48 protein-coding genes and 2 tRNA genes are annotated in these 52965 nt (G+C 65.7%); 36 read left to right on the top strand and 14 right to left on the bottom strand.

Annotated elements, in window-relative coordinates:
• From gltA to AC3FOF_RS39615, 23 genes are all read left to right on the top strand, one after another.
• Positions 1–1235 (top strand): citrate synthase (gene gltA / locus AC3FOF_RS39725; protein WP_488729397.1); only part of this gene is annotated, 1235 nt, incomplete at its 5' end.
• A 572-nt stretch (positions 1236–1807) separates the two neighbouring features.
• A complete protein-coding gene (locus AC3FOF_RS39720) occupies positions 1808–2923 on the top strand; it encodes a branched-chain amino acid ABC transporter substrate-binding protein (RefSeq protein ID WP_017226346.1) in 1116 nt (371 codons plus the stop codon).
• Positions 2924–3117: 194 nt separating this feature from the next.
• On the top strand, positions 3118–4044 hold the full coding sequence (gene livH / locus AC3FOF_RS39715; RefSeq protein WP_017226345.1) for a high-affinity branched-chain amino acid ABC transporter permease LivH: 927 nt from the start codon (positions 3118–3120) through the stop codon (positions 4042–4044).
• 7 nt (positions 4045–4051) lie between these two features.
• On the top strand, positions 4052–5326 hold the full coding sequence (locus tag AC3FOF_RS39710; protein WP_017226344.1) for a high-affinity branched-chain amino acid ABC transporter permease LivM: 1275 nt from the start codon (positions 4052–4054) through the stop codon (positions 5324–5326).
• Positions 5323–6102, top strand: coding sequence for a high-affinity branched-chain amino acid ABC transporter ATP-binding protein LivG (gene livG / locus AC3FOF_RS39705; RefSeq protein ID WP_017226343.1), 780 nt, complete (start codon positions 5323–5325; stop codon positions 6100–6102). The genes AC3FOF_RS39710 and livG overlap by 4 nt, the downstream gene beginning before the upstream one ends.
• A complete protein-coding gene (locus AC3FOF_RS39700; protein WP_017226342.1) occupies positions 6102–6803 on the top strand; it encodes an ABC transporter ATP-binding protein in 702 nt (233 codons plus the stop codon). The genes livG and AC3FOF_RS39700 overlap by 1 nt, the downstream gene beginning before the upstream one ends.
• A 382-nt stretch (positions 6804–7185) precedes the next feature.
• The gene (gene leuC / locus AC3FOF_RS39695; RefSeq protein ID WP_276265104.1) at positions 7186–8595 is read left to right on the top strand and encodes a 3-isopropylmalate dehydratase large subunit; all 1410 of its coding nucleotides are present in this window, start codon (positions 7186–7188) and stop codon (positions 8593–8595) included.
• Positions 8596–8611: 16 nt separating this feature from the next.
• Positions 8612–8743, top strand: a complete 132-nt coding sequence (locus AC3FOF_RS39690; protein WP_488729719.1) for an entericidin A/B family lipoprotein — start codon at positions 8612–8614, stop codon at positions 8741–8743.
• A gap of 10 nt (positions 8744–8753) precedes the next feature.
• Positions 8754–9404: a 3-isopropylmalate dehydratase small subunit gene (gene leuD / locus AC3FOF_RS39685; RefSeq protein WP_017226339.1), complete on the top strand. Its 651-nt coding sequence runs from the start codon at positions 8754–8756 to the stop codon at positions 9402–9404.
• A gap of 49 nt (positions 9405–9453) precedes the next feature.
• Positions 9454–10521 (top strand): 3-isopropylmalate dehydrogenase, encoded by a 1068-nt coding sequence (gene leuB, locus AC3FOF_RS39680; protein WP_017226338.1) that lies wholly within the window; start codon positions 9454–9456, stop codon positions 10519–10521.
• A 327-nt stretch (positions 10522–10848) separates the two neighbouring features.
• Positions 10849–11985 (top strand): aspartate-semialdehyde dehydrogenase, encoded by a 1137-nt coding sequence (gene asd / locus AC3FOF_RS39675; protein ID WP_276265107.1) that lies wholly within the window; start codon positions 10849–10851, stop codon positions 11983–11985.
• A gap of 385 nt (positions 11986–12370) precedes the next feature.
• Positions 12371–15205, top strand: a complete 2835-nt coding sequence (locus tag AC3FOF_RS39670; protein WP_488729718.1) for a motility hub landmark protein FimV — start codon at positions 12371–12373, stop codon at positions 15203–15205.
• 179 nt (positions 15206–15384) lie between these two features.
• Positions 15385–16209: a tRNA pseudouridine(38-40) synthase TruA gene (truA, locus tag AC3FOF_RS39665; protein WP_276268493.1), complete on the top strand. Its 825-nt coding sequence runs from the start codon at positions 15385–15387 to the stop codon at positions 16207–16209.
• The gene (locus AC3FOF_RS39660) at positions 16193–16897 is read left to right on the top strand and encodes a phosphoribosylanthranilate isomerase (protein WP_035814082.1); all 705 of its coding nucleotides are present in this window, start codon (positions 16193–16195) and stop codon (positions 16895–16897) included. The genes truA and AC3FOF_RS39660 overlap by 17 nt, the downstream gene beginning before the upstream one ends.
• Before the next feature lie 118 nt (positions 16898–17015).
• Complete coding sequence (trpB, locus tag AC3FOF_RS39655; RefSeq protein WP_017228649.1) at positions 17016–18209, top strand: tryptophan synthase subunit beta; 1194 nt, start codon at positions 17016–17018, stop codon at positions 18207–18209.
• Positions 18209–19117, top strand: a complete 909-nt coding sequence (locus AC3FOF_RS39650; protein ID WP_017228650.1) for a DNA-methyltransferase — start codon at positions 18209–18211, stop codon at positions 19115–19117. The genes trpB and AC3FOF_RS39650 overlap by 1 nt, the downstream gene beginning before the upstream one ends.
• Positions 19118–19119: 2 nt before the next feature.
• Entirely contained in the window at positions 19120–19917 is a 798-nt protein-coding gene (trpA, locus tag AC3FOF_RS39645) for a tryptophan synthase subunit alpha (RefSeq protein WP_488729717.1), read from the top strand.
• A 180-nt stretch (positions 19918–20097) separates the two neighbouring features.
• Entirely contained in the window at positions 20098–20970 is an 873-nt protein-coding gene (accD, locus tag AC3FOF_RS39640) for an acetyl-CoA carboxylase, carboxyltransferase subunit beta (protein ID WP_017228652.1), read from the top strand.
• Positions 20971–21212: 242 nt separating this feature from the next.
• The gene (gene folC / locus AC3FOF_RS39635; RefSeq protein ID WP_276268558.1) at positions 21213–22523 is read left to right on the top strand and encodes a bifunctional tetrahydrofolate synthase/dihydrofolate synthase; all 1311 of its coding nucleotides are present in this window, start codon (positions 21213–21215) and stop codon (positions 22521–22523) included.
• Positions 22524–22645: 122 nt separating this feature from the next.
• A complete protein-coding gene (locus tag AC3FOF_RS39630) occupies positions 22646–23374 on the top strand; it encodes an SPOR domain-containing protein (protein ID WP_017228654.1) in 729 nt (242 codons plus the stop codon).
• 56 nt (positions 23375–23430) lie between these two features.
• The gene (locus AC3FOF_RS39625; protein WP_276268557.1) at positions 23431–23928 is read left to right on the top strand and encodes a CvpA family protein; all 498 of its coding nucleotides are present in this window, start codon (positions 23431–23433) and stop codon (positions 23926–23928) included.
• A 97-nt stretch (positions 23929–24025) separates the two neighbouring features.
• Positions 24026–25561, top strand: a complete 1536-nt coding sequence (gene purF, locus AC3FOF_RS39620; RefSeq protein ID WP_017228656.1) for an amidophosphoribosyltransferase — start codon at positions 24026–24028, stop codon at positions 25559–25561.
• A gap of 400 nt (positions 25562–25961) precedes the next feature.
• The gene (locus AC3FOF_RS39615) at positions 25962–27167 is read left to right on the top strand and encodes an O-succinylhomoserine sulfhydrylase (protein WP_488729716.1); all 1206 of its coding nucleotides are present in this window, start codon (positions 25962–25964) and stop codon (positions 27165–27167) included.
• A gap of 41 nt (positions 27168–27208) precedes the next feature.
• Here AC3FOF_RS39615 and AC3FOF_RS39610 read toward each other — a convergent pair whose 3' ends face one another.
• Positions 27209–27472, bottom strand: coding sequence for a hypothetical protein (locus AC3FOF_RS39610; protein ID WP_017228658.1), 264 nt, complete (start codon positions 27470–27472; stop codon positions 27209–27211).
• 44 nt (positions 27473–27516) lie between these two features.
• Here AC3FOF_RS39610 and sugE point away from each other — a divergent pair, with 44 nt between their 5' ends.
• Positions 27517–27837 carry a quaternary ammonium compound efflux SMR transporter SugE gene (gene sugE, locus AC3FOF_RS39605; protein ID WP_017228659.1) on the top strand — a complete coding sequence of 107 codons (321 nt, stop codon included), beginning with the start codon at positions 27517–27519 and terminating at the stop codon, positions 27835–27837.
• Between the two features lie 27 nt (positions 27838–27864).
• On the opposite strand, the gene AC3FOF_RS39600 is transcribed toward sugE, so the two are convergent.
• On the bottom strand, positions 27865–28722 hold the full coding sequence (locus AC3FOF_RS39600) for an ABC transporter permease (RefSeq protein ID WP_017228660.1): 858 nt from the start codon (positions 28720–28722) through the stop codon (positions 27865–27867).
• A gap of 24 nt (positions 28723–28746) precedes the next feature.
• Entirely contained in the window at positions 28747–29658 is a 912-nt protein-coding gene (gene nodI / locus AC3FOF_RS39595; protein ID WP_017228661.1) for a nodulation factor ABC transporter ATP-binding protein NodI, read from the bottom strand.
• Between the two features lie 197 nt (positions 29659–29855).
• Between nodI and AC3FOF_RS39590 the strand changes: the two genes are divergently transcribed.
• Positions 29856–30389 (top strand): PaaI family thioesterase, encoded by a 534-nt coding sequence (locus tag AC3FOF_RS39590; protein ID WP_276265776.1) that lies wholly within the window; start codon positions 29856–29858, stop codon positions 30387–30389.
• A gap of 363 nt (positions 30390–30752) precedes the next feature.
• Here the strand turns inward: AC3FOF_RS39590 and rpsU are convergent, their stop codons facing one another.
• Both rpsU and AC3FOF_RS39580 read right to left on the bottom strand, forming a co-directional pair.
• A complete protein-coding gene (gene rpsU, locus AC3FOF_RS39585) occupies positions 30753–30965 on the bottom strand; it encodes a 30S ribosomal protein S21 (protein WP_006158571.1) in 213 nt (70 codons plus the stop codon).
• 34 nt (positions 30966–30999) lie between these two features.
• Positions 31000–31197 carry a cold-shock protein gene (locus tag AC3FOF_RS39580; protein ID WP_006158572.1) on the bottom strand — a complete coding sequence of 66 codons (198 nt, stop codon included), beginning with the start codon at positions 31195–31197 and terminating at the stop codon, positions 31000–31002.
• Between the two features lie 129 nt (positions 31198–31326).
• Between AC3FOF_RS39580 and AC3FOF_RS39575 the strand changes: the two genes are divergently transcribed.
• Positions 31327–31402 (top strand) — tRNA-Met (locus AC3FOF_RS39575).
• Positions 31403–31630: 228 nt separating this feature from the next.
• Here the strand turns inward: AC3FOF_RS39575 and AC3FOF_RS39570 are convergent.
• The gene (locus AC3FOF_RS39570; protein WP_488729715.1) at positions 31631–32956 is read right to left on the bottom strand and encodes an ATP-binding protein; all 1326 of its coding nucleotides are present in this window, start codon (positions 32954–32956) and stop codon (positions 31631–31633) included.
• A complete protein-coding gene (locus tag AC3FOF_RS39565) occupies positions 32957–33691 on the bottom strand; it encodes a response regulator (RefSeq protein WP_017228665.1) in 735 nt (244 codons plus the stop codon).
• A gap of 236 nt (positions 33692–33927) precedes the next feature.
• Here AC3FOF_RS39565 and AC3FOF_RS39560 point away from each other — a divergent pair, with 236 nt between their 5' ends.
• The 4 genes from AC3FOF_RS39560 (at position 33928) to AC3FOF_RS39545 (ending at position 40153) form a co-directional block, all read left to right on the top strand.
• Positions 33928–35130 (top strand): SDR family oxidoreductase, encoded by a 1203-nt coding sequence (locus AC3FOF_RS39560; RefSeq protein WP_017228666.1) that lies wholly within the window; start codon positions 33928–33930, stop codon positions 35128–35130.
• Complete coding sequence (locus tag AC3FOF_RS39555; RefSeq protein ID WP_488729714.1) at positions 35127–37523, top strand: penicillin acylase family protein; 2397 nt, start codon at positions 35127–35129, stop codon at positions 37521–37523. The genes AC3FOF_RS39560 and AC3FOF_RS39555 overlap by 4 nt, the downstream gene beginning before the upstream one ends.
• Positions 37524–37691: 168 nt before the next feature.
• The gene (gene fusA, locus AC3FOF_RS39550) at positions 37692–39800 is read left to right on the top strand and encodes an elongation factor G (protein WP_488729713.1); all 2109 of its coding nucleotides are present in this window, start codon (positions 37692–37694) and stop codon (positions 39798–39800) included.
• A 71-nt stretch (positions 39801–39871) separates the two neighbouring features.
• The gene (locus AC3FOF_RS39545) at positions 39872–40153 is read left to right on the top strand and encodes a hypothetical protein (protein ID WP_017228670.1); all 282 of its coding nucleotides are present in this window, start codon (positions 39872–39874) and stop codon (positions 40151–40153) included.
• Positions 40154–40324: 171 nt separating this feature from the next.
• Here AC3FOF_RS39545 and AC3FOF_RS39540 read toward each other — a convergent pair.
• The 3 genes from AC3FOF_RS39540 to fdxA all read right to left on the bottom strand — a co-directional run bounded on the left by AC3FOF_RS39540 (position 40325) and on the right by fdxA (position 42208).
• Positions 40325–40400: transfer RNA gene (locus AC3FOF_RS39540), tRNA-Asn, on the bottom strand.
• 274 nt (positions 40401–40674) lie between these two features.
• Entirely contained in the window at positions 40675–41784 is a 1110-nt protein-coding gene (locus AC3FOF_RS39535; RefSeq protein ID WP_017228672.1) for an NAD(P)/FAD-dependent oxidoreductase, read from the bottom strand.
• 100 nt (positions 41785–41884) lie between these two features.
• Positions 41885–42208, bottom strand: coding sequence for a ferredoxin FdxA (gene fdxA / locus AC3FOF_RS39530; protein WP_017228673.1), 324 nt, complete (start codon positions 42206–42208; stop codon positions 41885–41887).
• Between the two features lie 330 nt (positions 42209–42538).
• Here fdxA and AC3FOF_RS39525 point away from each other — a divergent pair, with 330 nt between their 5' ends.
• From AC3FOF_RS39525 to AC3FOF_RS39500, 6 genes are all read left to right on the top strand, one after another.
• Positions 42539–43084 carry a hypothetical protein gene (locus AC3FOF_RS39525; protein ID WP_276265779.1) on the top strand — a complete coding sequence of 182 codons (546 nt, stop codon included), beginning with the start codon at positions 42539–42541 and terminating at the stop codon, positions 43082–43084.
• Positions 43085–43182: 98 nt separating this feature from the next.
• Entirely contained in the window at positions 43183–44361 is a 1179-nt protein-coding gene (gene pncB / locus AC3FOF_RS39520; RefSeq protein ID WP_017225968.1) for a nicotinate phosphoribosyltransferase, read from the top strand.
• A gap of 89 nt (positions 44362–44450) precedes the next feature.
• Positions 44451–45137: a LutC/YkgG family protein gene (locus AC3FOF_RS39515; RefSeq protein WP_488729712.1), complete on the top strand. Its 687-nt coding sequence runs from the start codon at positions 44451–44453 to the stop codon at positions 45135–45137.
• A gap of 177 nt (positions 45138–45314) precedes the next feature.
• Entirely contained in the window at positions 45315–46742 is a 1428-nt protein-coding gene (locus AC3FOF_RS39510; protein WP_017225970.1) for a sodium:proton antiporter, read from the top strand.
• 2 nt (positions 46743–46744) lie between these two features.
• Entirely contained in the window at positions 46745–47743 is a 999-nt protein-coding gene (locus AC3FOF_RS39505) for a 2-hydroxyacid dehydrogenase (protein ID WP_488729711.1), read from the top strand.
• 88 nt (positions 47744–47831) lie between these two features.
• Positions 47832–49301, top strand: coding sequence for a DNA recombination protein RmuC (locus AC3FOF_RS39500; protein WP_017225972.1), 1470 nt, complete (start codon positions 47832–47834; stop codon positions 49299–49301).
• 100 nt (positions 49302–49401) lie between these two features.
• On the opposite strand, the gene AC3FOF_RS39495 is transcribed toward AC3FOF_RS39500, so the two are convergent.
• From AC3FOF_RS39495 to moaA, 4 genes are all read right to left on the bottom strand, one after another.
• Positions 49402–49668: a hypothetical protein gene (locus tag AC3FOF_RS39495; RefSeq protein ID WP_006158586.1), complete on the bottom strand. Its 267-nt coding sequence runs from the start codon at positions 49666–49668 to the stop codon at positions 49402–49404.
• 206 nt (positions 49669–49874) lie between these two features.
• Positions 49875–51152: a molybdopterin molybdotransferase MoeA gene (moeA, locus tag AC3FOF_RS39490; RefSeq protein ID WP_488729710.1), complete on the bottom strand. Its 1278-nt coding sequence runs from the start codon at positions 51150–51152 to the stop codon at positions 49875–49877.
• A gap of 36 nt (positions 51153–51188) precedes the next feature.
• Entirely contained in the window at positions 51189–51788 is a 600-nt protein-coding gene (gene mobA / locus AC3FOF_RS39485; RefSeq protein ID WP_035809782.1) for a molybdenum cofactor guanylyltransferase MobA, read from the bottom strand.
• A 50-nt stretch (positions 51789–51838) separates the two neighbouring features.
• On the bottom strand, positions 51839–52963 hold the full coding sequence (gene moaA / locus AC3FOF_RS39480; RefSeq protein WP_488727067.1) for a GTP 3',8-cyclase MoaA: 1125 nt from the start codon (positions 52961–52963) through the stop codon (positions 51839–51841).
• Between the last annotated feature and the right edge of the window lie 2 nt (positions 52964–52965).

The following is a 52965-nucleotide window of genomic DNA, read 5'->3' as shown; positions in this document are numbered from 1 at the left end:
TTTACAAGGGCACGGTCGGCCCCGATGTGATCGATATTCGCAAGCTGTACGGTCAAACCGGCAAGTTCACCTATGATCCCGGTTTCATGTCGACGGCTTCGTGCAATTCGAAGATCACCTATATCGACGGGGACAAGGGCGAGCTGCTGTACCGCGGCTACCCGATCGAGCAGCTGGCGACCAAGTGCGACCACCTGGAAACCTGCTACCTGCTGCTCAAGGGCGAACTGCCCAACGCCAAGCAGAAGGAAGAGTTCGTTGGCGCCGTGATGAACCACACCATGGTGCACGAGCAGTTGCAGTTCTTCCTGCGGGGCTTCCGCCGCGACGCGCACCCGATGGCGGTGCTGACGGGCCTGGTGGGCGCCATGAGCGCGTTCTACCACGACGCCATGGACATCGACGATCCGCACCAGCGCGAAATCTCCGCGATCCGCCTGATCGCCAAGATGCCGACCCTGGTCGCGATGGCATACAAGTACAACATCGGCCAGCCGTACATCTATCCGCAGAACGACCTGTCCTACTCGGGCAACTTCATGCGCATGATGTTCGCCACGCCGTGCGCCCCGTACCAGGTGAACCCGGTGCTCGAGCGCGCGCTCGACCGCATCTTCATCCTGCACGCCGATCACGAGCAGAACGCCTCGACCTCCACGGTGCGCCTGGCGGGCTCCTCGGGCACCAACCCGTTCGCCGCCATCGCCGCCGGCGTGGCCTGCCTGTGGGGCCCGGCCCACGGTGGCGCCAACGAGGCCGCCCTCAAGATGCTGGAAGAGATCGGCAGCGTCGACAACATCACCGAGTTCATCAAGCAGGTCAAGGACAAGAACTCGGGCGTGCGCCTGATGGGCTTTGGCCACCGCGTGTACAAGAACTACGACCCGCGCGCCAAGCTGATGCGCGAGACCTGCTATGAAGTGCTGAACGAACTGGGCCTGCACAACGACCCGCTGTTCAAGCTCGCCATGGAACTGGAAAAGATCGCGCTGGAAGACGAGTACTTCGTCAGCCGCAAGCTGTACCCGAACGTGGACTTCTACTCGGGCATCGTGCAGCGCGCGCTGGGCATCCCGACCTCGCTGTTCACCTGCATCTTCGCGCTGGCCCGCACCCCGGGCTGGATCTCGCAGTGGGAAGAGATGATCACCGATCCGGAATACAAGATCGGCCGTCCGCGCCAGCTGTTCAACGGCGCGGCAAGCCGCGACGTGCCGGAAATCGGCAAGCGCTGAGCTTTTCGCGCGGGGCGGGGAGACCATACTGAAGGAGGGTGTGGCTGACCAGGCAGGGGAGCGCAACCCCTGCCGATGCCCTGTAAGCAGCGCAGCAATACCAAACGCCCCGGCTACGCCGGGGCGTTTGTCATTCAAGGGAAACGGCGCTTGTGCGTTGCAAAAGAGAAATTGCGAAATAGGTGGCGAATACATCAATTTTCGACGATTTGTGCCGTATTTACCCTAACCCGTCCTCATTTGTTGTGCAAATTTGCCATCCAACGAGGGAATTGACCCTATAATGCGGGCTGCTTTGCCGACAGCAGCCGGGCCACCCTTCCGGACTGCGTTGAGGCGAGCGGGGCAGGCGAATCACCTGCGCAATAGAGAACGCATCAACGTTGTCTTTCCGAACCAAGGTCCTCTCCAGTATCGGGAGGGCTGGCACATGCCGGGCCCCGCACACGCTTTTTTCTGCAGGCCCGTCTTCCGCGTCTCGGGCGTCTTTCGGTTGTAGCTCGCGGGTGTTGTTCGATTGCGCAGGTCATGCCGCCTCAGCCCATGACCCATACATAATCGAGGAGCTCCTGATGACGCTGTCCCGTCTTACGTCCATCTCCCTGGCCACGGCCCTGGTCGCTTTCGGCGCCGCTGCCAACGCAGAAACCATCAAGATTGCCATTGCCGGCCCCATGAGCGGCTCGGTCGCCCAATACGGCGACATGGTCAAGGCCGGTGCGCTGACTGCCATCGAGCAGATCAATGCAGCCGGCGGTGCGGGCGGCAACAAGTTCGAAGCGGTGCTGATGGACGACGCCTGCGAGCCCAAGCAGGCCGTGGGGGTGGCCAACAAGATCGTCAGCCAGAAGATCCACTACGTGATCGGCCACGTGTGCTCGGGCTCGACCATTCCCGCCTCCGACATCTACGAGAACGAAGGCATCGTCATGGTGACGCCGTCGGCCACCGCGCCGCAGCTGACCGAGAACAAGAAGCGCAAGTTCATCTTCCGCACCATCGGCCGCGATGACCAGCAAGGCCCGGCTGCCGCCCACTTCATCATTTCCAAGGTCAAGCCGAAGAAGGTCGCGATCCTGCACGACAAGCAGTCGTACGGCCAGGGCATCGCCTCCTCGGTGAAGAAGGACCTGGAAGCGGCCAAGATTCCCGTGGCCGTGTTCGAGGGCATCAACGCCGGCGATTCGGACTACTCCGCGGTCATCACCAAGCTCAAGTCGCAAGGCGTGGACTTCGTCTACTTTGGCGGCTATCACCCCGAAATGGGCCTGCTGCTGCGCCAGGCGCGCGAGCAGGGCGTCAAGGCGACCTTCATGGGTCCCGAAGGCGTGGGCAACAAGGACGTGACGGCCATCGCCGGTGCGTCTTCCGAAGGCATGCTGGTGACGCTGCCGGCCGACTTCTCGGCCGATCCGGCCAACGCCGGCCTGGTCAAGGCTTTCTCCGACAAGAAGCGTGACGCCAACGGCCCGTTCCAGATGCCGGCCTACGCCGCTGTGCAGATCATCGGCGACGCCATCGCCGGCGCCAAGAGCACCGATCCGGCCAAGGTTGCAGCGTACATGCACAAGAACGCCTTCCAGACCCCGATCGGCAAGGTCGAGTACGACGCGCAGGGCGACCTGAAGTCGTTCCGCTTCGTTGTGTTCACCTGGCACAAGGACGCCACCAAGACCGCTGCCAACTAAGCCGCACACCGGCTTTGCACGCCCCGCTCACGGTTTGAGCGGGGCGTTTTGGTATCGGGGTCCGGGCTGCCCGGCGGCAACGGCTTGATCGCCGTGTGCCGGCCGAGGCAATGCCGGCGTGCGGAGCGCGCGCTGCCTGCCGGCACGAGCGGCATGTCGCGCGCCTCCCGCTTCTCAGTTATGGGGCTTCCCGCATGAACGAGTTCCTTCCACAGTTCACCCAGCAACTGGTCAATGGCCTGACGCTGGGTGCGATCTATGCACTGATCGCCATTGGCTACACCATGGTCTACGGCATCATCGGCATGATCAATTTTGCCCACGGCGAGATCTATATGATCGGTGCCTACGTGGGCCTGGTGACGCTCACCGCGATCGGCGCGCAGGCGGGCTATCCGCTGCCGCTGGTGCTGGGCGGCGCCTTGCTGGTGTCCGTGATGGTCACCGGCCTGTACGGCTTCGCCGTCGAGCGGGTGGCCTACCGCCCCTTGCGCGGCGGTCCGCGGCTGGTGCCGTTGATCTCCGCCATCGGTATGTCGATCTTCCTGCAGAACTACGTGCAGATCGGGCAGGGCGCGCGCGACGTGTCCGTGCCGGTGCTGATCTCCGGCGCCATCGAGTTCCAGATGGGCGGCGATTTCACCGTGACCGTGCCGTATTCGCGCCTGCTGATCGTGGGCGTGACGCTGGCGCTGATGATCGCGCTGACGCTGTTCATCGGCCACTCGCGCATGGGCCGCGCCTGCCGCGCCTGCGCCGAAGACATGCGCATGGCCAACCTGCTCGGCATCGACACCAACCGCGTGATCTCCTTCACCTTCGTGCAGGGTGCGATGTTGGCGGCGGTAGGCGGCGTGCTGATCGGCCTGACCATCGGCAAGCTCAACCCGTATATCGGTTTCGTGGCCGGCATCAAGGCCTTTACCGCGGCTGTGCTGGGCGGCATCGGCAGCATTCCCGGCGCCATGCTGGGCGGCGTGCTGCTGGGCCTGGCCGAGACCTTCGCCTCGGGCTATATGCCGGCCGAGTACAAGGATGTGGTGGCATTCGGCCTGCTGGTGCTGATCCTGCTGTTCCGCCCGACCGGCCTGCTGGGCAAGCCCGACGTTGAAAAGGTATGAGGACGCCATGACGCAAGCTATTTCCACGCAAGTCAATGTGGCGCAAGCCACCCCGGTCTCCGACACGCTCAAGAACGCCGTGACCGCGGCCGTGATGACGGCCATCCTCACGATTCCCGTGCTTGGCCTGCAACTCAAGCTGGACGGCTACAAGGTGGTGCTCGAGCCGCACTGGCAGCCGGTCTGGCTGGCGGTGGGTGCGGTCTTCCTGTTTCAGTTGTTCAAGCCGCTGTTCCTGCGCGCCAGCGCCGGCGTCAGGCTGCCGAGCGTGCCCGCGCTGGGCAACGTCCAGCAGCGCAAGGTGATCTGGCTGCTGCTGGCGGTCGGCCTGGTGTTCCCGTTCTTCGGCTCGCGCGGCGCGGTGGACGTGGCCACGCTGGCGCTGATCTACGTGATCCTCGGGCTCGGCCTGAACATCGTGGTGGGCTACGCCGGTCTGCTCGACCTGGGCTATGTCGGCTTCTACGCGGTGGGCGGCTATACCTACGCGCTGCTCAACCAGTACTTCGGCCTGAGCTTCTGGGAGTGCCTGCCGATCGCGGCCTGCATGTCGGCGACCTTCGGCTTCCTGCTGGGCTTCCCGGTGCTGCGGCTGCGCGGCGACTATCTCGCCATCGTCACGCTGGGCTTCGGCGAGATCATCCGCCTGCTGCTCAACAACCTGACCAGCCTGACCGGCGGCCCGGACGGCGTGTCGGGCATCCCGAAGCCGACCGTGTTCGGCATCGAGATGGCGCGCAGCGCCAGCGTGGAGGGCGCCAAGACCTTCCACGAACTGCTGGGCTGGGATTACAGCGGCGAGCACATGGTGATCTTCCTCTATCTGCTGGCGCTGCTGCTGGTGGCCTTCACGCTGTTCGTCACCAGCCGGCTGATCCGCATGCCGATGGGGCGGGCGTGGGAAGCCTTGCGCGAGGATGAAATCGCCTGCCGTTCGCTGGGCCTGAACCCGACCCGCATCAAGCTGTCGGCGTTCACGCTGGGCGCGGCCTTCGCCGGCCTGGGCGGCGCCTTCTTCGCCGCGCGCCAGGGCCTGGTCAATCCCGAATCGTTCACCTTTATCGAGTCCGCGCTGATCCTGGCCGTGGTGGTGCTGGGCGGCATGGGCTCGCAGCTGGGCGTGATCCTGGCGGCCATCCTGCTGACCGTGCTGCCCGAGGTGGCGCGCGGTTTCGCCGAATACCGCATGCTGATCTTCGGCCTGGTGATGGTGCTGATGATGATGTGGCGTCCGCAGGGCCTGCTGCCCGCGAGCCGCCCCCATGTGGAGTTGCCGCAATGAGCCAAGTTCAACAAGCGGAACTGCTGAAAGTCTCCGGCCTGCAGATGCGCTTCGGCGGCCTGCTGGCGGTCGACGGCATCGATTTCGATGTGCGCCGCGACGAAGTCTTCGCCATCATCGGGCCCAACGGCGCGGGCAAGACCACGGTGTTCAACTGCGTGGGCGGCTTCTACAAGCCGACCGCCGGCGAGGTCGCGCTGGACGGGCAATCGATCGCCCGCCTGCCCAGCCACCAGGTGGCGCGCCGCGGCCTGGTGCGCACCTTCCAGAACATCCGGCTGTTCAAGCAACTGACGGTGGTGGAAAACCTGCTGGTGGCGCAACACCTGCAGGTGCGCTCCGGCCTGTTGCGCGGGCTGTTTGCCACGCCGGCCTATCGCCGCGCCGAGCGCGAGGCGCTCGAACGCGCGGCCGTGTGGCTGGAGCGCATGGGTCTGCGCGGCGTCGCCAACCGCGAGGCGGGCACGCTGTCGTACGGCCACCAGCGCCGGCTCGAGATTGCGCGCTGCATGATCACCAACCCCCGCCTGCTGATGCTGGACGAGCCGGCTGCCGGCCTCAATCCGCAGGAGAAGGTCGAGCTGTCGCAACTGATCGACCAACTGCGGCGCGAGTTCAAGATCTCGGTGCTGCTGATCGAGCACGACATGAGCCTGGTGATGGGCGTGTCCGACCGCATCCTGGTGATGGAGCACGGCCGCCCGATCGTGATCGGCAAACCGGCGGAAGTGCGCAACGATCCGCGCGTGATCAAGGCTTACCTGGGAGAGGACTAATGCTGAAGCTGGAACAGGTCCATACTCACTACGGCGCCATCGAAGCGCTGTCTGGCGTATCGATCGAAGTCAAGAAGGGCGAGATCGTCACGCTGATCGGCAGCAACGGCGCCGGCAAGACCACGCTGATGATGACCGTGTGCGGCTCGCCGCGCGCCTCTAGCGGCCGCGTGATGTTCGAAGGGCAGGACATCACGCGGCGTCCCACCCACGAGATCATGCGTCTCGGCATGGCGATCTCGCCGGAAGGGCGGCGCGTGTTTCCCAGCCTGACCGTGCTGGAAAACCTCAAGATGGGCGGCTTCTTCGGCAAGCGCGACGAGATCGAGGCGGGCATCGAGCACGTCTACAAGCTCTTTCCGCGGCTGAAGCAGCGCTCCGCCCAGCGCGCCGGCACCATGTCCGGCGGCGAGCAGCAGATGCTGGCCATTGGCCGCGCGCTGATGAGCCGGCCCCGGCTGCTGCTGCTGGACGAGCCCACGCTCGGCCTGGCGCCGCTGGTGATCGCGCAGATCTTCGACATCATCCGGACCATTCGCGACGAAGGTGTCACGGTGTTCCTGGTCGAGCAGAACGCCAACAAGGCGCTCGGCGTGGCCGACCGTGGCTATGTGCTGGAAACGGGGCGCGTAGTGCTGGCGGACACCGGTGCCAATCTGCTGGCGAACGACCGCATCAAGAGCGCCTACCTGGGCGGTTGAGCGGAGGCCCCCAAGCGCCGACCTGAAGCGCTGGCCGACGCTGACAGGGTGCGCCAAAAACCATCAGCCATGACGACGGCTGTCACGCCCTCTCCCCTCATGGGGAGAGGGAGCAAACCGGGCGGTGCAAGTTGCGCCCGGGACACCTCCCTTTTCGCCATCGGCGAAATCCCCCTTTCGCCAATCACATTACATCTGCGCCGCCGGATGGCCAGGGCAGGGGGTAAGCGCGCGCTATCGCTGTGGCATAATCGATTGCGAAGTCAAGCATCGCAGCAAGCCGCAGTTCATTGCCCGCATTCCTGCGAAAAATCCCCGCAAACTACCGCGCGACGCCGCCAACCGTGCTGTTCCTGACGGTCCCGGCCCGCCCCCCTGCATCATGGCCAAGACGCTTTACGACAAACTTTGGGATGACCACACCGTGCACGTCGAGGATGACGGCACCACGATGCTGTACATCGATCGCCACCTGCTGCACGAAGTCACCAGCCCGCAGGCGTTCGAAGGGCTGAAGCTGGCGCAGCGCCCGGTATGGCGCATCAGCGCCAACCTGGCGGTGTCGGACCACAACGTGCCGACCACCGACCGCAGCCAGGGTATCGCCGATCCGGTGTCGAAGCTGCAGGTGGACACGCTGGATACCAACTGCGACGCCTATGGCATCACCCAGTTCAAGATGAATGACCTGCGCCAGGGCATCGTGCACGTGATCGGGCCGGAGCAGGGCGCCACGCTGCCGGGCATGACGGTGGTGTGCGGCGATTCGCATACCAGCACGCACGGCGCGTTCGGCGCGCTGGCGCACGGCATCGGCACCTCCGAGGTGGAGCACGTGCTGGCCACGCAGACGCTGCTGGGCAAGAAGGCCAAGAACATGCTGGTGCGCGTGGAAGGCAAGCTGCCGCGCGGCTGCACTGCCAAGGACATCGTGCTGGCCGTGATCGGCAAGATCGGCACCGCTGGCGGCACCGGCTACACCATCGAATTCGCCGGCTCGGCGATTCGCGACCTGACCATGGAAGGGCGCATGACGGTGTGCAATATGGCCATCGAAGCCGGCGCACGCGCGGGCCTGGTGGCGGTGGACGACGTCACGCTCGAATACGTCAAGGGCCGTCCGTTCTCGCCGCAGGGCGTGGAGTGGGAGCACGCGGTGGCCTACTGGCGCACGCTGCATTCGGACGCCGGTGCGCACTTCGACCAGGTGGTCGAGCTGCGCGCGGAAGAGGTCCGTCCGCAAGTGACCTGGGGCACCTCGCCCGAGATGGTGGTCAGCATCGAGGACCGCGTGCCGGATCCCGAGAAGGAAAAAGACCCGAACAAGCGCAACGCCATGGAGCGCGCGCTGGAGTACATGGGCCTGCAGCCCAATGTGCCGGTGGACAGCATCAAGATCGACAAGGTCTTCATCGGTTCGTGCACCAACTCCCGCATCGAAGACATGCGCGCTGCCGCGTGGGTCGTGCAGAAGCTGGGACGGCGCGTGGCTGGCAACGTGAAGCTGGCGATGGTGGTGCCGGGTTCGGGCCTGGTCAAGGAACAGGCCGAGCGCGAGGGGCTGGACAAGGTCTTCAAGGCCGCCGGCTTCGAATGGCGCGAACCGGGCTGCTCGATGTGCCTGGCCATGAACGCCGACCGCCTGGATCCGGGCGAGCGCTGCGCCTCGACCTCGAACCGCAATTTCGAGGGGCGCCAGGGCGCGGGTGGCCGGACGCACCTGGTGAGCCCGGCGATGGCTGCCGCGGCCGCCATCGAAGGCCACTTCGTCGATATCCGCCAGCTCGGCTAAAGCGCGCAGGCTCATCATGAAACAAGCCCTGATCGTCATGCTGGCATGCCTTGGCATGCCGCAGCTGGCCGGCTGCAATACGATGGCCGGTCTTGGCAAGGACACTCAGGCCGCAGGCCGCTCGCTCCAAAGCGCGGCACGGAAGTAAGGAACCGACCATGGACAAGTTCACTGTACACAGCGGGCTCACGGTGCCCCTGGACCGCGAGAACGTCGACACCGACGCCATCATCCCCAAGCAATTCCTCAAGTCGATCAAGCGCACGGGCTTCGGCCCGAACCTGTTCGACGAGTGGCGCTACAAGGACGTGGGCGAGCCCGGCCAGGACAACAGCAAGCGCCCGCTCAACCCGGATTTCGTGCTGAACCAGCCGCGCTACCAGGGCGGCTCGATCCTGCTGGCCCGCCGCAACTTCGGCTGCGGCAGTTCGCGTGAGCATGCGCCCTGGGCGCTGACGCAGTACGGCTTCCGTGCCGTGATCGCACCAAGCTTCGCCGATATCTTCTTCAACAACTGCTACAAGAACGGTCTGCTGCCGGTGGTGCTGACCGAGTTGCAGGTCGACCATATCTTCAACGAAACCAATGCGTTTAACGGCTACAAGCTGACGATCGACCTCGACCAGCAGTTGGTGATCACGCCGGGCGGCGAAAGCTACCCGTTCGATATCGCGCCGTTCCGCAAGTACTGCATGCTCAACGGCTTCGACGATATCGGTTTGAGCCTGCGCCATGCCGACAAGATCAAGGCTTACGAGGCGGAGCGCGTGGCGAGGATGCCGTGGCTGAACAATCGCGTGGTTGGCTGAGACTGGCTGAAGTCGGCTGGAAGGCCTAGACATAAAAGGAAGACAGAGCATGAAAATCGCAGTCCTGCCGGGTGACGGCATCGGTCCCGAGATCGTCGCGGAGGCCGTCAAGGTCCTGAACGCGCTCGACGAGAAGTTCGAGCTGGAAACCGCGCCGGTCGGCGGCGCCGGCTATGAGGCCAGCGGCCATCCGCTGCCCGACGCCACGCTCAAGCTGGCCAAGGAAGCCGACGCCATCCTGTTCGGCGCGGTCGGCGACTGGAAGTACGACAAGCTGGACCGCCCGCTGCGTCCCGAGCAGGCCATCCTCGGCCTGCGCAAGCACCTGCAGCTGTTCGCCAACTTCCGTCCGGCGATCTGCTATCCCGAGCTGACCGGCGCCTCCAGCCTGAAGCCCGAGCTGGTGGCCGGCCTGGACATCCTGATCGTGCGCGAACTGAACGGCGACATCTACTTCGGCCAGCCGCGCGGCATGCGCGAGGCGCCGGACGGCCCCTTCCAGGGCGCGCGCGAAGGCTTCGACACCATGCGCTACAGCGAGCCGGAAATCCGCCGCATCGCGCACGTGGCCTTCCAGGCCGCCGCCAAGCGCGGCAAGAAACTGTGCAGCGTGGACAAGGCCAACGTGCTCGAGACCTTCCAGTTCTGGAAAGACGTCGTGATCGACGTGCACAAGGAATATCCGGACGTCGAGCTGTCGCACATGTACGTGGACAACGCGGCCATGCAGCTCGTCAAGGCACCCAAGAGCTTCGACGTGATCGTTACCGGCAATATGTTCGGCGACATCCTGTCGGACGAGGCTGCCATGCTGACCGGTTCGATCGGCATGCTGCCGTCGGCCTCGCTGGATGCCAATAACAAGGGCCTGTACGAGCCGTCGCACGGTTCCGCGCCCGACATCGCCGGCAAGGGCGTGGCCAATCCGCTGGCCACCATCCTGTCGGCGGCGATGATGCTGCGTTTCTCGCTGAACCGTGCCGAACAGGCCGACCGCATCGAGAACGCCGTCAAGAAGGTACTGGCCCAGGGCTATCGCACCGGCGACATCCTGACGCCGGGTTGCAAGCAGGTCGGTACGCGCGAGATGGGCGAGGCCGTCCTGGCCGCGCTGTAAGCGGTATCAAGTTGAAAAGGCGCCGCATGCGGCGCCTTTTCTTTTATTTGTCCCCGATTTCCCCCGTGTGGCAGCGCCACAAAATCGTGTAGACTTTGCGAATGGTCCGAATCTTCCAGTCCCCCTCGACTGCCATCGCCGCCCCGGTTGCTACCCGCAGCCCGGTTGGCCTGGGTTCGCACGGCCACCCGCTTACCGCAACGACGATTAAAACCATTACTACCAAAGCGATCGGCTAGATCGTTCGTCGTGCCTGCTCGTCTTCCCCGCGCAGTCACGTCGGGCGAAGAAAGCGCGGGGAAGTTCAAATCACATCCGAGGTTAGTCATGATTGTAGGTCTCGTCGGCTGGCGAGGAATGGTCGGTAGCGTCCTGATGCAACGCATGCAGGAAGAGCGCGATTTCGACCATATCGAGCCCGTATTCTTCAGCACGTCCAACGCTGGTGGCCAGGCCCCGGCCATGGCCAAGAATGAAACCAGACTCCAGGACGCGAACGACATCGAAGCGCTGAAGAAGTGCGACGTGGTCCTCACGGCCCAGGGCGGCGATTACACCAACGAGATTTTCCCTAAGCTGCGCGCGGCTGGCTGGAAGGGCTACTGGATCGACGCGGCATCCTCGCTGCGCATGAAGGACGATGCCATCATCGTGCTGGATCCGGTCAACCTCGGCGTCATCAAGGACGCGCTGTCCAAGGGCGTGAAGAACTTCATCGGCGGCAACTGCACCGTCAGCTGCATGATGATGGGCCTGGGCGGCCTGTTCCAGCACGACCTGGTCGACTGGATGACCTCCATGACCTACCAGGCCGCTTCCGGCGGCGGCGCGCAGCACATGCGCGAGCTGCTGACCCAGTTCGGCACGCTCAACGCCTCGGTCAAGTCGCTGCTGGACAACCCGGCATCGGCCATCCTGGAAATCGACCGCACCATCCTGGCGACCCAGCACGGCCTGTCGGCCGACGAAACCAAGCAGTTTGGCGTGCCGCTCGCCGGCAACCTGATTCCCTGGATCGACAAGGACCTGGGCAACGGCGTGTCGCGCGAAGAATGGAAGGCCGGCGCCGAGACCAACAAGATCCTGGGCCGCGGCGAAGGCTTCCTGGGTGCCACCGGCGCCGCGCCGATCGCCGTGGACGGCTTGTGCGTGCGCATCGGCGCCATGCGCTGCCATTCCCAGGCGCTGACCATCAAGCTGCGCCGCGACGTGCCGCTCGACGAGATCGAAGGCATGCTGGCGGACAACAACCAGTGGGCCAAGGTGGTGCCGAACACGCGCGAGGCCAGCATGACCGACCTCACGCCGGCCGCCGTGACCGGCACCCTGACCATTCCGGTGGGGCGCCTGCGCAAGATGCAGATGGGCGGGGAATACCTGTCGGCCTTCACCGTCGGCGACCAGCTGCTGTGGGGTGCCGCCGAGCCGCTGCGCCGCATGCTGCGCATCCTGATCGAAGCCTGAGTCGGGAACTGGCCGTGGGGGGGCCTCAAGCACATGTCTTAGGGCATGTCTCGTGGTACTGCTCCGGCTGCCTCGGGGATTCGTTGCGGCAAGGCAACAGAAACCCCGGGCTTTGACGACAACGCCGCGCCTGTGCGCGGCGTTGTCGTTCCCGGCTGCCTATTTCCCCTGGCGTTGCGTCACAATACATCCGGCATATGCCGGGCTGCGGGGCGGTTTCCGCACGCCCGTACGAGTTGGCGCAGGGCTCAGTCAGGACGCTAACTTGCTGCGCTAAACCATTGATGTTAAGTTAATTTCACTATTCAGTGCCCTGCTTCGCAAGTTCACGGCTTCAACGAATTCCGGAACCGGGGCACTGGAACACAACACAACGGAGCACAAGGTGAGTGTGAGCCAACATCGCCGGAAAGATGCGCCTACCGCCCGTCAGCGCTGGTCAACGCTGGCCTTCACGGCACTCGGCTTGCTGCTCGCGCAGCCGGCCGCGTATGCCGCGGGGTTCGGGCAATTGCGGGTACAGTCGAATCTGGGTCAGCCGCTGCAGGCGGAAATCGATATCAGTGGCGTCAGCGCGGAGGAAGCGGACGGGCTTTCCGTCAAGCTGGCACCGCCCGATGCGTATGCCAAGGCCGGCCTGACCTATCTGCCGGCGGTCAGCAGCCTGCGCCTGCAGGTCGAGCGCCGCGCCAATGGCAGCTACGTGGCGCGGGTCCGCTCCAACCAGCCGATCAGCGAGCCTTTCGTCGATATCCTTGTCGACATGACGTGGGCCAGCGGCAAGGTGTCGCGTGCCTATACCTTCCTGCTGGATCCCGCCGGCGCCAAGCCGTCCAACCAGACGTTTTCGCCCACCACCGTGGTGCAGGCCGGAACGCCAGACGAATCCGGTGCCATCAGTCCGGCGCCCGCTGCGCCCGCGCCAAGCGCCGCGCCCGTAGCGGGCGTGGTCCCGGCCCCTGCGGAGCCGCGTCCGGCCGCCAGGCCGCAGGCAAAAGCCCCTGTTCCCGCTCCGCATGCGCGCCGCGCCGCCTCCCCGGCGGCCGATGGCGCCGCCGCGCCTGGCGGCACTTACACCGTGCAGCACGGCGACAACCTTTCCGCCATTGCCGGCGAGGCCTCGCAGGGACAGGAGTCGGTGTCGCTCGACCAGATGCTCCTGGCGCTCTACCGCAATAACCCCAACGCGTTTGTCGGCGGCAATATGAACCGCCTCAAGGCCGGTGCCGTCCTCAAGGTGCCCAGCCAGCAGGAAGCGCAGTCCGTCACACCGCGCGCCGCGCGCCGCGAGGTGGTGGCGCGCACGCAGGGCTTTGATGCGTACCGCAGCCGCCTGGCTACGGCAGCCGCCGCGCGTTCGGTCGAGGCCGGCAGCGGCCGGGAGCAATCGGGCAATGTCACCGCGCGCGTGCAGGAGCAGGCCGCGCCGGCCGCCGGCCCGCGCGACGAACTCAAGCTCAGCAAGCCCGAGCGTGGCAGCCAGGCGGCGGCCGCGGCCCAGGCGGAGAGCAACATTGCCAAGGATCGGCAACTCAAGGAGGCCGAGGCGCGCCTCGCCCAGCTTGAGAAGAACCTTAACGACATGCAGCGGCTGGTCGAGCTGAAGAACGCCGAGATCGCCAAGCTGACCCAGGCCCAGAAGGGCACGGGCAAGGACGCTGCAGCACCCGCCGCGGCGCCGGCGGTGGTGCCGGCCGAGCCGGTCAAGGCCGATGCGGCGGCACCGGCTGCCACGACCGGTGCGGCTGGCTCCGGTGCGAGTGCCGCCGCCACTGCTGCTGCCAATGTAGCTTCGGCCCCCCGGGCCGCAGCGCCGGCCTCGGCAGCCGAGGCCACGGCCGGCGCCAGTGGCGCGAGCGCGGATACCGCCGTTACCGCCGCCAGGCCCGCTGCTGCTTCAGCGCCCGCGGCCAAGCGCGCGCCGCTGGTGACGCAGCCCCAGCCGGTGGCGCAGCCGTCCTTCCTGGAGGATCTGCAGGCCAACCCGATGCTGCTGCCCGGTGGCGGCCTGCTGATTGCGCTATTGGGCGGCTACGCCATCTATCGCCGTCGCCGGCAGCAGAAGGCCAGCGAGAGCGCCGGTTTCCAGGACAGCATCCTGTCGCAGGAAAGCACCGTGATGGCCGGCGGCAATTCGCTGTTCGGCACGGCGGGCGGGCAAAGCGTCGACACCTCGCAGCACAGCGTGTTCGGGGCCGATTTCCGGATTGGCAACAATACCCCGGAAGCCAACGAGGTCGATCCGATCGCCGAGGCCGATGTCTATATCGCCTATGGGCGCGATGTGCAGGCCGAGGAAATCCTGCGCGAAGCCTTGCAGCAAAACCCTGGGCGCCAGGCGATCCGCCTGAAGCTCATGGAGATTTACAACAATCGTCAGGATGTGGAAGGTTTTCGCGTGATTGCAGAAGAAATGTTTGCCCAGACGGGTGGACAGGGGGCGGAGTGGGCACAGGCGGCAGACATGGGGCGGCGCCTTGATCCGGGCAATGCCATGTACCTCAGCGTGACGCCCGACGCGGCCTCCGGCGACACCACGACCCTGCCGGGGGATCAGTGGCGCACCCAGGATCCCTCGCACGATCCGGCGGCGGCGCCGCGCGATGCCGCGCTGGCCGACCTGGCGCTGCCGCTCGATGGTTTCCCGGCACCCGCGGCCGGTACGCCGATCACGGCCCCGGAGTCCGCGGCACGCATGTTCGGCAATATCGGGGCAGAGCCTTCCGTGCTGGCGACCCGCCTGGACGACGGCTTCGACCTGGATGTGCCGGCATCGGATGTACCTGCGCTCGATACGCCGACGCGTGGGCGGCCGCTCGACTTCGACATGTCAGGCATTTCGCTCGATCTCAATCCGCTTGACGTGAGCGGCTCCGGGGCAGTCAAGCTCGCCGATACGCATGACGGCGGCAGGCATGGGGATGGCGTGCCGCTGCCGGCGCCCACCATGCTGCGGGACGGCAAGCTGTCCGAGCCGATCGACCTGTCGCGCGTAAGCGCGGAGAGCGGACTTGACACGGCGCGCGGCATTTCGCCCAGCACGCTGTCCGCGGAGGCCGTCGATGGCGGCCGCGACATGCAGATCAAGTTCGACCTGGCCAGGGCCTATATCGAAATCGGCGACAAGGAAGGCGCGCGCGAACTGTTGCAGGAAGTGGTGGATCAGTCGCAGGATCCGCTGTTGACCGAAGCCCGCAGCCTGCTGCGCGACGTGGCCTGACGGTCAAGCTGTATCATGGCGGGCTGTGCGCAGGCGATGCGCCCGGCTCCGCCACGGACGCGCCGGGAGCATGGCTCCCGGCGCTTTTGTTTTTTATGGGCGGTTCTGGCAAAGCGGCGATCGCCTGCTTTTGCCGGCGTCCGGTCCGTTTCCTTTCGTTCGTTGTCCATTTCCGCCTCATGACCCGCATCGCCCTCGGCCTCCACTACGACGGTGCCGCCTTCTCCGGCTGGCAGTCGCAACCGCACCGCAATACGGTACAGGACCGGCTCGAAGACGCGATCGAACGCTTTGCCGGCATCCGCCTGCCAACCACCGTGGCCGGCCGCACCGATGCCGGTGTGCACGCCCTTGGCCAGGTGATCCACCTTGACACCAGCTTGTCGCGCGAACCGTTCTCGTGGGTGCGCGGCATCAATGCCTTCCTGCCACCCGCTATTGCGCTGCAATGGGCCCGGCCGGTCGACGACGGCTTTCACGCCCGTTTCCTGGCTTTCGAGCGCATGTATTACTACGCGCTCTACACCGGCCCGCACCGGGTGCCGCTGGTGCACGGCAGGGCCGGCTACCTGATGCTGCCGCCGGGGCAGGGCCTGGATATCGCGGCCATGCGGGCAGCCGCCGGCTGCCTGCTGGGCGAGCACGATTTCTCGGCCTTCCGGGCAGCCGAGTGCCAGGCGAAGTCACCGGTCAAGACCATGTACGACGTCACGCTCAAGGCCGACGGCGACTGGCTGTTCGTGCGCTTTCGCGCCAGCGCCTTCCTGCACCACATGGTGCGCAACCTGATGGGCTGCCTGGTGGCGGTAGGGCGGGGACGCTATCCGCCGGGCTGGCTGGCCGAAGTGCTGGCCGGCCGCAATCGCGCGAAGGCGGCGCCCACATTCATGCCGGATGGCCTCTATCTGGCCGGGGTGAAGTATCCTGAGCCATACCGGCTCCCGGCCGCCGATACGGCCGCCAGCCTGTTCCATGGAGTGTTTGCCAATGACCCTGATGCCTGAGCCGGACAGCGCCGTGCCATGCCGCACCCGCGTGAAGATCTGCGGGCTGACGCGCGAGGAGGACGTGCGCGCCGCGGTCGATGCCGGCGCCGATGCGATCGGCCTCGTGTTCTATCCGGGCAGCCCGCGCTTTGTCGAGGTGGCGCGCGCGGCCGCGCTGGCCGAAGCCGCCGGCCCCTTCGTATCGGTGGTGGGCCTGTTCGTCAACGCCGAGGCCGACGACGTCGCCCACGTGGCCGAGCGGGTGCCGCTTACGCTACTGCAGTTCCATGGCGACGAGACGCCGCAAGCCTGCGCCCAGGTAGCCCAGCGCTGCCGGCTGCCTTTTCTGCGCGCCGCACGCGTGCAGCCCAGCCTCGATTTGGTAGAATTCGCAGATCTGTATCGCGATGCCGCTGCTTTGCTGCTCGATGCCTTCGTTGAAGGCTACGGCGGTGGCGGCCACGTCTTCGACTGGACCCTGATCCCACCGGCATGGCTTCCACCTATCCACAACCCGACCGCAAGCGCCGCTCCTCGGATCGTTTTGAGTGGTGGGTTGAACGCGCAAAACGTCGCTGGCGCGATTGAGCGCGTGCGCCCCTACGCCGTCGATGTAAGCAGCGGCGTGGAGGCTGCCAAAGGCGTGAAAGACCACGCCAGGATTGCCGCCTTCGTGCGCGCGGTCCGCAGCGCGGATGCCGGCTAGGACTGGGTGCGTTTCGGGCATCCTCTTCCGCCTGCCCGTGCCTGTCCCGCGTACGACCCTAATGCCATCGAGCTCCTGCCGGACGACCGGCAAGGACTCTGTTCAGAAGAGCTGACTCATGTACGACCTGCCCGACGCCCGTGGCCATTTCGGCCCCTATGGTGGTTCCTTTGTTTCCGAGACGCTGGTGCACGCGCTGGATGAATTGCGCGAAGCCTATGCTCACTTCCAGAAAGATCCCGAGTTCGATGCGGAATACCGCCGCGAGCTGAAGCACTTCGTTGGCCGCCCGTCGCCGATCTACCACGCGCAGCGCTGGAGCGAGATGCTCGGCGGCGCGCAGATCTATCTCAAGCGCGAAGACCTCAACCACACCGGTGCCCACAAGATCAACAATGTGATCGGGCAGGCGCTGCTGGCCAAGCGCATGGGCAAGCCGCGCGTGATCGCGGAGACCGGCGCCGGCCAGCACGGCGTAGCCACCGCCACCATCGCGGCGCGCTTCGGCATGGAATGCGTGGTCTACATGGGCTCGGAAGACGTCAAGCGCCAGGCGGCCAACGTCTACCGCATGAAGCTGCTGGGCGCGACCGTGGTGCCGGTGGAAAGCGGCTCCAAGACCCTGAAAGACGCGCTGAACGAAGCCATGCGCGACTGGGTCACCAATGTCGAGAACACCTTCTACATCATCGGTACCGTCGCCGGCCCGCATCCCTACCCGATGATGGTGCGCGACTTCCAGTGCGTGATCGGCGAGGAAGCCAAGGTGCAGATGCCGGAAATGGCCGGGCGCCAGCCCGACGCCGTGATCGCCTGCGTGGGCGGCGGCTCCAATGCCATGGGCATCTTCTATCCGTATATTGAACACAAGGACGTGCGCCTGATCGGCGTGGAAGCCGCCGGGGACGGCCTCGAGACCGGCCGCCACGCGGCGGCGCTGATCGGCGGCTCGCCCGGCGTGCTGCATGGCAACCGCACCTACCTGCTGCAGGATGCCAACGGCCAGATCATCGAGACCCATTCGATTTCCGCTGGCCTGGACTATCCGGGCGTCGGTCCCGAGCATGCATGGCTCAAGGACATCGGGCGGGCGGAATACGTTCCGATCACCGATGAGGAGGCGCTCAAGGCCTTCCACGACTGTTGCCGCATCGAAGGCATCATCCCGGCGCTGGAATCCAGCCACGCCATCGCCTACGCCTGCAAGCTGGCGCCGACGCTGCCCAAGGACAAGTTGCTGCTGGTCAACCTGTCCGGCCGCGGCGACAAGGACATGCATACCGTGGCCGAGCGTTCGGGGCTGAAGCTCTGATGCGCGAGATGCTCCCGCCGGGCGCCACCGAGGGCGGCGCCCCCTCCGTTCCCCTCGCCGCACCGCAACTGACGTTGTATCAGGAAGACGTGCTGGAAGGCATCAAGCGCATTGCCGACGAGTCGATCGACCTGATCGTGGCCGATCCGCCCTATGGCCTGGGCAAGGACTACGGCAACGACTCCGACCGCCTGTCCGGGCAGGCCTACCTGGAATGGTCCGCGAGCTGGATCGATGCCGTGGTGCCCAAGCTGGCGCCGCGCGCCTCGCTCTATCTGTTCTGCACCTGGCAGTACTCGCCCGAGCTGTTCGTCATGCTCAAGCAGCGCCTCAGCATGATCAACGAGATCATCTGGGACCGCCGCGTGCCGAGCATGGGCGGCACCACGCGCAAGTATTCCTCGGTGCACGACAATATCGGCTTCTTTGCGCGCGCGCGCGACTATTACTTCGACCTCGACTCCGTGCGCGTTCCGTACGATGCCGAGACCAAGAAGGCGCGCAGCCGTCCGCGCTTCGAGGGCAAGAAGTGGCTCGAGGTCGGCTACAACCCGAAGGACCTGTGGAGCGTGCCGCGCATCCACCGGCAGGATCCGGAACGTGCCGACCATCCGACGCAAAAGCCCTTGCATATCGTGCAGCGCATGGTGCTGGCCAGCTGCCCTCCCGGCGGACTGGTACTCGACCCCTTCACCGGTAGCGGTACCACCGCGGTCGCCTGCGCGCTGCACGGACGGCGTTTCGTCGGCTTCGAGATGAACCCCGAATACGTGGGCGTGGCGCGCGAACGCGTCGCGGCTTGCATCAGCTCGCCGCGGGCCGCGCCTGCTATCCTGAATATCGCCGCCGCGAACGACGAGCCCTTGCTGCCCGCCTCGTCCACGCCGCTGCCCAACCTCGCTCAATGACCATGTCCCGAATCAAAACGACTTTCGCGGCGCTGGCCGCGCAGAACAAGAAGGGCCTGATTCCGTTCATCACCGCAGGCGATCCCGAGCCCGGCCTGACCGTGGCGCTGATGCATGCGCTGGTGGCCGGTGGCGCCGACGTGATCGAACTCGGCGTGCCGTTCTCCGATCCGATGGCTGATGGTCCGGTGATCCAGCGTGCCTCGGAGCGCGCGCTGGCCCAAGGCGTGTCGCTGACCCAGGTGCTGGCCTGGGTCAGCGAGTTCCGCCAGACCAACGCTGCCACGCCGGTGGTGCTGATGGGCTATGCCAACCCGATCGAGCGCATGGGCGAGGAGGTCTTCGCCAAGGCCGCGTGCGCGGCCGGTGTCGACGGCGTGCTGGTGGTCGACTATCCGCCCGAGGAGTGCGAATCCTTCGCCGCGCTGATGCGCGCCAGCGAGATGGATCCGATCTTCCTGCTGGCGCCGACCTCCACCGACGACCGTATCGAGGCGGTCGCCAAGGTGGCGAGCGGCTATCTGTACTACGTGTCGCTCAAGGGGGTGACCGGCTCGGCCACCATCGACCTGGACAGCGTGGCTGCGCGCATTCCGCAGATCAAGCGCCACGCCAACCTGCCGGTGGGCGTGGGTTTCGGTATCCGCGACGCGCAGACCGCGCGTACCATTGGCAGCGTGGCGGATGCGGTGGTGATCGGCAGCCGCCTGGTGCAGTTGCTGGAAGATGCGCCGCGTGCGCAGGCGGTGGAATCGTTGCGTGCGTTTATCGCCGAAATCCGTCAGGCGCTCGACGCCTGAGGGTGATTCATGCGGCACCGCCCCGGCGCCCGCCCGGGCGGTGAGCCCGTAAAAAGACGGATTTTTGCGGCAGTTGTGCCGCAACAGGCGCATTGCCCCGGCGGAACGGGGACTGCGGACGGCAGGCATGGTAAATTCGCGGCCTGACATGTTCCGCGCATGTGCCGAAAGGAGCCTTTCATGAGCTGGTTGGATAAACTCCTCCCTCCCAAGATTCAACAGACCGACCCCTCCACCCGCAAGGGCATTCCGGAAGGGCTGTGGGTCAAGTGCCCGTCGTGCGAGTCGGTGCTGTACCGTACCGACGTCGAGGCCAACCTCCACGTCTGCCCCAAGTGCGACCACCATATGCGCATCCGCGCCCGCGCCCGCCTGGACGGGCTGCTGGACGCCGAAGGCCGCTATGAGATCGGCCAGGAAATCGTGCCGGTCGACGCGCTCAAGTTCAAGGACACCAAGAAGTATCCCGACCGCATCAAGAGCGCCATGGACGACACCGGCGAAACCGACGCCATGGTCGTGATCGGCGGCGCCATCCACACCATTCCGGTGGTGGTGAGCTGCTTCGAATTCGAATTCATGGGCGGCTCGATGGGCTCGGTGGTGGGCGAGCGCTTCGTGCGCGGCGCCCAGGCGGCGCTGGAGCAGAAGGTGCCGTTCATCTGCATCACCGCCACGGGCGGCGCGCGCATGCAGGAAAGCCTGCTGTCGCTGCTGCAGATGGCCAAGACCACATCGATGCTGAACCAGCTGTCGGCGGCCAAGCTGCCGTTTATCAGCGTGCTTACCGATCCCACCATGGGTGGCGTTTCGGCCAGCTTTGCGTTCCTGGGCGATGTCGTGATCGCCGAGCCTAAGGCCCTGATCGGCTTTGCCGGTCCGCGCGTGATCGAGCAGACCGTGCGCGAGAAGCTGCCGGAGGGCTTCCAGCGGGCTGAGTTCCTGCTGCAGAAGGGCGCGATCGACATGATCGTCGATCGCCGCAAGCTGCGGGACGAGCTGGCGCAGTTGCTGGCCTTGCTGCAGAAGCAGCCGGCGGATGCAGTGGCTTAAGGGCCTGGTCCCGGATAGTTGAAGGCGAGGAAGCGCGGACGGGTTGTTCGCGCTTTTTCTCTTTTCTGGCGTTGAAAGCCAGACCATCGAAGCCAGGTCTTTGACTTCGCCCGGAACGCCCCAATATCTCCGCATGCCAGCCTGAAGCCGGAACCCAGGCAAAAATACCCGGGCGCCAAGAACCTCCCGCCCTCCAATCGGCTCCAATAAGCCAAGCCCCCGAATTAGCCAGTATTCCCATCATGCCCATCTTTCCCTCCCTCCCCGAATGGCTGACCCATCTCGAATCCGCCCACCCGGTCGGCATCGACATGGGCCTGGCGCGCATCACCCGCGTCAAGGAGGCCCTGGGGCTGCGCATCGATGCGGTGGTGTTCACCGTCGGCGGCACCAACGGCAAGGGTTCCACCTGCGCGATGCTGGAGCGCATCCTGCTGGAGGCGGGCTACAAGGTGGGCTGCCATACTTCGCCGCACCTGATCTCGTTTAACGAACGCGCGCGCATCAATGGCGAGTTCGCCACCGACGCGCAACTGCTGCCGCATTTCGAGGCGGTGGAGCGGGCGCGCACCAGCTTTGCCGATCCGGTGAGCCTGACTTATTTCGAGTTCACCACGCTGGCGATCATTCATGCGTTCGCCGCGGCGGGACTCGATGCCATCATCCTGGAAGTGGGACTTGGCGGCCGCCTGGATGCGGTCAACGTGATCGACACCGATTGCGCCATCGTGACCAGCGTGGACATCGACCATACGAACTATCTGGGCGACACGCGCGAGAAGATCGGCTATGAGAAGGCCGGCATCTTCCGTCCCCATGTGCCGGCCATCGTGGCCGATCCCATGCCGCCGAAATCGGTGATCGACCATGCCGAGGCCATTGGCGCCGATCTGTGGCTGGTGGGCCGGGACTTCCAGCACCAGGCCGCCAAGGGCCAGGAGCGCCAGCAGTGGGACTGGAGCGGCCGCGAGCGCAAGCTCAACGGCCTGGGCTACCCGGCATTGCGGGGCGCCAACCAGCTGCTCAACGCCTCGGCGGCGCTGGCCGCGCTGCAGGCAATGCGCCCGCGGCTGCCGGTCAGCGCGCAGGAAGTGCGCAACGGGCTGGCTTTCGTCGAACTGCCGGGGCGGTTCCAGGTGATGCCGGGGCGCCCCGCGGTGATCCTGGATGTGGCGCACAACCCGCATGCCGCGGCCACACTCGGTCAGAATCTCGACAATATGGGCTTCTTCCGCTACACCTACGCGGTGTTCGGCGCGATGGAGGACAAGGATATCGCCGGCGTGTTGCGCCATTTGTCCGACAAGGTCGATCATTGGTGCCTGTGCGACCTGCCGACCCCGCGCGCCGCCACGGCCGGGAATCTGCTGGAGAAGCTGGAGGAGGGCGGTTTCCGCGCTGGCCCGGATGCTACCGCAGCCTGTTTCCCCAGTCCGGAGGCGGCTTACCGGGATGCCCTCGGCAGGGCGACCGAGAATGATAGAATTCTGGTCTTCGGATCGTTCTACACCGTGGCAGGCGTGATGGCATATCGCGCTACCCGGGCAAATTGAGTCGCGCGGCGGCCGGGCAATCTTCCCGGGCTGACACCGGGGCTGACACCGGGACAGATCGCCGCGCAATCTGAGCGACAATTTCAACGGCCGGGTTTGCGGCCGTCGCACCGAACCAATCTATGGGCCTGCTTTCGCTGTTTTCTTCCCGCAAGGGCAACGCCCCGGCACCGGAGCGCGGGCGCCGCTCGCGCTCGGATCCGGGTGCAGGCATCGCATCGTCGCGGCGCCTGGCCGAGGAGTATGCGGACGACACGCTCGATCCGGAATTCCCGCAGAAGCAGCGGGCGCGCAGGCGCCTGATCGGCGCCGTGGTGATGATGGCGGCTGCCGTCATCGTGCTGCCGATCGTCTTCGAAACCCAGCCGAGGCCGGTTGTCGACAACATCTCCGTGCGGGTCGATGGTGGCCCGGGCGGGGCCGCCGGCAAGCCGAAGGCCGAGACCCGCAAGGCGGATCCGCTGCCGCCGGGGCCACAGTCCAAGGTGGATAGCCAGACGCTCGATGCCGGCGAGGAACTGGTTGCCGATGCCGCCGCGGCCAAGCCCGCCACCCCAGCTACCCCGTCTGCCGAGAAGGTTGCCGACAAGCCCGCCGTCCGCGCCGACGCCAAGCCGGGCAGCAGCAGGTTCCTGCTGCTGATCGGCGCTTTTTCCTCCGAGGAGAAGGCCAAGGGGTGGCTTGGCAAGCTCAAGGCAGCCAAGGTGCCCGCCTATATCGAGAAAAAGGTCCTGGCCGATGGTGAGCGTGTGCTGCTGCGGGCCGGTCCGTTCTCGGATCGCGACGCGGCCGACGCCGCCGAGAAGCGGGTGCGCGACGTGGGCCTGGCCGCCAAGGTGGTCGAACAGTAAAGACCGGGGCCGGTTGGGCCAGACGCCAGCCGCCGCACCGGCATATCGTATTACGCATGCAGCCGACTTTCTTTGATTACAGCGTCGCTTTCATCCTTGTCGCTTCCGGCCTGATCGGCGTGCTGCGCGGACTGGTGCGGGAAGTGCTATCGCTGATCGGCTGGGTGGTGGCGTTCTGGGTGGCGTACCACTATGCGGGGACGGCGGCGGGCTGGATCCCCGACTCGGTGCCCGGCGGGGAACTGGCGCGTAGCGCGCTGGGATTCGCCGTGCTCTTCATTGGCACGGTGATCGCCGCAGGGCTGGCCGGCACCGTGCTTGGCCAGTTGCTCGAAAGCACTGGCCTCAAGCCGGCCGACCGCGGTCTCGGGCTGGTGTTCGGGCTGCTGCGGGGTGGGTTGGTGGTGATGTTCGTGGTGACCCTGGCCGGGCTCACCAAGCTGCCTGAAGAGGCGTTCTGGCGCGATGCGCTGTCCCGGCCCTATGTGATGCAGGCGATGGAGTCGCTGCGGCCATGGCTGCCGCCCGAAGTCGCCAAATACGTCAAGACATGACATGAGGCCGGGCAGACCGCCCGGCCGGTAGTACGCGGGCCCCGCCCTACAGGGCGGAGCCGCCCCCTGATTCAAACGCCTTTCCTGGGAGCTTGGCATGTGCGGTATCGTCGGTGTGGTTTCCTCCACGCCCGTTAACCAATTGATTTACGACAGCCTGCTGCTGTTGCAACACCGCGGACAGGATGCAGCCGGCATCGCTACCGCAAATGGCAGCACCTTCCACATGCACAAGGCCAACGGCCTGGTGCGCGACGTGTTTCGCACGCGCAATATGCGCGGCCTGCCTGGTGCCGCCGGCATCGGCCAGGTGCGTTACCCCACCGCCGGTTCGGCCTCGAGCGAGGAAGAAGCCCAACCGTTCTACGTCAACGCCCCCTACGGCGTGATCCTGGCCCACAACGGCAACCTGACCAACTGGAAGCAGTTGCACGAGGAGCTGTTCAAGCGCGACCGCCGCCATATCAACACGCACTCCGACACCGAAGTGCTGCTGAACGTGCTGGCCGACGAGCTGCAACGCGCCAGCAGCGGCCTCGCGCTTGATCCGGCCACCATCTTCAAGGCCGTGGCCGGCATGCACCGCCGCGTGCGTGGCTCGTACGCCATCGCCGCGCAGATCGCCGGCTATGGCATGCTGGCCGTGCGCGATCCGTTCGGCATCCGTCCGCTGTGCCTGGGCAGCGTGGAAACGCCGACCGGCAAGGAATGGATGGTGGCGTCGGAATCGGTGGCGCTAGAAGGCATCGGCTACAAGCTCGAGCGCGACGTGGCGCCCGGCGAGGCCATCTTCATCGACCTCGACGGCAATCTCTACACGCAGCAGTGCGCCGATAACCCGGTGCTCACGCCGTGCATTTTCGAGTACGTCTATCTGGCCCGCCCGGATTCGTGCATCGACGGCGTGCCGGTGTACGATGCGCGCCTGCGCATGGGCGACTATCTGGCCGAGAAGATCCGCAACGAAGTCTCCGCCGGCGACATCGACGTGGTGATGCCGATTCCCGACTCCAGCCGTCCGGCCGCCATGCAGGTGGCCAACAAGCTGGGCGTGAACTATCGCGAGGGCTTCTTCAAGAACCGCTACATCGGCCGCACCTTCATCATGCCCGGCCAGGCGGTGCGCAAGAAGTCGGTGCGCCAGAAGCTCAACGCCATGGGCGTGGAGTTCAAGGGCAAGAACGTGCTGATCGTGGACGACTCCATCGTGCGCGGCACCACCTCCTTCGAGATCGTGCAGATGGCGCGCGACGCCGGCGCCAACAAGGTGATCTTCGCCTCGGCCGCGCCGCCGGTGAAGTTCCCCAATGTGTACGGCATCGATATGCCGACCCGCAGCGAGCTGGTCGCCTATGGCCGCACCCACGAAGAGATCGCCAAGATCATCGGCGCCGACAAGCTGGTCTACCAGGATGTCGAAGCGATGAAACAGGCGGTGCGCGACATCAACCCGGCGCTGAAGGACTTCGACGCTTCGTGCTTCGACGGCCGCTATGTCACCGGCGATATCGATGAAGCCTACCTGGAGCGCCTGGAAACCGCGCGCAGCCAGGCCGATCGCGATGGCACCGGTGGCCTTGGCGATGGCGAGCGCTCGCAACTGCACTTGCAGCGCTCGGGCGGCAACGAGTAACGGTAACGAGCAGGACCGGGCATGCCCGTGCGGCAACACCGCGGAGTTGACGAGAAGCGAGGCCCGGCCGTACCATTGCCGGGCGTCGATTTGATTGTCAGCTTGCGGACGCGGGTCCTGCCGGAACGCCATGTCGGTCCCGGAACAGGAAATTGCCCGTCACAGGGAAATGCCCGAAACAGCTAAAGCGGAACGCCGGCTTCCCGGTTGTGCGCATCAACGGCACAATGGCAAGCCGGATTCCCGCCGCAGCGCGGGGCCTGTCCCCAAGAACACAAGCAGCCCGTCGATTCGGCCCCCGGCCAGAGATCGCACGGGCTTTTTTATTGCTGCCGCCAGCGGGCAGCCTGGCTTACACCTCCTACACGGATAACCGCGCGGGTACCACCGCCTCTCCATCATGAACGAACCGCTTCCTCTCGACTCCCTCGGCATCGATACGCTTGGCGTGCGTGCCGGCACCATGCGCAGCGAGTTCATGGAGCACTCGGAGGCGATGTACCTGACCTCCAGCTTCTGCTTCAACAGCGCCGCCGAGGCAGCCGAGCGCTTTGCCAATTCGGAAACGGGCTTCACCTATTCGCGTTTCACCAATCCCACCGTGGCCATGTTCCAGAGCCGCCTGGCCGCGCTGGAAGGGGCCGAGGCCTGCATGGCGACCGCGTCCGGGATGAGCGCCATCATGTCGGTGGTGATGTCGTCGATGCAGGCGGGCGACCACCTGGTCAGCTCGCGCGCCATCTTCGGCTCGACCATGACGCTGTTCTCCAATATCTTCGCCAAGTTCGGCGTAGAGACCACCTTCGTCGACGGCACCGACCTGGCCGCGTGGCGCGCGGCGGTCAAGCCGAACACCAGGCTGTTCTTCCTGGAGACGCCGTCCAACCCGCTTACCGAGGTAGCCGACATTGCCGCGGTGGCAGAGATCGCCCACAACGCCGGCGCGCTGCTGGTAGTGGATAACTGCTTCTGTTCGCCGGCGCTGCAGCAGCCGATGAAGTTTGGCGCCGACATCGTGGTGCATTCGGCCACCAAGCATATCGACGGGCAGGGGCGCGTGCTGGGCGGCGCGGTGCTGGGCTCGCACGATTTCATCATGGGCAAGGTGTTTCCCTTCGTGCGCACGGCCGGGCCGACGCTGTCGGCCTTCAATGCCTGGGTGCTGCTCAAGGGCATGGAGACGCTGGCGATCCGCATGGAGCGCCACAGCGCGAGTGCGCTGGCGCTGGCCGAATTCCTGGAGTCGCATCCGGCGGTGGCACGGGTCTATCATCCTGCACTGAAGTCCCACCCGCAGCACGAAACGGCCATGTGCCAGCAAAGCAGCGGGGGCGCCATCGTCTCGTTCGAGCTCAAGGGCGATACGCCGGAGCAGCAGCGCGCCAATGCCTGGCGCGTGATCGACAGCACCCGGGTGTGCTCGATCACCGGCAACCTGGGCGACACGCGCACCACGCTGACCCATCCCTATACCACCACGCATGCACGCGTCAGCCCGGAAGCCAAGGCGGCCGCGGGCATTGGCGAAGGGCTGATCCGCATGGCGGTGGGGCTGGAGTCGGTGGCCGACCTGAAGGCGGATCTGCTGCGCGGTCTCGAGGGCTGAGGCCGGCTATCGCCGCCTGTTGTCCCGCCCGGGCAGGGCGCTCAGTGCGCCGGCGCGGCCTCGTCGCTGCCAGCCACGGCTTTCACGCCAGCCTTGGTCACGTCATAGGTTGCCTCGACCGCGGTCGAGGCAACGCTGACCGCTGCGGAACCCACCGTGGTCACGGTGGACACCGCGGCACTGCCCACCGCCACGGTGGCGCCCACCACGCTGCATGCGGACAGGCCCGCGCCCACGCTCGATACGGCCACTATCGCCGCCACGCGCACGATGCGGCGCAGGCCGGCATGCACGAAGCGCCACATTGACGTATCTTTGCACACTGGGACAACGCTGACGGACATTCGAAATGGCATGGACACTGCTTGCCCTCGCGGGCCTGTTTGAAGTGGTATGGGCGGTTGGCTTGAAATACACCGAGGGCTTTACGCGCCTGTGGCCAAGCGTGATTACGCTGGCCGCCATGGCCGCCAGCGTAATACTGCTGGCGCTGGCCCTCAAGCACATCCCCGTCGGCACCGGCTACGCGGTCTGGACCGGCATCGGTGCAGTGGGCACAGCCGTGCTCGGCATCATACTCTTCCAGGAGCCGGCCACGGCCGCGCGTATCGCCAGTATCGCGCTGATCGTCTGCGGCATCGCCGGGCTCAAGCTGTCCGGCGCCGCCTGAGCCCGGCGCCGGTCTTCGCGGCGGTCCTCAGCGCAACAGCCGCCGGCGCAGCAGCATCAGCGCGACCACCAGCGCCACGGCCGCGTAGGCGCCGAGCACGATCAGGTGCAGCGCGAGGTTGTCGATCGGGCGCCCCAGCATGATGGGGCGGATCAGCGCCACCGCATGCGCCAGCGGCAGCACCTGGGTGGCCGCTTGCGCCCCCGCGGGCAACTGCTCCAGTGGGAAGAACACGCCGGAGAGCAGCAGCATCGGCGTCATCACCAGCGTCTGGTAGAACATGAAGAAGTCGTAGCTGGGTGCCAGCGCGGTGACGATCATGGCCAGGCTGGCGAACGCGATGCCGGCCAGCACGATGACCGGCAGCGCCAGCAGCGCGCCCGGCATATGGGCATAGCCCAGCGCGCCTGCCACCAGCATGATGGCCAGGCCCGACAGCACCGCCTTGCTGGCCGCCCACATGATTTCGCCCAGCACGACGTCGCCCAGGGTCAGGGGCGCATGCATGATGGCCTCCCAGGTGCGCTGCACGTGCATGCGCGAGAAGGCCGAATACATTGACTCGAAGCTGGCCGACATCATTACGCTCGAGGCCGTGGTGCCGGCCGCGAGGAAGGCGATGTAGGACACGCCGTTGACCTGTCCCACCAGCAGGCCAAGGCCCAGGCCGAGCCCGAACAGATAGATCATGGGATCGGCCAGGTTGCCGATCATGGAGGGAATCGCCAGTTTCTTCCACACCATGTAGTTGCGGTACCAGACCATGGTCCAGTTGCGCATATTCATCGGCAGCAGCGGCTGCGGGTAGTGCTGCCGCTGCACGGCCGTCTGCCGCGGCACGGTGGCGGCCGGCGTGGCGGTAGGGCGGGGGTCTTGTTCGCTCATGTTCAATCCGTTGTCAGTCGTGCGTCAATCGCGCATCTCGCGGCCGGTCAGCTTGAGGAAGACGTCTTCCAGGTTAGCGGGGCGGTGCAGGTAGCGCACGCCGGCACGCCCGTGCAGCGCGGCCAGCAGCGGCGCCGGTTCCTTCACGTAGCAAAACAGCGTTTCGCCGCTGGCCTCGATACGGGCCGCGAGCGGATTCAGTTCGCGGCGCAGGGGGGCGAGATTGTCGCCATACACTTCCACCACATCGCAGCCGATCTGGCTGTCGATCAGTTCATGCGGCTTGCCTTCGGCGATCTTGCGGCCGCCGTCGATCACGCACAGGTAATTGCACAGGCGCTCAGCCTCTTCCATGAAGTGGGTGGTCAGCAGGATGGTCTTGCCGCTGGCCAGCAGCGACTTGAGGCGCTCCCAGATCAGGTGGCGGGCCTGGGGGTCGAGTCCAGTGGTGGGCTCGTCCATCACTAGCAGGTCCGGGTCGTTGATCAGCGCGCGCGCCACTGTCAGGCGCCGCCGCATGCCGCCTGACAGGTCCCGCACCTGCGCGCCGCCACGGCTCTCCAGCCGGGCGAATTCGAGCAGTGCCGGTATGCGGCGTTCTATCTCGGCCCGCTCCAGGCCGAAGTAGCGGCCAAAGATGCGCAGGTTCTCGATCACGGTGAAGTCGGGGTCGAGATTATCGAATTGCGGTACCACGCCCACGCGCATGCGGGCCTGCGGCGCGCGCTGGGGAATGGGTTCGCCGCAGAGGGTGAGACTGCCGGCAGCGGGCGTGGTCAGCCCCAGCAACAGGCGCAGCGTGGTGGTCTTGCCGGCGCCGTTCGGCCCGAGCAGGCCAAAGCACTGGCCGCGTTGCACGCTCAGGCTGAGATCGTCCACCACGACGGTATCGCCGTATTGCTTGCTTACATTGCGTAGTTCGAGGATGGCAGTCAAGGCAGGAGCGGATCGGGCGCGCCGCTGGCGCAATATCCGCCATTATGCCGGCAGTGGCGCGCCCGGTTTGTGGCGCGCCGCAGCAAGAATCCGCAGATCCGGTTATCTTGCGGGTTCACGCGAGGCGCGAAGCGACCCGGCTACGGGGTGGGCGAGTCGAGAACCGCAGATCGAAGCAAACCAAGGAGACAAGAGGAATGAGTGCGGAAGACACACTGGCCCAGTGGCAGGAAGCCGAACGCCAGGCGCGTGCGCGCATGGGCGAGCCCGGGGTGGCATCGCGAGCGCAACTGCGCGAGCGTGCCGGGCTGCAGTTCTTCGAGGAGCTGCTATCGGGAAAGATGCCCGGCGCGCCCATTGCTCAGCTGATGGACTTTTTCCCGGTGGAATTCGAGTCTGGCCGCTTTGTCTTCCAGGGCACCCCTGGCCCGCAGCACTACAACCCGATCGGCACCGTGCACGGTGGCTACGCCGCGACCCTGCTGGATTCCTGCGTGGGTTGCGCGGTGCATACCATGCTGCCGGCGGGGAAGGGCTACACCACGCTGGAACTGAAGGTGAACTACGTACGGCCGCTGACCTCGCGGACCGGCCCAATCCGCGCGGAGGGCAAGGTTATCAGCCTGAGCACGCAGATCGGTATTGCCGAGGGCCGTATCATCGACACGCAGGGCAAGCTGTACGCCTATGCCACGACCACCTGCCTGGTGTTCCCGATGCCGGCCGACTGAGGCAAAGCGAGTGCGGCGCCATGCCAGGGATGGCTTGGCGCGTTTGTGCCAATGTGCACCATCGGAAACGCGAATACAGGGAAGTGCGCGCCCGGAGCGGTTGCGACGGCAGGGAGTCGGTAGTGGGAATTGGTACGCATGGCAACGTCGCGCGCAATGGGCGAGTGCATGCAATGCGCCGGCCTTGATCGGTTCGGATGAACGACGGCGAGGGCGGGACGGGGCAGGCTGGGGTCTGGCCGTTTAAGGCCGGACCGCCAACAGCGCCGCGGAAATGGAAAAATCCGCCAGGCGTTGACTGGCGGATTTATGCGGCCTGCGGCAAATCGCGTCTGAGCGCGCTTGCCGCATGCAGTGCCGAAATCAGTACATCTTCTTCGGCAGCATCTGCATGCGCAGACGCTTGCGAAGGCGCGATTCCGCGGCTTTCTTCTTGCGCTTGCGCTCGGTCGTGGGCTTCTCGTAAGCGGTACGGCTCTTGAGTTCAACGATCAGGCCGGTCTGGAGAATGGCCCGACGGAAACGCCGCATTGCAACTTCAACGGGCTCACCTGGTTTCAAGACGATCTTAGTCAATTCTGTCCTTTAGCTTTGCCGCAAAGCGGCGGGTTCAAACGGGGGAAACATTGGCCGCTTCAGGACCCTTCTTGCCCTGTTGCGACTGGTATTGCACTCGCTGGTTATCTTGCAGCGGAGCACCCCCGCGAACCTGAGAGATGTGGACGAACAAGTCCTTGCCACCAGCGTCCGGGGTGATGAAGCCAAAACCCTTCTGGGCGTTGAAGAACTTGACGGTACCAGTTTCCATGGAAAAATCCTTTTTTGAGCGCAAAGAATGCGCCCACTTGCTTTTACACGTTTACGTAAACGCTGTCAAGAAAGCGTGCGGAAAATGCTTTGCAAACTCGCGGGAGTGGCGTATAGTACGCCCCTCTGACGCGGGGTGGAGCAGTTGGCAGCTCGTCGGGCTCATAACCCGAAGGTCGCAGGTTCAAGTCCTGCCCCCGCAACCAGACCTATTCTACTAAAAAGCCCGCCGACAGTCCCGGCGGGCTTTTTGTCGTGCGCGCGGTGATTATGGGTCATCGCGTCATCAGACTGGAACAGGCCATCGCCACCCAGCCGGCTGCCGCGCATGCGCCCATCCAGGACAGCAGTACGGCAACGATCGTCGACCATCTCATCGAAAAACCTCGTGCGGTTCGGGGGCCATCGGTTGCGCCTGTATCACCGGGCACGCCTCAAGCGTGCGCCCCGGCAAGGCCAGCCTCGTCCATGGCGGGTAATGTGATGACAAAGCGCGCGCCGCCCGCGGCGCCGCTGTCCAGTCTTACCTGGCCGCCATGCAGCAGCGCTATGCGCCGCACGATGGCCAGGCCAAGCCCGAAGCCGCCGGTGTGGCGGTTTCGGCTCGAGTCGGGCCGGTGAAAGGGCTCGAAGATGCGTTCGCGCTCGTCCGGCGCAACGCCAGGGCCATCGTCCTCCACGGTCAGGCGCAAGGTGCCTGCCGTGTCGGTTTCGGCGCACAGGTGGATGGCGCCGCTGGCATAGCGGCTGGCATTGCGGCACAGGTTGAGCAGCGCGCGAGCCACCAGCCGCGGATCGCAGATATGGTGAGGGTGGGGGCCGCTGGCGCTCACCGATAGCGTCAGCTTGCGGTCGGCCACCTCGTTGGCGACGCTGGCCGCCACGCTGTCGATCAGTTCGCTGACCGAGACCCGCATCAGCATCATCGGCGCAGCGCCCTGTTCGAGCTGGCCCAGCGTCAGCAACTCCGTGACCAGTTCGTCCAGCTCGCGCACATCGCGGCGCAGGTCCTCCAGGCGCAAGGCCTGGCGCGCCTGCTCCACCTCGCCGCTGCCGGCCGACTGCAGCAGGGCGATGCCGAATTCCAGCCGCGCGATCGGCGTTTTCAGCTCATGCGATATGCCGTGCATCATCTCCCGCTGGTGCACGATCGAGGCTTCGATCTGCTCGGCCATTTCATTGAACTGCCTGGCCAGTCCCAGGATATTGGAGCGCTTGGTCAGGTTGGCGCGGGTCGAGAGCTTGCCATTGCCGAAATCCCTGGCCGCCTGCTGCAGCTTGTCCAGATCGCGCCAGTGGTACCACACCCACGCCACGATCGACAGCAGGGTGGCGAGCGCGATCAGCAGATAGGCGAGCACCGAGATATTGGTGTGATCCTCTTCCTCGCTGCTCGCATGCAGGATCTGGCCATCGCGCAGTGGCAGGTAGTAATCCTTGGCGTCGTAGCTGAGTACCAGCTTGCCGGCGGCGATATCGCGCAACTGCCGTGCATCCAGTTGGGAGAGATCGGCGCGTTCGAGCAGGTCGAACTTCTCGAACGCATGCTTTCGCAGGTTGGCGAGCGCGGCGTCGCGCTCCTTGCCCCGGTGCGGACCGAGATACTCGGTCAGCGTAAAGGCATAGCCCTTGCGGCTTTCGCGCTCGGTCTCGGTGAAGTGTTCGTGAAACAGCGGGATGAAGGTGGTGTTGATGACGGTTACGGCAGCGGCTGCCGCTACGATCACCAGCAGATATAGCTTGAGTAGCGAGCGGACCATTCATTCCTCCCAGGCGGACGGGCTGAACAGGTAGCCCCGGCCCCAGATGGTCTTGATCTTGTGGGGCTCGGGAGAGGCATCCTCGAAGCGCCGGCGCAGCCGCGAGATGCCCGAGTCGACCGTGCGATCGATGCCGTCGAACTCGATGCCGCGCAATTGCTTGAGGATGTCGTCGCGGCTCAGTACCGTACCGGCGGCACGCGCCAGGATCAGCAGCAGGTTGAACTCGGTGGTTTTCAGGTCCACCGCCTGTCCGCGCCAGGTTACCTGCCGGTTGGGCGGCGAGATCGACAGTGCGCCGAACACCAGTTCGCGGTCCATTGGCGCCCGCGTGGTGCTTGCGGGAACCTGCTCGGCGGCAGCGCGCCGCAGCAGGGCGCGGGCACGGGCCACCAGCAACCTGGGCTCGATGGGTTTGACCACGTAGTCGTCGGCGCCCAGCTCCAGGCCGGCCACCTGGTCGTAGGTGTCCACGCGCGCGGTCAGGATCAGCACCGGCACACGCGAGAAAGCGCGAATGCCGCGGCAAACCTCCATGCCGTCCAGGTGCGGCAGCATCAGGTCGAGGATGACCAGCGCGGGCCGGTGCGCCTGGACGGCGGCCACCGCGATATCGCCGCGCCGGACCACTTCCACCGCGAATTCGTAGTTGCCCAGATATTCGCTGACCAGTTGCGCGAGGCGGTCGTCGTCTTCGATCAGCAATACCTTGTACTTGGCCATGGCGTCGCTCATGACGGGATTCCCTGGGGCATAAAAGTGCCGATTCTATCCGGCCCGCGGCATGCATTGGCGGTCCGGGAAGCTTCCGGACAAATCTGCACAATTGAACAAGATTTCGCGCGATTTCAGGACAGACAGCGTGCCACGCCACCCCTAATCTGCGGGCTTCGACATCGAGGCCGGGCATCCGTGGAACAGAAGGCGAGAATGCCTTGGCGCGATCAACTACACCTTCCAAGGAGAATGCCATGATGTGGGATTGGCATGCCAGCCTGAACGCACAGGATCTTGTCCGCACGCATGCCTGCGATACACGTCCGGCCGGAGTGGAGTGCCTGCTATTGACGGGCGCCACCGGCTTTATCGGTGGCAACGTGATGGTGGCTGCCATCAACGCGGGACTGGCAGAGCGCCTGCTATGCCTGGTGCGCGGCAACGATGCTGCGGACGCGCTGGAGCGCTTGCGCGCCAATGCGATCCAGTGCGGGCTGCTGGCCAGCCGGGCCGCGTGGCTGACCGTGGACAACGTGCTGCTGGGCTCGCTGGACAGCGATTTCGCGCCGGCGGCGGTGGCTCGCCTGGCATGCGTCACGCATGTCATCAATTGTGCGGCGATGGCTTCGTTTTCCTCCAATGCCCAGGTCACGCGCATCAACGTGCGGGACACGCTCCGCTTCGCTTCCCGCTTTGCGGACAGTCCCGCATTGCGCCGCTTCGTTCACGTCGGTACCGCCATGGCTTGCGGTACGCGGCGCGGGACAAGAGGGCCAAGGGGGACAAGGATTTCCGAGCAGGATGCCAGCGGGGACGACGCCAGCCATCTGGTGCCCTACACGCGCAGCAAGCAGCAAGTGGAACTGCTGCTGCGCCGCGATTTCCCGGGCCTGCCGCTGGTGGTGGCGCGGCCCTCCATCGTAGTCGGGCACACCGTGCTGGGCACGCAGCCGTCGGCCAGCATCTTCTGGCTGTTCCGGATTATCCACCGGGCACGCCGCTATACCGCCGGGCCGCTGACCCGCATCGACGTCATCGCGGCGGACGACTGTGCGCAGGCCTTGCTGCGGCTGGCGCTGAAACCGGACCTGCGCTTCGATGCCTACCATCTTTCGGCGGGCGCGGGGGCGCCTACCATCGCGCAGGTGGTGGCCGCCATGGACGAGGCGGCCCTGAGCGAAGATGCACCCGCCTACCGCATGTGCCCGGCCAGCGATCTTCCCGTCTTGGCGCACGACGTGGCCCGTACGGAGCGCATCAGCAACCGTCGCCTGATCGAGCGCGCCTTGCGGCTGTACTCGGGATTCGCGGAACTCGGCTATGTGTTCGACAACGGACGCATCCGGGAAGAGATCGACTTCCAGCCTCTATCGATCACCGATTACGTCAGCGAATGCATGCGCACTTCGCACGGCGTGGGCATCCTCGAACAGATGAGCTGGGACTTCAAGGCATGAAACCAGTACCTGCCGGCTTTGCTTTCCTGTGTCGCGCCGCGTTGGCGGGTTGGCTATGCGTGCTGCTGACCGGCTGCGGTGACGAGGAGGCGGCGAGTCCGGATAGCGTGCGCTACAGCGCGCAGATCCGCCGCACCAGCTATGGCGTGCCGCACGTGACGGCGGATGACGAGGCGGGCCTCGGCTTCGGCATAGGCTATGCGCAGGCACAGGACGGCATCTGCGTGCTGGCCGACCAGTTCCTGACAGTCGCCGGGGAGCGTTCCCGCCATCTGGAGGCGAACGCCCTCGTGGAGCAGGGGGGGCGCCTGGACAACCGCGCTTCCGATTTCTTCTATATGCAGCTCAACCAGGCCGCCGTGCTCGACGAGGCGTGGCGCGCGCAGCCGCCCGAGCTGCGCAGCCGGTTCCTGGGTTTTGCCGCTGGCTACAACCGCTACCTGAAGGAAACCGGCAGGCAAGCGTTGCCGAGGGCCTGCCGCAATGCGGCGTGGGTGCGGGATATCAATGAACGGGACCTGATGCGCTTGATGCGCTACTACGCTTCGCTGAATGGCGTCGTGGCCTTTGCGCCGTGGCTGGTGGCAGCGCAGCCGCCCGGCGCGGGCGTCGCGCCTGTGCGCGCCCCGGCGCGGCGTGCGCGGGTGGCACTCGCGCAAGCGGCCGCGGCAACGCGCGCGAGTACCTACCGGACCGGCAGCAACGGCGTGGCGCTGGGGCGTGATGCGACCAGGAACGGGCAGGGCATGCTGCTGGGCAACCCGCATTTTCCCTGGCATGGCATTACCCGCATGATGCAGTTGCATCTCACCTTGCCGGGCCGCATCGACGTCATGGGCGCGACGCTGCCGGGCATGCCGGTCATCGGTATCGGTTTCACGCGGGAATTCGCCTGGACACATACCACAGCGTCGTCCTCGCATGAAACCCTGTTCGAGCTGGATCTCGATCCGGCCGACCCGACCCGCTATCGTGTTGACGGCGTATCGCGGCCGATGCAGCGCCAAGTGGTGACGATCGACGTGCGGCAGTCTGACGGCAGCATCGGGCAGGAGTCGCACACCTTCTACCTCAGCGAATTCGGCATGGTACTGGCGCTGCCTGAAAGCGTGCCCGGCCATGGCTGGACCCGGACCAAGGCATATGCGCTGCGCGACGCCAATACCGAGAACCATCGCATGGTGGCGCAATGGCATGCGATGAACCGGGCGCGCTCGCTGGCGCAACTGAGGGAGTCGGTCGAGCGCGTGCTCGGCAATCCGTGGAACAACACCATCGCCGTCGACAGCGGTGGCACCGCCTTGTTCATGGCGCTGACGCCCGTGCCGAATGTCAGCGCGGCGCAGCTGGCGCGCTGCGGGCGCGGCTCCGTGGCTGGCAGGTTTGTGCTGCGCGGCACGCCGGCGTGCCAATGGGCCGACCAGCCCGGCACGCCGCAGCGCGGCATCTTCGCCGCCGCCGGCTTGCCGGTCATCCAGCGCATGGATTACGTGCAGAACTCCAACGATAGCGCCTGGCTCACGCAGCCGGCGGCGCCGCTCACGGGGTACTCGCCGTTGGTGAGCCAGTCGGATTACCCGCAGGGAGGGCGCACGCGCATCGGTATCCAACAGCTGGAGGCACGGCTCGCCGGAACCGATGGCCTGCCCGGGCGCGGCATGACGCTGCCGCAACTGGAGGCCATTGCCCTGAGCAATCGCGTCTATTTCGCGGAACAGGTGATGGATGACCTGCTCAAGCTGTGCCGCGCCACGCCCGCCGCCAGCACGCGCGATGGCGTGCCGGTCAGGCTTGGCGAGGCTTGCGAGCGCCTGGCCGCCTGGGATCGCACGGCGGGGCTGGGCAGCAATATCGGCTATCTCTATTTCGAAAAATTCTTCGCCGCCATCGGCGAGGAGCCGTCGGTATGGGCCGTGCCGTTCGATGCACGAGACCCCGTCGGCACACCACGCGGCCTGAGGCTCAATGACGCCGCCGCTGCGGGATTGCTGCGGCGCGCCCTAGCGGACGCGGTGCATGCGGTGAACGGCAGCGGTGTGCGGCCCGATATCACCTGGGGTGAATTACAGGTGGTGCGGCGCGGCACGCGCAAGATCCCGATCCACGGCGGCAGCGACGCGCTGGGCGTGTACAACATGATGGAAAGCCGGGAGCAGCCGGATGGCACGCGCGAGGTGATGCATGGCACCAGCTACCTTCAGGCAGTGTCGTTCGGCCCTGCGGGGCCGCATGCCGAGGCCTTCCTGGCCTACTCGCAATCGTCCGACCCGGACTCGCCGCACGCGGCCGACCAGACCGAGCGGTTTTCCCGGAAGCGCTGGATCGCGTTGCCTTTCACCGAGGCCGAGATCCGGGCCGACCCGGGCTTCAGCGAACGACGGATCTGGCAGTGAGCATGTGACTCCGGCGGTGCTTTGCGGCTGGCAAGGGGTAGGGCGCCGGGGCGGCTCCGCGTCCCTGCCGGCGGCAGCCCCCGCCCGGCGGGCCGACTGATGCATACCGCACGATGCGGTGCCTGCAGAAGTGTTACTCTTTTGAGTGATACCTACCAGGAGATCACCGTGAGCCGCAAAACCCCCATCGAGCGCTATCGGAACATCGGTATCAGCGCGCACATCGACGCCGGCAAGACCACCACCACCGAACGCATCCTGTTCTACACCGGGGTCAATCACAAGATCGGCGAAGTCCACGACGGCGCGGCCACCATGGACTGGATGGAGCAGGAGCAGGAGCGCGGCATCACCATTACCTCGGCCGCCACCACGGCGTTCTGGAAGGGGATGGCGGGCAACTATCCCGAGCATCGCATCAATATCATCGACACGCCCGGACACGTGGACTTCACCATCGAGGTGGAGCGCTCGATGCGCGTGCTCGACGGCGCCTGCATGGTCTACGACGCGGTGGGCGGGGTGCAGCCCCAGTCCGAGACCGTCTGGCGCCAGGCCAACAAATACAAGGTGCCGCGCATCGCCTTCGTCAACAAGATGGATCGCGTCGGCGCGGACTTCTTCCGGGTGCGCGCGCAGATTGCCGACCGGCTCAAGGGCACGCCGGTGCCGGTGCAGGTGCCGATCGGCGCCGAGGATGGCTTCCAGGGCGTGATCGACCTGGTCAAGATGAAGGCCACCGTCTGGGACGACACTAGCCAGGGGCTGCATTTCGAGTATCGCGAGGTACCCCCCGAGCTGCTGGCGCTCGCCAGGGAATGGCGCGAAAAGATGGTCGAGGCGGCGGCGGAGGCCAGTGACGAGCTGCTGCACAAATACCTCGGCGGCGAGCCGCTGACAGAAGAGGAAATCAAGGCCGCCCTGCGCAAGCGCACCATCAACAACGAGATCGTGCCGATGCTGTGCGGCAGCGCTTTCAAGAACAAGGGCGTGCAGACGCTGCTCGACGCGGTGATCGACTACCTGCCGTCGCCCGCGGACGTGCCCGCGATTCTCGGCCATACCGTGGACGACAAGGAGGCCGAGCGCCATCCCAACGACGAAGAGCCGTTCTCCGCGCTGGCTTTCAAGATCATGACCGATCCCTTCGTCGGCCAACTGATCTTTTTCCGCGTTTATTCGGGTGTGGTGAACTCCGGCGACACCGTGTACAACCCGGTCAAGGAGAAGAAAGAGCGGCTGGGGCGGATCCTGCAGATGCACGCCAATGTGCGTAGCGAGATCAAGGAGGTGCGCGCGGGCGATATCGCCGCGGCGGTCGGACTCAAGGAGGCGACCACCGGCGATACGCTGTGCGATCCCGATCAAGTGATCATCCTCGAGCGCATGAGCTTCCCGGATCCGGTGATTTCCCAGGCCGTCGAGCCCAAGACCAAGGCCGACCAGGAAAAGATGGGGCTTGCCTTGAACCGCCTGGCGCAGGAAGACCCGTCATTCCGCGTGCATACCGACGAGGAATCGGGGCAGACCATTATCTCGGGCATGGGCGAGTTGCACCTGGAAATCCTGGTGGACCGCATGCGGCGCGAATTCGGCGTGGAGGCCTCGGTCGGCAAGCCGCAGGTGGCCTATCGCGAAACCATCAAGCAGGCGGCCAAGGATATCGAGGGCAAGTTCGTCAAGCAGTCCGGCGGACGCGGCCAGTATGGCCACGTGGTGCTCGATCTCGAGCCGCAGGCACCGGGCAAGGGCTACGAGTTTGTCGACGCCATCAAGGGTGGCGTGGTGCCGCGCGAGTTTATTCCGGCCGTCGACAAGGGCATCCGCGAAACGCTGGCGACCGGCGTGCTGGCCGGCTATCCGGTGGTGGATGTGAAAGCCACGCTGGTGTTCGGCTCTTATCACGACGTCGACTCGAACGAGAATGCGTTCCGCATGGCCGGCTCCATGGCATTCAAGGAAGGCATGCGCCGTGCCAGGCCGATCCTGCTCGAACCGATGATGTCGGTGGAAGTCGAGACGCCGGAGGAGTTCACCGGCAACGTGATGGGCGATCTGTCCTCGCGGCGCGGCGCTGTGCACGGCATGGAAGATATCGCCGGCGGCGGCGGCAAGCTGGTGCGCGCCGAGGTACCGCTGGCCACCATGTTCGGCTACTCGACCTCTTTGCGGTCGCTGACCCAGGGCCGCGCCACTTACACCATGGAATTCAAGCACTACACGGAAGCACCGGCGAGCGTGGCGGAGGCGGTCGTCAATAGCCGGCAGACGCGCTAGCGCGTCCTGAGCGGCAGGACAGGGGCGCTGCCCGCCACCCGGCGCCCGGTTCGACTCGATGGGAGATTGCCATGGCAAAGCATCTGTTTCCCCAATTCTCCGCCGATGAGCAGCGCGAGGTCGTCGCCCTCTGCGCACGGATCGGTTTTCTACCGGAAGATTTCGAGATCACCGATGAGGGATCCGAGCCGGCCAGTGGCGGTGTACGGCGGCGGCAGGTCAGCATCCGGCGGCTGGCGACCCAGGCGCAGAGTGTCTACGACGCGAGTGAAGGACCGGGCTGGATAGAGGAGTTCGAGAGCGATCTCGAGTGTGGCCTGTTCGGGCAGCCTTCGAGGCAGGCGCCGGCCTGAGGCAATGACGGCTTGAGCATGCCCGAGCGTTTGTTGCGCGCGGCCCGAATGGTCTGGGCGTGGCCCGCTTACCGCAGCTTCTCCGCTGTTTTCCGCGCCCTCCCGGCAGGGAGAAATGGAGAAAGCCAAATGGAAAAGGCCCGCAATTTCTTGCGGGCCTTTCACATTCTTTGGCTCCCCGAGCTGGGCTCGAACCAGCGACCTGCGGATTAACAGTCCGTCGCTCTACCAACTGAGCTATCAGGGAACAGCTGAGAAAAGGATTATAACCAGTCTCTCTTTTATCCGTCAACACCCTCGCGACAATTTCTTTTGCTACCGGTGCTGCGGAACTTCTGGTTTCGTCTGAACGTGCCATTGGCCCAAGCCGGTGATGCTGGTCTTGCGCGTTTGGTGCTCGGTGACGAGGGCCACATTATAGGCGGCCTTTTGTTCTTTTGCCATAAAAATCATCGCCAGAATGATTTTTTATGTGGCCGCGTTCGAATGCCGAACGCGGCCCTTTATGCCCGGCCTTGCGCTCAATCGAATACTGGCGAATCGACACCGAGGATCTTGTGCAGCTTCGGCGAGGTGGTGGTGTACTGCATGTGGATCTTCTTCTCGGGGAAGATATACGGCGCGGCGCCGAAGGCTGCCAGCGCGGCTTCATGGAAGCCCGAGAGGATCAGCTTCTTCTTGCCGGGGTAGGTGTTGATGTCACCCACGGCGAAGATGCCGGGGATGTTGGTCTCGAACTTCTCCGTATCCACCTTGATCTGCTTGCGCTCCAGGTCCAGGCCCCATTCGGCGATCGGCCCCAGCTTGGGCGACAGGCCGAAGAATACCAGCAGGTCGTCGAGCGGCAGGCGGCGGGTCACGCCGTCGGCGCCCGTGACCTTGATCTCGGTGAGCAGGCCGTCTTTCTCTTCATAGCCGCTGATCTGGCCCACCACGAACTGCATCTCCATCTGCTCGCACAAGTCCTTCATCTTGGCGACCGATGCCGGCGCCGCGCGGAAGCCATCGCGGCGGTGGATCATGACCACCGACTCGGCCTTGCCGACCAGGTCAAGCGTCCAGTCCAGCGCGGAGTCGCCGCCACCGACCACGACCAGGTTGCGGCCATGGAAGCGGCTCGGATCCTTGACGCGGTAGAACAGCTGCTTGCCGTCGAATTTGTCGATGCCGTCCACCTTGACCGTGCGCGGCTGGAACGAGCCCACGCCGGCGGCGATGAAGATGGTCTTGGTGATGAAGCGGGTTCCGAGCGAGGTCTCAACGAAGAAGCGGCCGTCTTCGCGGCGCTCCACCACGGCCACTTCCTGCCCCAGGTGGAAGGTCGGCTCGAACGGCTCGATCTGCTTGAGCAGGTTGTCGGTCAGTTCCTGGCCGGTGCAGATGGGCACGGCCGGGATGTCGTAGATGGGCTTGTCCGGATAGAGCTCCACGCACTGGCCACCGACCACCTTGAGGGAGTCGATCACATGCGCCTTGATTTCGAGCAGGCCAAGTTCGAAGACCTGGAAGAGTCCGACCGGGCCGGCGCCGACGATCAGCGCGTCGATTTCCAGCGGCTGGCCGCCACCCGCATGGCCGGAGGCGATGTGGCTGGTGGCGTCGGCGACGGGGTTAGGGATGCTCAAGTCCATATTCGTCCTGATACGTTGTGGGCACACAGGCGTGCCCGGCATTACGGGAAAGCGCGTGGGTGGGGACGGCTTTCTGACCTGTCTTTTGGGCGTGCAGGTATCAGCGTTGCAGGTATTGCAGCTTGTCGGCCGTGTCCTTCCATTCCTCGGCTTCGGCCAGCGGGGCCTTGGTCTTGGTGATGGAGGGCCAGTTGCGCGCCAGTTCGGCGTTCAGGTCGATGAACTGCTGTTGGTCGGCCGGCACGTCTTCCTCGGCATAGATCGCGTTGACCGGGCATTCCGCCACGCACACCGCGCAGTCGATACACTCATCCGGGTCGATGGCGAGGAAGTTGGGGCCTTCGCGGAAACAATCGACCGGACACACGTCAACGCAGTCGGTATAGCGGCAACGGATGCAGGATTCGGTGACAACGTGAGTCATTTCGGTTCCAGAAAAACGGGTCGGCTTCGATGGGAATGGGTTCGGCTTGCTGTGCCTTGCGCGTCACGCCTGCGCGGATTCACGATGCGCGGAGCGAACGAAGGCCGTGGCCTTTCAAAGACCGATATTGTAGCTGAGCCGTTCCGCGTAGGTAATGGCCCTATATAGCCAGATCAGATAGTTTTCTTATTTCTTTATGTGGATTTGATCCAAGGCAGTCCCTGTGCCTGGCGTCATGTGCTGCGCTAGCCGGTATGCCGTTGGCGTTGTATGCTGGCTGGGGCCTGTCCGCGCGCTGTCGCCGCGCGCTTACCTTCTCAGGAGTGCGCCATGCCAAGTCCAGTCCGGGAGTCGCCGCACCAGCGCCGGCCGAGCCGTATCGCTGCCGCCGTGCTCGGCCTGGCAACGCTGGCCGCGTGCTTGGCCATGCCGGCCGCGCGCGGCCAGACGCTGGCCCGGTCAGGGCCGCCGGACAGCGTGGTGGCCCGCCTGATGGCCTGGCGCATGACAAGCGACGGGCCGGTGCCGCTGTCCGCACTTGCTCGTTTCAACTGGGATACCTTCGGCGTGGTGACCCAGGCGGCGGGCGAGGCCATGGCCAATTGCGGCCAGGCCGGATTTCTCCCCTGCGACGCCGACCTGCAGCCGGCGCGTGGCGCGCCGGTCCAGGTGCTGGTGTTCCGGCTCGGCACGCAGCGGGTCTACCAGGAACGTATCACGGCCCGCTCGGCGGAGTTCGCCGAGCCGTTGCCTGCCGACGTGCCGCGCTCCCTGGCCACGCTGGTCGGGTGCCCCGGCTACCGGGGCCAGGTCTTGTGGTGCCTGCGGGGCAGCGCGCGGGGCCGCCTGCCCGATCCGTTTCTCGACGGTGGGTGAGACCGTGCAGGTCCGTGCCCGCGACGGGGTCATGCCGGGTGTCTGCCGCACTTTCGGTTAGCATGTTGCTCTGACCCGGCACCGCCGTCTGGCCCGATATGATCATTACCTCATTGCTCGACACCGACCTGTACAAGTTCACCATGATGCAGGTGGTGCTGCATCACTTCCCCGCGGCACAGGTCGAGTACCGCTTCAAGTGCCGCAATGCCGGCGTCGACCTGACTCCCTACGTCGACGAGATCCGCGAGGAAATCGCCCAGTTGTGCCAGGTGCGTTTCACCGAGGACGAGCTGGTTTACCTGCGCGGGCTGCGCTTTATCAAGAGCGATTTCGTCGATTTCCTCGGCCTGTTCCACCTCAACGAGAAATACGTCACGGTCGCGCCCGCCGCTCCCGGCAGCGGCGAGATCGAGATCACCATCCGCGGGCCCTGGCTGCACACCATCCTGTTCGAAGTGCCGCTGCTGGCCATCGTCAACGAGGTGTACTTCCGCCGCACCCAGCCGCAGCCGGACTGGAGCGAAGGGCGCAGGCGCCTGGAGCAAAAGCTGGCCTTGCTGAAAATGCCCGGCCACGCTGATTGCGTGATCGCAGACTACGGCTCGCGCCGCCGCTTCTCGCGCGACTGGCAGGAGGAGGTATTGCAGACCATGCGCAGGGTGCTCGGCCCGCAACTGGCCGGCAGCAGCAATGTCCATTTCGCGCGCATGCACAACCTGATTCCCCTTGGCACCATGGCGCACGAATACCTGCAGGCCTGCCAGGCCCTGGGGCCGCGCCTGCGCGATTCCCAGGTGTTCGCGCTCGAGGTCTGGGCCAAGGAGTATCGCGGCGACCTCGGCATCGCCTTGTCGGACACCTACGGCTTCGATGCCTTCCTGCGCGATTTCGATCTTTATTTCTGCAAGCTGTTCGACGGCGTGCGCCACGATTCCGGCGACCCTTTTGCCTGGGGCGAGCGCATGCTGGCGCATTACGCCGCGGGCCGCGTCGACCCGCAGGGCAAGACCCTGATCTTCAGCGACAGCCTGGATATCCCGCGGGTGATCGAGTTGTACGAGCGTTTCGGCGGACGCTGCCGGCTTGCCTTCGGGGTGGGTACCAACCTGACCAACGATCTCGGCTACACGCCGTTGCAGATCGTCATCAAGATGACGCGCTGCAATGGGCAACCGGTGGCCAAGCTGTCCGACACCCCCGAGAAGACCATGTGCGACGACCCGGCCTACCTTGCCTATCTGCGGCAGGTATTCAGCATCACGGCGCCGGCATAGCCCGCCACCCGGCCTGTTCCCGGCTTCGCGCGCTCACCATCACCCGATCCGGGCAGCCGATCCACCAACCAATCAACGGAAAGCACGTCATGGAAACCAACTCCGCCCGCGACCGCATCTTTGCCCGCATCCGTGCCGCCCAGGGCCGCGCGGCCGGGGTCAGCAACGGCGAGCGCGCGGCGGTGGCCGATTACCTGTCGCGCCATCCCGCCGGACCGAGGCCGGCCGCGCCGGCGGACCGTGTCGCGGCTTTCCAGGCCCAGGCGCTGAAGATGGCTTCCACGGTGGAACGGGTGGCTACGCAGGCCGATGTGCCGGCAGCGGCAGCGCGCTACCTGGACGGTCTTGGCCTGACCCGGCGCGCGGTTGCCTGGGATAGCCTGGGTGCGCTCGACTGGCAGGCGCAAGGCCTGACGGTGGAGTGCCGGCCGCCCGTGCGCGACGCCGAGGCCGACCGCGAGCACGGCGACCTGGTAGGCATTACCGGCTGTTTTTGCGCGATCGCCGAGACCGGCTCGCTGATGCTGCTGTCCGGCCCGCAGACCTTTGCATCGGCCGCGCTGCTGCCGGAGACGCATATCGCGGTGGTGCCGGCTTCGCGCATCGTCGACGGCCTGGAAGATGCCTTCGCGCTGATGCGCCGCGAGCGCGGGGAACTGCCGCGCGCCACCAATATCATCAGCGGACCGTCGCGCACCGGCGATATCGAGCAGACCATCGTGCTGGGCGCACACGGGCCATACCGCGTGCACGTGATTCTTGTCGAGCAGGACTGAGCGCGAGCGGGCAGGGTAGCCGGAATGCGTGGAATCCCGCGGCGATTGCTTTACACTTGAGGGCCTCGCCGCGCACCCGCGGCCCGCTGGACGGGCCGGGCGGGTCCGTGCGCTTTCTCCGCCCGCAGCCTGGATCAAACGCGGGTGCAGCAATCCCGAACAAGGAGATCCCGCCCGATGCGACGTGCCTCCGCACTGCTACTTCCGCTGGTCCTGCTGCTTACCTGCCTGCCAAACGCGGCAAGTGCCGCCGATCTCGATGGCGCCACGCTGTCGCCGTTGTGGGCGCTGCCGTTTGCCGGCACCCTGCTGTCGATCGCACTCTTCCCGCTGATCGCGCCGCGCTTCTGGCATCACCATTACGGCAAGATCGTCGCCGGCTGGGCGGTGTTGTTCATGGTGCCGTTCGCGCAGGCTTTCGGCGTTCATGCCGCGGCCGCCAATGCCGTGCATGCCCTGCTGTCGGAGTACATTCCCTTTATCGCACTGATCGCCGCGCTCTACATCGTGGCCGGCGGCATCTGCGTGCGCGGCAACCTGCATGGCACACCGCGCCTGAACACCGGCCTGCTTGCGCTCGGCACCGTGCTGGCCAGCCTGATGGGCACCACCGGCGCCGCCATGCTGCTGATCCGGCCCCTGCTGCGCGCCAACGACAACCGCCGGCATGTGGCCCACGTGGTGGTGTTTTTCATCTTCCTGGCGGCCAACGCGGGCGGTGCGCTGACGCCGCTGGGCGACCCGCCGCTGTTCCTTGGTTTCCTCAAGGGCGTGGATTTCTTCTGGACCCTGCGCAACATCCTGCCCGAGACCCTGTTCATCTGCAGCGCGCTGCTGGTGATCTTCTATTTCGTCGATCGGCACTACTACCTGAACAAGGAAGAGGAACTGCCGCCGGCGGACGATCCCACGCCGGATTCGCCGCGCATCCGGATCGAGGGCAAGCGCAATTTCGTGCTGCTGCTGGCAGTGGTCGGGCTGGTGCTGATGAGCGGCCTGTGGAAGCCCGGCATCGAGTTCGACGTGATGGGCACCATGGTGGGCTTGCAGACTGTGGTGCGCGACGTGATGCTGGTGGTGGTGGCACTGGTGTCGCTGCTGATCACACCGGTTACGGCGCGCACCGGCAACGAGTTCAACTGGGAGCCGATCCTGGAAGTGGGCAAGCTGTTCGCCGGCATTTTCCTCACCATCATCCCGGTGATCGCCATGCTCAAGGCCGGCACGGACGGCGCCTTCGCCGGCGTGATCCGGCTGGTCAGCGACGCGGGCGGGCAACCCATCGACAGCATGTATTTCTGGGCTACCGGCATCCTCTCGTCCTTTCTCGACAACGCGCCGACCTACCTGGTGTTCTTCAATACCGCCGGCGGCGACCCGGCCACGCTGATGACGCGCAACGCCTCCACGCTGGCGGCGATCTCGGCCGGCGCGGTGTTCATGGGCGCCAATACCTATATCGGCAACGCCCCCAACCTGATGGTCAAGGCGATCGCCGAAAGCCGCGGCGTGCGCATGCCCAGCTTCTTCGGCTATATGCTCTGGTCGATCTGCGTGCTGGTGCCGCTGTTCCTTGTCATGACCCTTATCTTCTTCCGCGTGTGAACATGGCCAAGCCTTCCGTTCTAGTGACCCGCGCCGTCTTTCCCGACGTGATCGACCGGCTCGCGCAGTATTTCGACGTCGACAGCAACCAGCAGGACGCGGCGCTCGACGGGGCCGCGCTAAAGGCCCGGCTGGCGGGAAAGGCCGGCGTGCTGGCCAATGCCGCGGACCGCATCGATGGCGAGCTGGTGGCCGGGCTGCCCGCGCTGCGCGCGGTCTGCAACATGGCGGTCGGCTACAACAACCTCGACGTGCCGGCACTGACCGCCGCGGGCATCGTGGCGACCAATACGCCCGATGTGCTGACGGAAACCACCGCTGACTTCGGCTGGGCCCTGCTGATGGCAACCGCGCGCCGCGTGACCGAATCCGAGCACTGGCTGCGCGCCGGCAAGTGGGAGCGGTGGAGTTACGACATGTTCCTCGGCATGGACCTTTACCGCAGCACGCTTGGCATCCTCGGCATGGGCCGCATCGGCCAGGCGCTGGCGCGGCGCGCTGCGGGGTTCGGCATGTCCGTGCTCTATCACAACCGCAGCCGCCTGCCGCACGAGACCGAGCGCGCGCTCAATGCGCGCTACGTGAGCAAGGCCGAACTGCTGGCGCAGTCGGATCACCTGCTGCTGGTGCTGCCCTATAGTGCGCAGAGCCATCACAGCATCGGCGCGGCCGAACTGGCGCAGATGAAGCCGTCGGCCACGCTCGTCAACCTGGCGCGCGGCGGCGTGGTCGACGATGCCGCGCTGGCCGAGGCGTTGCGCGAACGGCGCATCTTTGCCGCCGGGCTGGATGTGTTCGAAGGCGAGCCGCAAGTCCATCCCGGCCTGCTTGCGGTGCCGAACGTGGTGCTGACCCCGCATATCGCCAGCGCGTCCGAGAAGACCCGGCGCGCCATGGCCGACCTGGCCGCGGACAACCTGATCGCCGCGCTCGGCGCGGGGCCGCAGGCCGGTCTTCCGCCGTCGGTGATCAATCCCGAGGTGATGGCGCACCGCCGCTGATCGTCTCGCTGCGCGTGCCGTACCGCTCGCGTGCTGGCGTCGCCAGCCTGCCGCAGCGGCACGGCCTCTTCCTTCACTTCGCCCATTCATGACCCTGATTCCCCTGTTGACCCTGGTCTTCGCGCTGGTGGCGGTGCTGCTGCTGGCAATCCTGCTGCTGCGGCCGCGTGGCACGCAGGATGCCGCCAGTCCGGAAATGCTGCGCCTGCTTGCCGAGCTGCGTGCCGAAAGTGCACGCGGCAATGAGCGCCTGGAACGCGAGTTGCGCACGGAGGTGACCGAGAGCGCGCGCGTTGGCCGTGGCGAATCCGGCCAGCAGATGATGCGCTTCCAGCAGGCGCTGTCCTCTCAGCTCACCAGCATCGCCACGCTGCAGAACAACCAGATCGACATGTTTGCCCAGCAACTGGCCAAGCTGACCGAGTCCAACGCCCAGCAACTGGAGCAGGTCAGGCAGAACCTGCAGCAGCAGGGGCAGCAGGCGCGCGAGGAGCAGGGCAGCGCGCTGCGCCGCTTCGGCGACATGCTGCAGCAGCAACTGGCGCAGATGTCCGAGAGCAACGAGCGCCGCCTGGGCGAAGTGCGTGCCACGCTGGAGCAGCGGCTCAAGGAGATCGAGGCCAACAATGCGGGCAAGCTCGAGGAGATGCGCCGCACCGTCGACGAGAAGCTGCACGCCACGCTCGAGCAACGCCTGGGCGAGTCCTTCAAGCTGGTGTCCGACCGGCTCGAACAGGTGCATCGGGGCCTTGGCGAGATGCAAGTGCTGGCGCAAGGCGTGGGCGACCTGAAGCGGGTGCTGACCAACGTGAAATCGCGCGGCACCTGGGGTGAAGTGCAACTGGAGATGCTGCTCGAACAGATGCTGACCGCCGAGCAGTACGCCAAGAACGTCGAGACGGTCCGCAATACCGGGGCACGCGTGGAGTTTGCGATCCGGCTGCCGGGCAAGGACGCGGCAGGCGGGCAGGTGTGGCTGCCTATCGATGCCAAGTTTCCGAAAGAGCAGTACGAGCGCCTGCTCGACGCGCAGGAGCGTGGCGATGTCGACGGCGTGGCGCTGGCCGGGCGCGAACTGGAAGTCGCCATCAGGCGCGAGGCGCAGACGATTTCCGAGAAGTACGTCTCGCCGCCGGCCACCACCGATTTCGCCATCCTGTTTCTGCCGACCGAGGGACTGTATGCCGAGGTCCTGCGGCGCCCGGGGCTGGCCGACCTGCTGCAGCGGAACTACCGGGTCACCGTGGCGGGGCCAACCACGCTGGCCGCCTTGCTCAACAGCCTGCAGATGGGCTTTCGCACCCTGGCGCTGGAGCGCCGTTCCAGCGAGGTGTGGGAGGTGCTGGGCGCGGTCAAGACCGAGTTCGGCAAATTCGGCGTGGTGCTGGCCAAAACCCGCGACACCCTGGAGCGTGCTGCCCGCAACATCGAGCAGGCCGAGATACGCACGCGCCAGATGGAGCGGAAGCTGCGTACGGTCGAAGCGCTGCCCGGCGAAAATGCGCAGGAGTTGCTCGGCCTTGCCACGGCGCCCGGCGACGAGGCGGAGGCTGGCTGACGAGGGCGGATCCCTCAAGGCGGCGCCCAAAAGCAAGAAAGCGCATCGGCTCGATGCGCTTTCTTGCTTTGGGCAATCCGCTTGCGGCTGGCGCCGCGGCTCAGGACAGGTCGCGGATCGTTACCTCGATGCCGCCGAAGCGCGCGGCAACCCAGTTGTACGCCTTGCAGGCCAGCCAGAGCAGGCCGAAGCCGATCAGTGCATTCAGAATCAGCGCCGTGAATACCGTGATGCCGGGCAGGTCGCCGTAGCGGATAAACGCAACGAACAGTCCCAGCGAGACGATGGGCACCGAAAAGCAGAGGTACACGAGCACGAGCGCGCGAGCGGTTTTGACCGGGTGGAGGTACGCAATCTCCTGATTCATGACAGCTGGGGCAGTAAGCAAAGTAATGTTGCGCAAGTGTATCGAATGGGGGAGGCTGCGCATAGCCCGGCACCTGCGGGGTATGGAAAACCGCCGATCTGGCCGCTAAACGCCGGAAAAACTGCGGCACAAAAACGACACAGAGGTGCCGCCGACGCACCTTGCCGCGGCGGGCACGGACCATCGCGCCAGCCGTCGCACCGGCGTTACACCAACCCGTCGAAAAGCATGACCTCGACCTCGTCGCCGGCCGCCACCGTGCCCTGCTCGTGTCCCAGCACGATGAAGCAGTTGGCTTCGCTCATCGAGCGCAGCACGCCCGAGCCTTGCTGGCCGGTAATACCGACCTGCCAGCTGCCGTCCGCCGCCGGCGCCAGGATGCCGCGCTGATACTCGGTCCGGCCGGGCTTCTTGCGGATCGGCTGGGCGCTGCGCACGCGCATCAGCGGCAGGGGCGCCACCTTCGCGCCCATCTGCCGGTGCAGCGCAGCGCGCACGAACTGGTAGAACGTCACCATCACCGCCACGGGGTTGCCAGGCAGGCCGAACAGCAGCGCCTCGCGGCCATGGGAGGCGATGCGGCCGAAGGCCATGGGCCGCCCCGGGCGCATGGCGATCTTCCAGAAGGTCACATCGCCGAGCTGGGCCATGATCTGCTTGGTGTAGTCGGCTTCGCCCACCGAGACGCCACCCGAGGTGATGACCGCATCCGCGCTTTCGCAGGCGGTGCGAAAGGCGGCTTCCAGCGCGGCGGGGTCGTCGCGCACCACCCCCATGTCGATCAGATCCACATTCAGGCGCTGCAGCATGCCGTGCAGCGTATAGCGGTTGGAGTCGTAGACGCAGCCCGGGTCGAGCGGCTCGCCGATCGAGCGCAGTTCGTCGCCAGTGGAGAAGAAGGCCACGCGCAGGCGGCGGCGTACCTTGACCTCGGCCACGCCCAGCGAAGCCAGCAGGCCGATGTCGGCGGGCTTCAGGATGCGCCCGGCCCCCAGGGCCGGCTGGCCGACCGCCAGGTCTTCGCCGCGCAGGCGGCGGTTGTCGCCCGCTCGCACCGCGTGGGCGTCGAAGCGGATCTGCTCGCCCCGCACTTCCACGAATTCCTGGGGGATCACGGTGTCGCAGCCCGCTGGCATGATGGCGCCGGTCATGATGCGCACCGCCTGCCCGCGTGCGACCGGCTCGCCGCAGGCTGCGCCGGCGAAGGCACTGCCGATCACCGCCAGGGCAAGTTCACCGGCGGCGGCCAACTCGCTGCCGCTGAAGGCGTAGCCGTCCATGGCGGCATTATCGTGCGCGGGCACGTCCAGCGTGGAGATCACGTCCTCGGCCAGCACGCGGTCGAGCGCCGTGCGGATGGCGACCTGCTCGGTGCCGCGCACCGGTTCGACCACCTCGGCGATGATCTGGTTGGCCTGAGCCACCGGCAGGGCGCCGGGGTCATAGTCGGACAGGCAGGAAATGACGGATTGCAGTGATGGCATGGAACGGTTCCCGGGACAGCGGTCTGGCTTGGGTTGTCAGCGCGCTTCCAGCGTGCGCAACTCATCCAGGGTGTTGATATTGGCGAAGGCGCCAGCGTCTTCGAACAGCACTTCGGCAAGGCGATGGGAGGCGGCCCAGGTCTCGATCTTCCGGCCGCCGCCGTCGAGGAAGGCGACCAGGCCATCGAGCGCCGTTACCGGCATCAGGCAGAACACGGGCTGGGTTTGCCGGCGGCCTTGTGCGTCGATGGTGACGGGAATAGCCATTTCCGCGCCTTGCTCGCCGATGGCGCTGGCCAGCCGCGCCGCCAGGTCGGCCGGCAGGAAGGGGGAGTCGCAAGGCGCGCTCAGCATCCAGCCGGTCCGGCAATGCTCCAGCCCGGCCAGCATGCCGGCCAGCGGGCCGGCGAAGTCTGGCACGGAATCGGCGATGACCGGCACGCCGAATGACCCATACGCGGCCAGGTTGCGGTTGGCGTTGATCAGCATGGCGCCGGTCTGCGGCGACAGCCGCGTCAGCGTATGCATGGCCATGGGAGCGCCACGGAAGGGCTGCAGGCCTTTGTCGGTGCCGCCCATGCGGCTGCCCCTCCCGCCGGCCAGGATCAGGCCGGTAATATCGTCGCGTGAAATCATCAGGGATAGAGGGTTGGGGTTGGCGCGGCAGGCCATATGGTGTTTCGCCGTCAGCCACCGATATAGGACATTTCGATCTTGCGTTCGGCGCGGGCCTGGCGCACCGCCGGGTTGCTGCGCTGTTCGGAGTAGTTGTCGGTGCGTCCTTGCCAGACCCCGGCAATCGCGTTGGAGATTGCCAGGTCGCTGTGTTCGCCGCGCAGCAGCGCGCGCAGGTCGTAGCCTTCGGTGGCGAACAGGCAGAGGTAGAGCCGGCCTTCGGTGGACAGCCGGATACGGCTGCAATCGCCGCAGAAGGCGTGGGTGACGCTGGAGATCACGCCGATCTCGCCGGCGCCGTCGCGGTAGCGCCAGCGCTCGGCGGTCTCGCCGCTATGGTTGGCGGGGATGGCTTCGAGCGGGAAGGCTTCGTGGATGCGGCGGACCACCTCGGCCGAGGGGAGCACCTCATCCATCTGCCAGTGGTTGCTGGCGCCGACGTCCATGAACTCGATAAAGCGCAGGATGATGCCGCTGCCGCGGAAATGGGCGGCCATCGGCACGATCTCGGCATCGTTGGTGCCGCGCTTGACCACCATATTGACCTTGATCGGCGCCAGGCCGGCGGCCTGGGCAGCCTCGATGCCGTCCAGCACATCGCGCACCGCGAAGTCGACATCGTTCATGCGGCGGAAGGTGGCGTCGTCGATGGCGTCCAGGCTCACGCTCACGCGCGACAGGCCCGCATCGCGCAGCGCGCGCGCCTTGCGAGCCAGCAGCGAGGCGTTGGTGGTGAGGGTGAGGTCGAGCGGCTTGCCCGACACCGTTTCGATGCGCGCCAGCATCTCCACCAGCTTCTCGATGTTCTTGCGCAGCAGCGGCTCGCCGCCGGTCAGGCGGATCTTCTCGACCCCGTGGGCGACGAAGAGGCGGGCGACGCGTTCGATTTCCTCGAAGCTCAGCAACTCGGAATGGGGCAGGAAGGTGTAGTCCTTGCCGAATACTTCCTTCGGCATGCAATAGACGCAACGGAAGTTGCAGCGGTCCGTGACCGAAATGCGCAGATCATGCAGCGGCCTGCCGCGCGTGTCGGCAACCAGGCCGGACGGTGCGGCGAGCACGTCCGGGATGCTGGGCGTCATCGAGCGGTAGCGATGGTCGCGCAGGTCGAAGATGGGGATGACGGATTCGGTCATGG

It is taken from the genome of Cupriavidus sp. 96C5-1 (assembly GCF_057798855.1).
This window is presented reverse-complemented; position numbering and strand designations above follow the sequence as displayed.

Excerpts from the sequence above, each read along its gene's own strand:
- moeA (WP_488729710.1), bottom strand. The coding sequence starts at position 51,152 with ATGCCATCACTGCAATCCGTCATTTCCTGCCTGTCCGACTATGACCCC.
- AC3FOF_RS39700 (WP_017226342.1), top strand. The coding sequence starts at position 6,102 with ATGCTGAAGCTGGAACAGGTCCATACTCACTACGGCGCCATCGAAGCG.
- AC3FOF_RS39500 (WP_017225972.1), top strand. The coding sequence starts at position 47,832 with ATGACCCTGATTCCCCTGTTGACCCTGGTCTTCGCGCTGGTGGCGGTG.
- truA (WP_276268493.1), top strand. The coding sequence starts at position 15,385 with ATGACCCGCATCGCCCTCGGCCTCCACTACGACGGTGCCGCCTTCTCC.
- AC3FOF_RS39630 (WP_017228654.1), top strand. The coding sequence starts at position 22,646 with ATGGGCCTGCTTTCGCTGTTTTCTTCCCGCAAGGGCAACGCCCCGGCA.
- mobA (WP_035809782.1), bottom strand. The coding sequence starts at position 51,788 with ATGATTTCACGCGACGATATTACCGGCCTGATCCTGGCCGGCGGGAGG.
- AC3FOF_RS39555 (WP_488729714.1), top strand. The coding sequence starts at position 35,127 with ATGAAACCAGTACCTGCCGGCTTTGCTTTCCTGTGTCGCGCCGCGTTG.
- moaA (WP_488727067.1), bottom strand. The coding sequence starts at position 52,963 with ATGACCGAATCCGTCATCCCCATCTTCGACCTGCGCGACCATCGCTAC.
- trpA (WP_488729717.1), top strand. The coding sequence starts at position 19,120 with ATGTCCCGAATCAAAACGACTTTCGCGGCGCTGGCCGCGCAGAACAAG.
- livH (WP_017226345.1), top strand. The coding sequence starts at position 3,118 with ATGAACGAGTTCCTTCCACAGTTCACCCAGCAACTGGTCAATGGCCTG.
- AC3FOF_RS39600 (WP_017228660.1), bottom strand. The coding sequence starts at position 28,722 with ATGAGCGAACAAGACCCCCGCCCTACCGCCACGCCGGCCGCCACCGTG.
- AC3FOF_RS39545 (WP_017228670.1), top strand. The coding sequence starts at position 39,872 with ATGGCAAAGCATCTGTTTCCCCAATTCTCCGCCGATGAGCAGCGCGAG.
- AC3FOF_RS39525 (WP_276265779.1), top strand. The coding sequence starts at position 42,539 with ATGCCAAGTCCAGTCCGGGAGTCGCCGCACCAGCGCCGGCCGAGCCGT.
- AC3FOF_RS39720 (WP_017226346.1), top strand. The coding sequence starts at position 1,808 with ATGACGCTGTCCCGTCTTACGTCCATCTCCCTGGCCACGGCCCTGGTC.
- AC3FOF_RS39565 (WP_017228665.1), bottom strand. The coding sequence starts at position 33,691 with ATGAGCGACGCCATGGCCAAGTACAAGGTATTGCTGATCGAAGACGAC.
- AC3FOF_RS39535 (WP_017228672.1), bottom strand. The coding sequence starts at position 41,784 with ATGGACTTGAGCATCCCTAACCCCGTCGCCGACGCCACCAGCCACATC.
- leuD (WP_017226339.1), top strand. The coding sequence starts at position 8,754 with ATGGACAAGTTCACTGTACACAGCGGGCTCACGGTGCCCCTGGACCGC.
- pncB (WP_017225968.1), top strand. The coding sequence starts at position 43,183 with ATGATCATTACCTCATTGCTCGACACCGACCTGTACAAGTTCACCATG.
- AC3FOF_RS39590 (WP_276265776.1), top strand. The coding sequence starts at position 29,856 with ATGAGTGCGGAAGACACACTGGCCCAGTGGCAGGAAGCCGAACGCCAG.
- AC3FOF_RS39495 (WP_006158586.1), bottom strand. The coding sequence starts at position 49,668 with ATGAATCAGGAGATTGCGTACCTCCACCCGGTCAAAACCGCTCGCGCG.
- AC3FOF_RS39710 (WP_017226344.1), top strand. The coding sequence starts at position 4,052 with ATGACGCAAGCTATTTCCACGCAAGTCAATGTGGCGCAAGCCACCCCG.
- AC3FOF_RS39615 (WP_488729716.1), top strand. The coding sequence starts at position 25,962 with ATGAACGAACCGCTTCCTCTCGACTCCCTCGGCATCGATACGCTTGGC.
- folC (WP_276268558.1), top strand. The coding sequence starts at position 21,213 with ATGCCCATCTTTCCCTCCCTCCCCGAATGGCTGACCCATCTCGAATCC.
- AC3FOF_RS39580 (WP_006158572.1), bottom strand. The coding sequence starts at position 31,197 with ATGGAAACTGGTACCGTCAAGTTCTTCAACGCCCAGAAGGGTTTTGGC.
- trpB (WP_017228649.1), top strand. The coding sequence starts at position 17,016 with ATGTACGACCTGCCCGACGCCCGTGGCCATTTCGGCCCCTATGGTGGT.
- sugE (WP_017228659.1), top strand. The coding sequence starts at position 27,517 with ATGGCATGGACACTGCTTGCCCTCGCGGGCCTGTTTGAAGTGGTATGG.
- AC3FOF_RS39570 (WP_488729715.1), bottom strand. The coding sequence starts at position 32,956 with ATGGTCCGCTCGCTACTCAAGCTATATCTGCTGGTGATCGTAGCGGCA.
- AC3FOF_RS39625 (WP_276268557.1), top strand. The coding sequence starts at position 23,431 with ATGCAGCCGACTTTCTTTGATTACAGCGTCGCTTTCATCCTTGTCGCT.
- AC3FOF_RS39515 (WP_488729712.1), top strand. The coding sequence starts at position 44,451 with ATGGAAACCAACTCCGCCCGCGACCGCATCTTTGCCCGCATCCGTGCC.
- AC3FOF_RS39505 (WP_488729711.1), top strand. The coding sequence starts at position 46,745 with ATGGCCAAGCCTTCCGTTCTAGTGACCCGCGCCGTCTTTCCCGACGTG.
- AC3FOF_RS39510 (WP_017225970.1), top strand. The coding sequence starts at position 45,315 with ATGCGACGTGCCTCCGCACTGCTACTTCCGCTGGTCCTGCTGCTTACC.
- purF (WP_017228656.1), top strand. The coding sequence starts at position 24,026 with ATGTGCGGTATCGTCGGTGTGGTTTCCTCCACGCCCGTTAACCAATTG.
- AC3FOF_RS39650 (WP_017228650.1), top strand. The coding sequence starts at position 18,209 with ATGCGCGAGATGCTCCCGCCGGGCGCCACCGAGGGCGGCGCCCCCTCC.
- fdxA (WP_017228673.1), bottom strand. The coding sequence starts at position 42,208 with ATGACTCACGTTGTCACCGAATCCTGCATCCGTTGCCGCTATACCGAC.
- AC3FOF_RS39690 (WP_488729719.1), top strand. The coding sequence starts at position 8,612 with ATGAAACAAGCCCTGATCGTCATGCTGGCATGCCTTGGCATGCCGCAG.
- AC3FOF_RS39610 (WP_017228658.1), bottom strand. The coding sequence starts at position 27,472 with ATGTGGCGCTTCGTGCATGCCGGCCTGCGCCGCATCGTGCGCGTGGCG.
- accD (WP_017228652.1), top strand. The coding sequence starts at position 20,098 with ATGAGCTGGTTGGATAAACTCCTCCCTCCCAAGATTCAACAGACCGAC.
- AC3FOF_RS39560 (WP_017228666.1), top strand. The coding sequence starts at position 33,928 with ATGATGTGGGATTGGCATGCCAGCCTGAACGCACAGGATCTTGTCCGC.
- leuB (WP_017226338.1), top strand. The coding sequence starts at position 9,454 with ATGAAAATCGCAGTCCTGCCGGGTGACGGCATCGGTCCCGAGATCGTC.
- leuC (WP_276265104.1), top strand. The coding sequence starts at position 7,186 with ATGGCCAAGACGCTTTACGACAAACTTTGGGATGACCACACCGTGCAC.
- asd (WP_276265107.1), top strand. The coding sequence starts at position 10,849 with ATGATTGTAGGTCTCGTCGGCTGGCGAGGAATGGTCGGTAGCGTCCTG.
- AC3FOF_RS39660 (WP_035814082.1), top strand. The coding sequence starts at position 16,193 with ATGACCCTGATGCCTGAGCCGGACAGCGCCGTGCCATGCCGCACCCGC.
- livG (WP_017226343.1), top strand. The coding sequence starts at position 5,323 with ATGAGCCAAGTTCAACAAGCGGAACTGCTGAAAGTCTCCGGCCTGCAG.